Annotated in this window: 47 protein-coding genes and 1 other annotated feature (1 of these 48 running past the window's edge); of the genes, 25 read left to right on the top strand and 22 right to left on the bottom strand. The window is 52.9% G+C overall.

Annotated features, from left to right (window positions below):
• The 4 genes from L1D47_RS09630 to L1D47_RS09615 form a co-directional block, all read left to right on the top strand.
• Positions 1–712, top strand: partial view of a tetratricopeptide repeat protein gene (locus L1D47_RS09630; RefSeq protein WP_239884424.1) — the 3' portion only. The gene continues 128 nt to the left of window position 1, outside the view; the window shows 712 of its 840 coding nt (coding positions 129–840); its start codon lies off the left edge, out of view; the stop codon is at positions 710–712.
• Between the two features lie 196 nt (positions 713–908).
• On the top strand, positions 909–1,553 hold the full coding sequence (adk, locus tag L1D47_RS09625) for an adenylate kinase (RefSeq protein WP_041511022.1): 645 nt from the start codon (positions 909–911) through the stop codon (positions 1,551–1,553).
• Positions 1,554–1,675: 122 nt separating this feature from the next.
• The gene (gene hemH / locus L1D47_RS09620; protein WP_239884422.1) at positions 1,676–2,689 is read left to right on the top strand and encodes a ferrochelatase; all 1,014 of its coding nucleotides are present in this window, start codon (positions 1,676–1,678) and stop codon (positions 2,687–2,689) included.
• 196 nt (positions 2,690–2,885) lie between these two features.
• On the top strand, positions 2,886–4,190 hold the full coding sequence (locus L1D47_RS09615; protein ID WP_239884419.1) for an inosine/guanosine kinase: 1,305 nt from the start codon (positions 2,886–2,888) through the stop codon (positions 4,188–4,190).
• A gap of 123 nt (positions 4,191–4,313) precedes the next feature.
• On the opposite strand, the gene L1D47_RS09610 is transcribed toward L1D47_RS09615, so the two are convergent.
• Positions 4,314–5,633: a dicarboxylate/amino acid:cation symporter gene (locus tag L1D47_RS09610; RefSeq protein WP_239850840.1), complete on the bottom strand. Its 1,320-nt coding sequence runs from the start codon at positions 5,631–5,633 to the stop codon at positions 4,314–4,316.
• A 216-nt stretch (positions 5,634–5,849) separates the two neighbouring features.
• On the opposite strand from L1D47_RS09610, the gene L1D47_RS09605 reads away from it, so the two are divergent.
• Entirely contained in the window at positions 5,850–8,324 is a 2,475-nt protein-coding gene (locus tag L1D47_RS09605) for a hypothetical protein (RefSeq protein ID WP_239884417.1), read from the top strand.
• Between the two features lie 142 nt (positions 8,325–8,466).
• Here the strand turns inward: L1D47_RS09605 and astB are convergent, their stop codons facing one another.
• Positions 8,467–9,804 carry an N-succinylarginine dihydrolase gene (astB, locus tag L1D47_RS09600; protein WP_239884416.1) on the bottom strand — a complete coding sequence of 446 codons (1,338 nt, stop codon included), beginning with the start codon at positions 9,802–9,804 and terminating at the stop codon, positions 8,467–8,469.
• A 357-nt stretch (positions 9,805–10,161) separates the two neighbouring features.
• Here astB and topA point away from each other — a divergent pair, with 357 nt between their 5' ends.
• The 5 genes from topA (at position 10,162) to L1D47_RS09575 (ending at position 16,410) form a co-directional block, all read left to right on the top strand.
• Positions 10,162–12,816, top strand: coding sequence for a type I DNA topoisomerase (gene topA, locus L1D47_RS09595; RefSeq protein ID WP_239884415.1), 2,655 nt, complete (start codon positions 10,162–10,164; stop codon positions 12,814–12,816).
• 199 nt (positions 12,817–13,015) lie between these two features.
• Entirely contained in the window at positions 13,016–13,591 is a 576-nt protein-coding gene (locus tag L1D47_RS09590) for a YceI family protein (RefSeq protein ID WP_041511028.1), read from the top strand.
• A 119-nt stretch (positions 13,592–13,710) separates the two neighbouring features.
• Complete coding sequence (locus tag L1D47_RS09585) at positions 13,711–14,061, top strand: DUF3802 family protein (RefSeq protein WP_239884414.1); 351 nt, start codon at positions 13,711–13,713, stop codon at positions 14,059–14,061.
• Positions 14,062–15,107: 1,046 nt separating this feature from the next.
• On the top strand, positions 15,108–15,482 hold the full coding sequence (locus L1D47_RS09580) for an STAS/SEC14 domain-containing protein (RefSeq protein WP_041511031.1): 375 nt from the start codon (positions 15,108–15,110) through the stop codon (positions 15,480–15,482).
• A 58-nt stretch (positions 15,483–15,540) separates the two neighbouring features.
• A complete protein-coding gene (locus L1D47_RS09575; RefSeq protein WP_239884413.1) occupies positions 15,541–16,410 on the top strand; it encodes a RimK/LysX family protein in 870 nt (289 codons plus the stop codon).
• A gap of 79 nt (positions 16,411–16,489) precedes the next feature.
• Here the strand turns inward: L1D47_RS09575 and L1D47_RS09570 are convergent, their stop codons facing one another.
• Together L1D47_RS09570 and L1D47_RS09565 are read right to left on the bottom strand one after the other, a co-directional pair.
• Positions 16,490–19,117: a PAS domain-containing protein gene (locus tag L1D47_RS09570; RefSeq protein WP_239884398.1), complete on the bottom strand. Its 2,628-nt coding sequence runs from the start codon at positions 19,115–19,117 to the stop codon at positions 16,490–16,492.
• A gap of 100 nt (positions 19,118–19,217) precedes the next feature.
• Positions 19,218–20,720, bottom strand: a complete 1,503-nt coding sequence (locus L1D47_RS09565; protein WP_239884393.1) for a methyl-accepting chemotaxis protein — start codon at positions 20,718–20,720, stop codon at positions 19,218–19,220.
• 392 nt (positions 20,721–21,112) lie between these two features.
• Here L1D47_RS09565 and pheS point away from each other — a divergent pair, with 392 nt between their 5' ends.
• The 4 genes from pheS (at position 21,113) to lpxM (ending at position 25,884) form a co-directional block, all read left to right on the top strand.
• Positions 21,113–22,096, top strand: a complete 984-nt coding sequence (gene pheS / locus L1D47_RS09560; protein WP_041407220.1) for a phenylalanine--tRNA ligase subunit alpha — start codon at positions 21,113–21,115, stop codon at positions 22,094–22,096.
• A gap of 15 nt (positions 22,097–22,111) precedes the next feature.
• Positions 22,112–24,499 carry a phenylalanine--tRNA ligase subunit beta gene (gene pheT / locus L1D47_RS09555; RefSeq protein ID WP_239884391.1) on the top strand — a complete coding sequence of 796 codons (2,388 nt, stop codon included), beginning with the start codon at positions 22,112–22,114 and terminating at the stop codon, positions 24,497–24,499.
• Between the two features lie 4 nt (positions 24,500–24,503).
• The gene (ihfA, locus tag L1D47_RS09550; RefSeq protein ID WP_041511036.1) at positions 24,504–24,800 is read left to right on the top strand and encodes an integration host factor subunit alpha; all 297 of its coding nucleotides are present in this window, start codon (positions 24,504–24,506) and stop codon (positions 24,798–24,800) included.
• A gap of 148 nt (positions 24,801–24,948) precedes the next feature.
• Positions 24,949–25,884 carry a lauroyl-Kdo(2)-lipid IV(A) myristoyltransferase gene (gene lpxM, locus L1D47_RS09545; RefSeq protein WP_239884390.1) on the top strand — a complete coding sequence of 312 codons (936 nt, stop codon included), beginning with the start codon at positions 24,949–24,951 and terminating at the stop codon, positions 25,882–25,884.
• Between the two features lie 149 nt (positions 25,885–26,033).
• On the opposite strand, the gene L1D47_RS09540 is transcribed toward lpxM, so the two are convergent.
• From L1D47_RS09540 to hisG, 12 genes are all read right to left on the bottom strand, one after another.
• Positions 26,034–28,211, bottom strand: coding sequence for a M3 family metallopeptidase (locus L1D47_RS09540; RefSeq protein WP_239884389.1), 2,178 nt, complete (start codon positions 28,209–28,211; stop codon positions 26,034–26,036).
• Positions 28,212–28,809: 598 nt separating this feature from the next.
• Entirely contained in the window at positions 28,810–29,916 is a 1,107-nt protein-coding gene (locus L1D47_RS09535) for a phosphoribosylaminoimidazolesuccinocarboxamide synthase (protein WP_239884388.1), read from the bottom strand.
• A gap of 229 nt (positions 29,917–30,145) precedes the next feature.
• The gene (locus tag L1D47_RS09530) at positions 30,146–30,991 is read right to left on the bottom strand and encodes a proprotein convertase P-domain-containing protein (protein WP_239884387.1); all 846 of its coding nucleotides are present in this window, start codon (positions 30,989–30,991) and stop codon (positions 30,146–30,148) included.
• A gap of 259 nt (positions 30,992–31,250) precedes the next feature.
• Positions 31,251–32,870 (bottom strand): PKD domain-containing protein, encoded by a 1,620-nt coding sequence (locus L1D47_RS09525; protein WP_239884383.1) that lies wholly within the window; start codon positions 32,868–32,870, stop codon positions 31,251–31,253.
• 700 nt (positions 32,871–33,570) lie between these two features.
• Positions 33,571–34,191 carry a bifunctional phosphoribosyl-AMP cyclohydrolase/phosphoribosyl-ATP diphosphatase HisIE gene (hisIE, locus tag L1D47_RS09520; RefSeq protein WP_239884382.1) on the bottom strand — a complete coding sequence of 207 codons (621 nt, stop codon included), beginning with the start codon at positions 34,189–34,191 and terminating at the stop codon, positions 33,571–33,573.
• Positions 34,192–34,220: 29 nt separating this feature from the next.
• Complete coding sequence (gene hisF, locus L1D47_RS09515) at positions 34,221–34,994, bottom strand: imidazole glycerol phosphate synthase subunit HisF (protein ID WP_239884381.1); 774 nt, start codon at positions 34,992–34,994, stop codon at positions 34,221–34,223.
• Entirely contained in the window at positions 34,976–35,713 is a 738-nt protein-coding gene (hisA, locus tag L1D47_RS09510) for a 1-(5-phosphoribosyl)-5-[(5-phosphoribosylamino)methylideneamino]imidazole-4-carboxamide isomerase (protein ID WP_239884376.1), read from the bottom strand. The genes hisF and hisA overlap by 19 nt, the downstream gene beginning before the upstream one ends.
• The gene (hisH, locus tag L1D47_RS09505; protein ID WP_239884374.1) at positions 35,710–36,387 is read right to left on the bottom strand and encodes an imidazole glycerol phosphate synthase subunit HisH; all 678 of its coding nucleotides are present in this window, start codon (positions 36,385–36,387) and stop codon (positions 35,710–35,712) included. Before hisH ends, hisA begins: the two co-directional genes overlap by 4 nt.
• Complete coding sequence (hisB, locus tag L1D47_RS09500) at positions 36,384–37,451, bottom strand: bifunctional histidinol-phosphatase/imidazoleglycerol-phosphate dehydratase HisB (RefSeq protein WP_041511113.1); 1,068 nt, start codon at positions 37,449–37,451, stop codon at positions 36,384–36,386. Before hisB ends, hisH begins: the two co-directional genes overlap by 4 nt.
• Positions 37,452–37,513: 62 nt before the next feature.
• A complete protein-coding gene (gene hisC, locus L1D47_RS09495) occupies positions 37,514–38,599 on the bottom strand; it encodes a histidinol-phosphate transaminase (RefSeq protein ID WP_239884372.1) in 1,086 nt (361 codons plus the stop codon).
• 1 nt (position 38,600) lies between these two features.
• Complete coding sequence (gene hisD, locus L1D47_RS09490) at positions 38,601–39,902, bottom strand: histidinol dehydrogenase (protein ID WP_239884449.1); 1,302 nt, start codon at positions 39,900–39,902, stop codon at positions 38,601–38,603.
• Positions 39,903–39,951: 49 nt separating this feature from the next.
• Positions 39,952–40,851, bottom strand: a complete 900-nt coding sequence (gene hisG / locus L1D47_RS09485) for an ATP phosphoribosyltransferase (protein WP_041511048.1) — start codon at positions 40,849–40,851, stop codon at positions 39,952–39,954.
• Between the two features lie 68 nt (positions 40,852–40,919).
• Positions 40,920–41,040: a sequence feature (His leader region), on the bottom strand.
• Positions 41,041–41,332: 292 nt separating this feature from the next.
• On the opposite strand from hisG, the gene L1D47_RS09480 reads away from it, so the two are divergent.
• Complete coding sequence (locus L1D47_RS09480; RefSeq protein ID WP_239884370.1) at positions 41,333–43,375, top strand: ATP-dependent DNA helicase; 2,043 nt, start codon at positions 41,333–41,335, stop codon at positions 43,373–43,375.
• Positions 43,376–43,681: 306 nt separating this feature from the next.
• Here the strand turns inward: L1D47_RS09480 and L1D47_RS09475 are convergent, their stop codons facing one another.
• Both L1D47_RS09475 and L1D47_RS09470 read right to left on the bottom strand, forming a co-directional pair.
• Positions 43,682–44,983 carry an NAD(P)/FAD-dependent oxidoreductase gene (locus L1D47_RS09475; RefSeq protein ID WP_239884368.1) on the bottom strand — a complete coding sequence of 434 codons (1,302 nt, stop codon included), beginning with the start codon at positions 44,981–44,983 and terminating at the stop codon, positions 43,682–43,684.
• Between the two features lie 12 nt (positions 44,984–44,995).
• Positions 44,996–45,898, bottom strand: a complete 903-nt coding sequence (locus L1D47_RS09470) for a DMT family transporter (RefSeq protein ID WP_239884367.1) — start codon at positions 45,896–45,898, stop codon at positions 44,996–44,998.
• Between the two features lie 526 nt (positions 45,899–46,424).
• Between L1D47_RS09470 and tsaB the strand changes: the two genes are divergently transcribed.
• The 7 genes from tsaB to rnd all read left to right on the top strand — a co-directional run bounded on the left by tsaB (position 46,425) and on the right by rnd (position 53,323).
• Entirely contained in the window at positions 46,425–47,138 is a 714-nt protein-coding gene (tsaB, locus tag L1D47_RS09465; RefSeq protein ID WP_239884365.1) for a tRNA (adenosine(37)-N6)-threonylcarbamoyltransferase complex dimerization subunit type 1 TsaB, read from the top strand.
• A 65-nt stretch (positions 47,139–47,203) separates the two neighbouring features.
• Positions 47,204–47,545: a hypothetical protein gene (locus L1D47_RS09460; RefSeq protein WP_239884362.1), complete on the top strand. Its 342-nt coding sequence runs from the start codon at positions 47,204–47,206 to the stop codon at positions 47,543–47,545.
• 133 nt (positions 47,546–47,678) lie between these two features.
• The gene (locus tag L1D47_RS09455) at positions 47,679–48,380 is read left to right on the top strand and encodes a M50 family metallopeptidase (protein ID WP_239884360.1); all 702 of its coding nucleotides are present in this window, start codon (positions 47,679–47,681) and stop codon (positions 48,378–48,380) included.
• An 82-nt stretch (positions 48,381–48,462) separates the two neighbouring features.
• The gene (locus L1D47_RS09450) at positions 48,463–49,311 is read left to right on the top strand and encodes a methyltransferase (RefSeq protein WP_239884358.1); all 849 of its coding nucleotides are present in this window, start codon (positions 48,463–48,465) and stop codon (positions 49,309–49,311) included.
• On the top strand, positions 49,308–50,252 hold the full coding sequence (locus L1D47_RS09445; RefSeq protein WP_239884356.1) for an alpha/beta fold hydrolase: 945 nt from the start codon (positions 49,308–49,310) through the stop codon (positions 50,250–50,252). Before L1D47_RS09450 ends, L1D47_RS09445 begins: the two co-directional genes overlap by 4 nt.
• A 200-nt stretch (positions 50,253–50,452) precedes the next feature.
• On the top strand, positions 50,453–52,126 hold the full coding sequence (fadD, locus tag L1D47_RS09440) for a long-chain-fatty-acid--CoA ligase FadD (RefSeq protein ID WP_041511055.1): 1,674 nt from the start codon (positions 50,453–50,455) through the stop codon (positions 52,124–52,126).
• 90 nt (positions 52,127–52,216) lie between these two features.
• Positions 52,217–53,323 (top strand): ribonuclease D, encoded by a 1,107-nt coding sequence (gene rnd / locus L1D47_RS09435; RefSeq protein ID WP_239884352.1) that lies wholly within the window; start codon positions 52,217–52,219, stop codon positions 53,321–53,323.
• A gap of 122 nt (positions 53,324–53,445) precedes the next feature.
• On the opposite strand, the gene minE is transcribed toward rnd, so the two are convergent.
• The 3 genes from minE to minC are packed head-to-tail and all read right to left on the bottom strand — an operon-like array spanning position 53,446 to position 55,208.
• Positions 53,446–53,706, bottom strand: a complete 261-nt coding sequence (minE, locus tag L1D47_RS09430; protein ID WP_041511057.1) for a cell division topological specificity factor MinE — start codon at positions 53,704–53,706, stop codon at positions 53,446–53,448.
• A 2-nt stretch (positions 53,707–53,708) separates the two neighbouring features.
• Positions 53,709–54,518 (bottom strand): septum site-determining protein MinD, encoded by an 810-nt coding sequence (minD, locus tag L1D47_RS09425; RefSeq protein ID WP_041511058.1) that lies wholly within the window; start codon positions 54,516–54,518, stop codon positions 53,709–53,711.
• Between the two features lie 24 nt (positions 54,519–54,542).
• Positions 54,543–55,208 (bottom strand): septum site-determining protein MinC, encoded by a 666-nt coding sequence (gene minC, locus L1D47_RS09420; protein WP_239884350.1) that lies wholly within the window; start codon positions 55,206–55,208, stop codon positions 54,543–54,545.
• 126 nt (positions 55,209–55,334) lie between these two features.
• Here minC and L1D47_RS09415 point away from each other — a divergent pair, with 126 nt between their 5' ends.
• The 3 genes from L1D47_RS09415 to L1D47_RS09405 all read left to right on the top strand — a co-directional run bounded on the left by L1D47_RS09415 (position 55,335) and on the right by L1D47_RS09405 (position 57,168).
• A complete protein-coding gene (locus L1D47_RS09415) occupies positions 55,335–55,616 on the top strand; it encodes a YcgL domain-containing protein (protein WP_011865981.1) in 282 nt (93 codons plus the stop codon).
• Positions 55,617–55,624: 8 nt separating this feature from the next.
• Positions 55,625–56,623: a lytic murein transglycosylase gene (locus L1D47_RS09410; protein ID WP_239884347.1), complete on the top strand. Its 999-nt coding sequence runs from the start codon at positions 55,625–55,627 to the stop codon at positions 56,621–56,623.
• Between the two features lie 104 nt (positions 56,624–56,727).
• Entirely contained in the window at positions 56,728–57,168 is a 441-nt protein-coding gene (locus L1D47_RS09405; RefSeq protein WP_239884346.1) for a YcgN family cysteine cluster protein, read from the top strand.
• Between the two features lie 321 nt (positions 57,169–57,489).
• On the opposite strand, the gene L1D47_RS09400 is transcribed toward L1D47_RS09405, so the two are convergent.
• Positions 57,490–57,671 (bottom strand): hypothetical protein (locus tag L1D47_RS09400; protein WP_239884345.1); only part of this gene is annotated, 182 nt, incomplete at its 5' end.

The following is a 57,671-nucleotide window of genomic DNA, read 5'->3' as shown; positions in this document are numbered from 1 at the left end:
GACCCAGATCGCGGCGCAGGGGCGTTTCGTATTGGCCAAGGTCAACTGCGATCAGGAGATGGAGATAGCCAACTATTTTCAGATCCAGAGCCTGCCGACCACTCTGGTATTAAAAGAGGGCAAACCGGTCGATGGCTTTGCCGGCCTGCAGGAGGCGGCGCAGATCGAGGCGTTACTCGACCAGCATCTGCCCAAGGCTTGGCAAGTCGCCCTCAATCAAGCCAAGGTACAACTTGCTCAGGGCGATGCCGAAGGGGCACTGCCACTGTTAAAACAAGCCTATCAGGAGTGTCAGACGGCAGAAGTCTCTTTGGTGTATGCCGATGCGCTGCTCGCCGTTGCCGACATCAATCAGGCCAAGGTGCTGCTTGACGCTATAGGTCTCGCCGACCAAGACGCCTACTATCAGAGCCTCAAGGCGAAGCTTTCGCTGGCGTTGGACGCCGCCGATACGCCCGAGATCAGAGGCCTGCTGGAAGAGGTTGAACAAAATCCCAGCGATTATCCCAAGCTCTTGTCACTTGCCAAGGCGCTACATAGTGCCAAACGTGACGAGGAGGCGCTCGAGCGACTCTATCTGGTATTAAAGACAGATCTGCAGGCTCACCAGGGGGAGATTAAGCAGCTTTTCATGGAGATCCTTACCGCACTGGGTCAGGGGCATGCCGTGGCCAATCAATATCGCCGCAAATTATACACCTTGCTCTACTAAGGCATCTCTGCATCGGGCCAGTATGTTAGTGATATATGCTGGGCTATATGCTTTATAAGGTGGTATGTGTGGTATCAGCCTAAAGTCGAATTAAAACTGGCCATACAGCCCTTCAAATGGACGGCCATTTGTGCGAAGATCGCCGCCCAATGATAAAACTAATAATCAAATCTATGCGAAATAAGAGGACTCTCAGATGCGCATTATGCTATTAGGTGCCCCAGGTGCCGGTAAAGGTACTCAAGCCCAATTCATCATGGAAAAATACGGCGTGCCACAAATTTCTACGGGCGATATGCTCCGTGCAGCCGTTAAAGCGGGAACGCCTCTGGGTCTCGAAGCGAAGAAAGTGATGGATGCAGGACAGTTGGTTTCTGATGAGCTGATTATTGGACTGGTTAAAGAGCGTATCGCCCAGGACGATTGCGCCAAGGGTTTCCTGCTTGACGGGTTCCCTCGCACCATTCCTCAGGCCGATGCGATGGCGGCTAGCGGCATCGATATCGATCACGTGATTGAAATTGACGTGCCAGACGAAGAGATCGTTAAGCGTATGAGTGGTCGTCGTGTTCACCCAGGTTCTGGTCGTGTTTATCACATCGTTTATAACCCACCTAAAGTGGAAGGCAAAGATGATGTGACTGGCGAAGAGCTGGCGATTCGTCCCGATGACGAAGAGAGCACTGTGCGTAAGCGCCTTGGCATCTACCATGAGCAGACTAAGCCACTGGTTGAGTATTATGGTAAGGTTGCCGAGCAAGGCAAACTGACCTACAACAAGTTCGACGGCACTCAGAGTGTTGGCGACGTGAGCGAGGCTATCGTTAAGGCGATTGGCTAAGCCAGCTCCTTTAATGAGCTGCTTCTCATATTTGAAAAAGCCCACCTAGGTGGGCTTTTTTTATGTCAGGGTGGGTGCTAGCCTATCGCTATCCTTGTCAGAGAATATGAGTAGAGTAATTCTTGAACAAAGTCCACAACTTATCTCCCGCCAAGCTTGGTGTCTTGCTGGTTAATCTCGGCACGCCAGATACGCCAACCCCTAAAGATGTTAGGCAGTTCCTGAAACAGTTTCTAAGCGACCCGCGCGTGGTCGACTTAAGCCCCTGGATCTGGAAACCCATACTCAATGGCATCATCTTGAATACTCGCCCCAAGGCGGTGGCCAAGCTCTATGAGTCTATCTGGTGGCCAGAAGGCTCGCCGCTGATGGTGATCAGCGAGCGTCAACGTGAGGCGCTAAGCGAGATACTTAAAGCGCGTCATGGTCGTGATATTCCGGTTGAGTTGGGGATGAGTTATGGCAATCCTTCGTTGCGCGCGGGTATCGATAAGCTGCTGGCCAAAGGCGTCGAGCGCCTGGTGGTGCTCCCTCTGTATCCACAATATTCCTGCTCGACAGTGGCACCGGTATTTGATGCCATCGCCAGCGATTACAAGCAACGTCGTAACTATCCCGAGACGCGCTTTAGTAAAGAATATTTTAACCATCCAGCCTATATTGCGGCATTGGCTGACTCTGTGCGGCGTCACTGGCAAGAAAAGGGACAGGGCGATTGCCTATTAATGTCTTTTCACGGTGTGCCACTGCGTTATGTGACCGAGGGTGACCCTTATCAGGCACAGTGCCAACAAACGGCCCAGCTATTGGCCGATGCATTAGGATTATCTGAATCCCAGTGGCGTCTCTGTTTCCAATCAAAATTTGGTAAAGAGGAGTGGCTGACGCCGGCAACCGACGCGCTGCTTGAGAGCCTGCCAAGCCAAGGGGTTAAACGAGTGGATATTCTCTGCCCGGCCTTCGCGGTAGATTGTTTAGAGACGCTTGAAGAGATCTCGATTGGCGGCAAAGAGAGCTTTATCGAGGCGGGCGGCGAGGCCTATCATTTTATTCCTTGCCTGAACGATGATGAGGCTCATATGCAATTACTGGTAGACCTAGTTACCGAGCAGGCGGCCGGTTGGCTTAAATCTTAAGCAAAGAATCGTGTGTTAACGGCATAAATCACTGCCCGATGCTATTTTATATGGTACGATCCGCCGCCGAATTTTTTGGCGAAGGTGCCCGTGTTGCATTAATCACCACGCGGCCTGATAGACAGCAGACTAAGGGGGTCTAGTGTGCTGCCTATTCTTATTTGATTCTGCATGGATGCATTAGAGTGAGTTCCTTATGAAGTTTCCCGGTCAACGTAAGTCGAAACATTACTTTCCAGTTAAGAATCGCGATCCATTATTGGCGCAGTTAACACTGCAACCGCAGCATATTTCTACCCACATCAGTGGAATCGATCAGACGCTTGTCGATATCGAGGCCAAAGTGGGTGACGAGTTGCTTAGTCGTTACGCCTTACCGAAAGGAAACTCGACACTTATCGATGACGAGAAGGCGCATCAGCTCTATACCGAACTGAAAACTTCTGAGCTGATCAGCGATGAGTTTGCCGGCGGTACCATAGGTAACACGGTACACAACTATTCTATCCTGGCCGACGATCGCTCGGTATTGTTTGGCGTGATGAGTAACCATATCGAAGTGGGCAGCTACGCCTATCGCTATCTGTGTAACACTTCATCTAAAGTGGATCTTAATTTTCTGCAGCCGGTCGATGGGGCGATTGGCCGTTGCTTTACCTTGATATCTGAATGTGGCGAGCGCACCTTCGCCATCAGCAAGGGTTCGATGGATAAGCTGACGCCAGAATATATCGACCAGGAGATAGTGCAAACCTCTTCGGCGTTAGTGCTGACGGCCTACCTGATGCGCGCCAGTGGAGGCGACAAGATCACCGATGCGGCGTTAAAAGCCATTGAATATGCCAAGGCCGCTGAGGTTCCAGTGGTGCTGACGTTAGGTACACGTTTCCTCATCGAAGAAGATCCGCAGTGGTGGATAGAATTCATTAAGGAAAATGTCACTATTCTTGCGATGAACGAAGATGAAGGCGAAGCCCTGACCGGCTTTAAAGATCCCTTGAGCGCCAGCAATGCCGCGCTTGAGTGGTGTGATATGGTGCTCACCACCGCGGGGCCATTGGGGCTCTATACCTCAGGTTATACCGAGGATTCGGAGAAGCGTGAAACCAGCCATACTCTGCTGCCAGGTGCGATCCCAGAATTTAACCGTTATGAGTTCTCAAGGCCCAAGCTAAAGCGTGATTGCCAGACACCGATCAAGGTGTTTGCCCATATCTCGCCTTACATGGGTGGCCCCGAAATTATCCGTAACACTAATGGCGCGGGTGACGGGGCATTGGCGGCGCTGCTGCACGACCTTGCCTCTAATACCTATCACAAGGCTAATGTGCCGGGTTCGAGTAAGCATAAGCGCGATGGCCTGTGTTATTCCTCTTTCTCACAGATCTGTAAGTATGCCAACCGCGTGGCCTATGAGGTGCTGGCTCAGCACAGTCCACGCTTGTCTCGTGGTCTGCCAGAGCGGGAAGACAGCTTAGAAGAAGCCTATTGGGAACGATAGGGCTAGGGTTGCATTTGATGAGGCTGTTTTAGCGAGGCTCTTGAAGTGCACAGATAACAAAAAGGCGTCCGTTGGACGCCTTTTTTCGTTTTTAATGTGCCGGTTTAAAGCCTGTATTAGGCTTTACTCTTTCAGCTCGGCATTTACCTGATCGACGAAGCTGCCTGCCGTCTTACCCGCCTGAGGATCATCGAATGTTGCTTGGTTAAAGGCATTTTCCGATTTAGCGATGATAACCGTCGCTACCGAATCGCCGGTAACGTTAACGGCTGTGCGTACCATATCCAGCAATCTGTCGACCCCCATGATAAGGGCGATACCTTCGACCGGCAGACCCACCTGATTGAGCACCATAGCTAGCATGATAAGGCCGACACCAGGAACACCTGCGGTGCCGATAGAGGCTAGGGTTGCGGTTACCACTACCATGGCGTAATCGGTGATGGTGAGATCGATACCAAATACCTGGGCGATAAACACTGTGGCGACACCTTGCATAATCGCCGTGCCGTCCATGTTTATGGTTGCGCCGAGGGGCAGAGTAAATGAGGCGACCTTGTTATCGACCCCAAGGCGGTGCTCTGCGGTCTCAAGGGTGACCGGCAGTGTGGCATTTGAGCTTGCCGTGCTAAAGGCGAACAGCTGCACATCTCGCAGTTTACGAATAAAGGTGATGGGGCTTAATCCGGAGAAGAGTTTTAATAGTACGGGATAGCTTACAAAGGCGTGCACTAATAATACTGCCAACACCACTGCGAAATATTTAACCACACTCTCAAAGGTTTCCAGACCCAAGGTTAAGGCAAGTTTACCCATGAGGGCAAATATACCATAGGGGGCCAGTTGCATGATGAGGGTGACCACGCGCATGATCACTTCATTTAAGTCGTTAAATAATGCCGATACGCGTCTGCCGCGTTCGCCAATATGAGAGATAGCAAAGCCAAATATCACCGCAAAGATGATGATCTGCAGCATATTCCCCTCTGTCATCGCTTGTATCGGGTTACGGGGAACGAGGTTGATCAATACATTGGAAAGGCTAGGGGCCTCCTTAACACTGTACTGCATGTTTTCTGCTGCTAGTGAGGCGTTTCCAGGATGGACGAGCAGGGCAACCAGAATGGCCATTGAGAGGGCGATAGCCGTGGTAAATAGATAAAAAGCGATGGTTTTTCCGCCGAGTCTGCCAAGGGATGATGGGTCGCTTAATGAACAGGTGCCGCATACCAAGGAGATGAAAACTAAAGGGACGACCAACATCTGTAAACTTGAGATAAAAATACTGCCGACGACGTTGAGTAGGCCGTCAGTAATATATTCTTGGATAAACTCACTTCCGGGAAAGAAACTGCGTAGCAGTAGCCCGATTAAAATGCCGCCAGCCATACCTATGAGTATTTTTCCGGTGAGGCCAATTTTTTTGTTTTGCGTGCCAGCCATAGTGCTTCCTGTATTATTTTTATGCTTTTCAATTTGCACCTAAAGCCTAGCAAGAAACCCTAGGTGATGAAATGGCTAAATAGTTAAAGTTTTTGTCACTTTTAGGCTCTTAATTGCGATTAGTGATGGAAAAGTTATGGGAAAATTGTGTAATGTTAGCCTATAAGTAATAAGCAGATGCTTTCAATGATAATCTGAGTAACAGGGAGTCTGACAATGAAGTCAGCGTTTAAAGTTTTTACCTCATATTTATTTATGCTTTTTATTGTCGCCTGTAGCGGTGGGGGGAATGTCACAGACGATGGCTCGGGTGGTACGCCGACGCCGCCAACTATCTCTATTGAATTATCTATCGATAATACGCAGATCTCAGTGGCTGAACCTGCGATGATCACCGCTAAGGTGAAAGATTCGACCGGAGCAGCTGTTAGTACCTTAGTATCATTTAGTCTAAACAATGATACTTATGGTACTTTTTCTCCCGGCACGGGCGAGGTAGCGACCGATGCAGACGGTATTGCCAAGGTGCGTCTGGACACGGCGGCCATCAATACCGGCGCAACCATTACTGCAACCACTAGCTCTGGCGAGAGTGCATCGCTGAACGTCACCATGGTGGGTGATGGCGGTGAAGCCGGAGGTGGAGCGCAAGTTTCAGTGTCCCTTACCGACGGTGCCGGTAACCCTATTCAATCTATCAGCATCCTTGAGCCAGGGAAAATCACAGCAACAGTAACGGGCATTACTAAGCCTACAATTGTGACGTTTGCGACGACTATTGGTGATCTCCCAATCAAGACGGCCGTGACCGATTCTGAAGGAAAGGCGACAGTTGATATCTACGCGGGCAGCTCCTTAGGGGCAGGTGAAGTCACCGCCAGTTTGTCAACTAATGAAGTCGGTAAGACTATCGTTGTTGTCGGCGCGACAAATGTGGTGATGGGTAGCGGCGATCCTTTTGTACAGGGTAAGGCCGAGATTAGTACCGCAACTCTTTCTGCAGGTGGTACCGCAACGATCTCAGTTCTGATTCAAGATGATAAGGGAAATCCCTTTACTCAGCCTGTCGATGTTAATTTCTCCTCAACCTGTGCGACCAAGATTCCTGCTCAGGCCGAGATTAGCTCGCCGGTATCATCGAGCAATGGCGTAGCAACATCGACCTATAGAGCTCAGGGGTGTGTGGGTGAAGACCAGATCAATGTTACGGCAAGTGCTGGCGGCATCAGTCTTTCGGCAACTGGTACGCTTAGTGTGCTGCAAGCCGATGTCGGTAGTATCGTATTTGACTCGGCAACGCCACAGAATATCGCCATCTTAGGAACGGGCGGCGTAGAGTCTTCTGTGGTGAAATTCAAGGTGCTGGATAAGAACAGTAACCCTGTTCCTAACCAGAATGTATTGTTTTCGCTCAACACTAAGGTGGGTGGCGTAGACATCTCACCTCTGCAGGCTACCACCAATAATAATGGTATTGTTCAGACGGTTGTCACTACAGGTACTGTGGCTACATCACTGCGTGTTACCGCGACTGTTGATAATGGTGCGGTACCTGCAATCTCTAGTCAGTCGAGTCAGTTAATCGTCTCAACCGGCATTCCTGATCAAGACAGCTTCTCACTTTCGGCCTCTGTACTTAATGCCGAAGGTTGGGACGAGGATGGCACAGAGGTGGTTGTGACGGCGCGTATGGCCGATGCCTTTAACAACCCAGTACCCAATGGTACAGTCGTTTATTTTACTACCGAAGGTGGCTCAATTGGAGGTTCTTGTCAGACGGTTGATGGTGTCTGCTCAGTGACCTGGACCAGTCAATTGCCACGCCCAGAAGGTGAGACCATCATCTCTGGTGCCGGCGCTATGGTTCGCAATCCGAGTGCGGCGTTGATCTATTACCCGACACTTGGGGTATACGGCAACGTTTATGGCCAGATGTATGGCGGCCGCGCCACAGTGACAGCGACGGCCATCGGTGAAGAGTCCTTTCCAGATCTTAACGGTAATGGCCGCTTCGACGCCTCGGAAATGGCTGAGTTTACCAATGGTAAAGATGTAACGGGTCAGTCGTTCGATCTAACCGATGCCTATAAAGATTACAATGAAGATGGTCTGTTTAACCCGCAGCAGGAGGGCGGGCAAATTGGTGGTGAAAATGAAGAGCCGATTGACTTTAATTCTAATGGCATTTTTGACATCAAAGATGGTAAATATAACGGTGTTCTTTGCGCAACAGGCAGTACTCCACCTGAGTTTGTTGATAATTCATCAAACTGTGGTGCGGACGGCGCCAAGTCACTCTATGTGCGTCGTAGCCTGGTTATTGTGATGTCGGGCAGCACTGCCTATGCGACCGCTGCCGATGATATTCTGATCAGCGATAAAGATGGCGATCATTATGGTGGCAGCATCAATATAGTAGGTAAGGGCGCCGCCAGTGTTTCCTTTACCATCTCAGATTTACATAACCAACAGATGCCTGCAGGTTCTAAGGTTCGCTTTAAGACGAGTGCCGGTTCTGTGGTAAGCAATGCCGAATATGTCTGGCCAAGTTCTAACTATAATGGTGGCCGTGAATTTACGGTTACCTTGAAGGGGGAAGATGAACCTAACACGGGTGTGTTTATCGTCGAAGTGGAAACACCTGGTGGACTGATTACCCAGGTAGTCTCGATTGGAGTTAATATTCTCTAATATCCTCTATTTAAAAAAGGCGCTTAAAGCGCCTTTTTTATTGAGTCGATGATTCATCGACTTCCTAAAGTAATTCGCTAGTTTTGGCATTAAAAAAGCCATCTTTTCAGATGGCTTTTTCAATTTTATGTAACGTTAAAATTTACTTCTGGAACTGATACACGCTACCTAGCTTCATGATCTGTGTCAGTTCATCTAGCGCGGTGCGCGACTCGACGATGAGCTGTGGATCGGCAAGGTCTTCTATGGCGAGCTGATCGCGGTAGTGCTTGTCGACCCAGAGGTTGAGCCTGTTAAACAGCTCATCTGTCATCAGGGTATTGGGGTTGACGGCGGCAAGCTCTGTCTCGTTCATGGCGACACGCAGGCGTAGACAGGCAGGGCCGCCGCCGTTTTGCATGCTTTGCTTCACGTCGAAATAGTGCACCTGCTTGATCGGTGTGCCCAAGGTGACCAGCTCATTAAGGTAGGCATGGACGGCCTCATTTTCCTGACAGTTGGTGGGCGCTATGATAGCCATCTCGCCGTTTGGCAGGGTAACGATTTGGGTATTGAACAGGTAGCTCTTCACCGCATCCTGAATGCCCACCTTGGCGGTAGGCACCTCAACGAAGTGCAGTTCGTGACCGTTGAACTTGTCTTGAATCTCCGCCAGTTTCTTTTGCGTATCGACAAAGGCCTGCTCGTGATAGAAGAGCACATTTTGGTTACCCACGGCGATCACATCGTTGTGGAATACGCCTTGGTCGATGACATCAGGGTTCTGTTGGATGAAGACGCTGCTTTCATCATCGAGTTGATGCAGGCGGGCGATGGCTTGTGAGGCCTCTAGTGTCTGTCTCGCCGGATATTTTTTGGGCTTAGGCGCACTCGGGTTAGTCGCTTCCTGGCCGTAGACGAAGAGTTCGATGCCGGCATGCCCATATTCGTTGCACAGGCGTGTGTGGTTAGCCGCGCCTTCGTCACCGAAACTCACATGCTCAGGCAGATGCTGGTGGTGATGGAAGTAGCGGGAATTATTGAAGGTGGCGGCGAGTATGTTGCCCGTTGTCACCGGCTCTATGCTGCGATGCAGTTTGTCTACCAGGTTTGCCGGGGTGAAATGGATCTTACCATCATGGGTATCGGCACTCGGTGACACGGTCGCGGCATTGGCTGTCCACATGCTTGAGGCACTGCAGCAGGCTCTGAGAAGCGCAGGAGCCTGTTTTGCGGCTTTATTTAATACTTCGGCATCTGTACCAGAAAAACCGATTCGGCGCAGAGTGTGGATATCAGGGCGCTCCTGAGGGGCAAGCATCCCTTGGGCCAGGCCTAAGTCGGCGAGGGCCTTGGCCTTCTTGAGTCCTTGCTTCGCAGCCGCCTTAGGGCTGGATATTGCGGCGGCGTTATTTAAAGAAGCCACATTACCGTATGACAGGCCCGCATAATTATGTGTCGGTCCGACGAGTCCATCAAAGTTCGCTTCGTAATGCTTCATTGCATATCCTTCAAGTTATTATTGCTTTAATAGGCGCCAAAACAGGTTAGCGATGGCGCCGTAATTCGTTGAATTTGTGCCCCAGTATACTTGAGCTTTAGGGCATAACAAGCTAGGGGATTGGGGCCTTATCTGTGATATTGGCTCAGAAATGCATAAGTATTGCTTGCTAGTTGGGGAATAATGAAATATTAGTTTTTAATTACGCAATATTATTTTTCACATTTTTTTCAAAAACGGTTAAAAATTGGCTCGCCGTAACAAATAAAACAGGGATTAGCTTGAAACTATTGATACAACCCTCTATATATGGAGCCAATTTACAGAATTTTGAGACTTTTTGGCGCAGATCATTCTATGGGTAAATCGCTAGTTATTGTCGAATCACCGGCCAAAGCCAAGACTATTAACAAATATCTCGGCAAAGATTACATCGTAAAATCGAGTGTAGGTCACATCCGTGATCTCCCGACTTCCTCCTCCAGTGACGCCAGTTCGTCGACGAAATCGCCCGCCGAAGTGCGCAAGATGTCCCCCGAAGAGAAGGCTAAATATAAGGCAGACAAAGCGAAAAAAGCCTTGGTTGCCCGTATGGGGGTCGACCCCGAGCGAGGCTGGAAGGCTAAGTATCAGACGCTGCCGGGCAAAGAGAAAGTCGTCAAAGAGTTACAGTCACTTGCTGAAAATGCAGATCATATCTTCCTCGCAACCGATTTGGATAGAGAGGGGGAGGCAATTGCATGGCATCTTCAAGAGGTGATTGGTGGAGACCCAGAGCGCTATCAGCGCGTCGTCTTCAATGAGATCACCAAGAGTGCGATTCAAGAGGCATTCAGTCATCCGTCGCAGCTCAACACCAACATGGTAAATGCCCAGCAGGCGAGACGTTTCCTCGACCGTGTCGTAGGCTTTATGGTTTCGCCCCTGCTTTGGAAGAAAGTGGCCCGCGGCCTCTCTGCCGGGCGTGTGCAATCTGTTGCGACTCGCTTGGTGGTTGAGCGCGAAAGCGAGATTAAGGCGTTTGTGCCAGAAGAGTTCTGGGACATTCATGCGCAGCTAACCACCCTAGGTAACGAAGGGCTTAAGATGCAGGTGGCCAAGTTTAATGGGGAAAACTTTAACCCTGTAAACGAAAGCCAAGCCATGGTTGCGGTTAACGCACTGACAGATAGCAAGTATCAGGTCAGTAGCCGCGAAGTCAAAGCGACCTCGAGCAAGCCTTCGGCGCCTTTTATTACTTCAACGCTGCAGCAGGCGGCCAGTACTCGCCTAGGGTTTGGCGTTAAGAAGACCATGATGATGGCCCAGCGTCTCTACGAGGCGGGTCACATCACCTATATGCGTACCGATTCGACCAACTTGAGTCAGGAAGCGCTGGATAGCGTGCGTGACATGATCGGCAAGGAATATGGTGACAAGTACCTGCCCGATGCGCCGATACGTTATGGCAGTAAAGAGGGGGCTCAGGAGGCGCACGAAGCGATCCGTCCGTCCAATGTCAACGTCAGTGCCAGCAGCCTCACCGATATGGAAAGAGATGCTCAGCGTCTCTATGAGTTGATCTGGCGCCAATTCGTTGCCTGTCAGATGACACCAGCTAAATATGATGCGACTCGCCTGGCGGTGACCGCAGGGGATTACGAACTCAAGGCCAGTGGCCGTACCCTTAAGTTTGACGGTTGGACCCGAGTTCAGACCGCCCTTAAGAAGAAAAACGAGGAAGACAATACTCTGCCGCTGGTTGCCGAAGGCGATGTGTTGACCCTCGAGGAGTTGGCGCCCAAGCAGCACTTCACTAAGCCGCCGGCGCGTTATAGTGAAGCATCACTGGTGAAAGAGCTAGAGAAGCGCGGCATCGGTCGTCCATCTACCTATGCGACTATCATCTCTACCATTCAAGATCGTGGTTATGTGAAGGTCGAGAATCGTCGTTTCTACGCCGAGAAGATGGGCGAGATCGTGAGCGAGAGCCTTATCGGCAGCTTCGAAGAGCTGATGAGTTACGATTTCACCGCCGGCATGGAACAGACATTGGATAATGTGGCCCAGGGCCAGCTTGAATGGAAGAAGGTGCTAGACAACTTCTACAAGGGCCTGACCGCACAGCTTGAAAAGGCCGAGCTACCACCGGAAGAGGGCGGCATGCGCCCTAACGAGATGGTGCTGACCGATATCGCCTGTCCTACCTGTGGACGCCCAATGGGCATACGTACGGGCACAACAGGCGTGTTCCTAGGTTGCTCAGGCTATGCACTGCCACCGAAAGAGCGCTGTAAGACCACCATGAACCTGACACCGGGTGAAGAGGCCGTCAGCGAAAACAGCGAAGATGCCGAGACAGATGCGCTGCGGGCCAAACACAGATGTGGCGTTTGTGGCACGGCCATGGACAGTTATCTCATCGATGAGAAGCGCAAGCTGCATGTGTGTGGTAACAATCCTATCTGTAATGGCTACGAGGTCGAGCAGGGTCAGTTCAAGCTCAAGGGCTACGAAGGGCCAATTATCGAATGCGACCGCTGTGGCAATGATATGGAGCTGAAAAATGGCCGTTTCGGTAAGTATTTTGGCTGCACCAATAGCGAGTGTAAGAATACTCGTAAACTGTTGAAAAACGGTGAAGTAGCGCCGCCAAAAGAGGACCCTATTCATCTACCAGAGCTTAAATGCACTAAGTCAGACGGCTATTTCGTGCTGAGAGACGGCGCCGCGGGGATCTTTATGGCCGCGAGCACCTTCCCTAAATCCCGCGAGACTCGGGCGCCACTGGTTGAGGAACTGGTGAAGTACCGTGAGCTTCTATGGCCTAAGTATCAGTATCTGGCCGATGCGCCTGTGACCGATGATGACGGCAACAAGGCGGTTGTGCGCTTTAGCCGTAAGACCAAGGAGCAGTACGTAGCAACTGAGGTCGATGGCAAGGCGACCGGTTGGACGGCGAAATATATCGATGGTAAGTGGGTCAGCGAAGCCAAGGCTAAGCCTAAAGCAAAGGCAAAGAAGAAGGCCTAGACGCTGCCTAACTGACAGGCTGTCATTCACTTGTTAAGAGCCCTAACCGAGTTAGGGCTTTTTTATTGGTAGCAATATTAGTGGTTCATAATCTTTTGTATTAGGCTAATATAGATAAGATTACCTTGCTAATCATTAAACTAGCTGGGTTTTCTTCGCAGAGGTTTCGACGGACTTAAGGTTAAAAATGGAGCGTAAAATGAAAACACTGATCATGGCAGCAGGACTTGGGATGTTAAGCTTAAACGCCTATTCGGCCGATTGGCAGGTGAGTAACCAGGGCTCGCGGGTTAACTTTATCTCAATCAAGAAAGGCGACATCGCCGAGGTGCACCATTTTAGTCAAGTTTCCGGCACGCTTAGTGATGCCGGCGCCTTTAGTCTGTCAATTCCGCTCAATAGCGTGGTCACCAATGTGGAGATCCGCGATCAGCGCATGAAAGAGGTATTGTTCGACACCGCACAGTACCCGAGTGTTGAGTTAAGTGCTAGTCTCGACGGGCAGGCGATCGATAAGGCGAGTGTGGGGAGCATCATGTCCATGAGTGTCGATGCCAAAGTGAGCCTGCATGGCAAGACGCAGACCATGCCGGTTATGGTCAGCGTGGCCAAGGTGGCCAGTGATAAGTTGATGGTGGCGAGCGAGGCGCCTTTGGTGGTGAATGCCGGTGACTTTGGCCTGACCCCTGGGGTGGAGAAGCTCAGAGAGCTGGCCGGTCTACCCGCTATCAGCAAGGCGGTACCAGTTTCTTTCGTTCTGACCTTAAAGCGATAGAAAAACGTGCACTAACAACGAGATCGAATACTCGATTTATATCATAATGGCGGTAGAAACTGGATATTGAGCATGGGCTATACCATGCTCATATATAAGTCGTGTGTTTAGGGTAAAAAATGGTTACTGATAAAGACGGATACATACATCTAATACAATATCTTACCGAGCATCTAGGCCTGTTTGAGTCTTCCGAAGCCGGTGGGGTTGCGGGTGACACCGTCATGGAACTGTTTGAGGAGCAGCTGGCAGCACAGATCATTATGGTGTGTAGCCAAAATCCGTCCCTAACCTTCGCCGAGCGCAACATGGTGATTCGCGAAGTCGACGCCATCGTCTATGACTTAGAAGAGATCTTAGCCAAGGTGGCCAATCACAATGCCACTCAAGAACAGACCCTGTTTATTACCGAGTTTTCTGGACTGATCAAAAATCTGTTCGATCAGGAAATTGCCAAGATGCAAGCTTAGCTTTTGCAATCCGAAACAGGTGTTTACAACTCACTGCTTGAGAATGTCAGTCTTTATTCCTACTGTTAGCATTAGAGCGAAATTGGGAATTTGTGTGCATGTCTGCAGCCTCTATCAGTAAACAACACTTTGTTATCTATGGGATACTGGTGTTGTTTTGGGTCGTTTTTCAGATCTTTAGTGCCAATGCCTTGGGGTTTGGCTGGGGGTTTATTCCGTTCGTCATCTCATTGCCCTTTGTGCCCTTTATCCTGGTCTGGTTAGGCGTACAGTTTATGCGCCATTACAGGTACATTCGATTAGGGCCCAATTTCAGTGAGCATTTGGTGCACTGTATCTGTACCTGTACTCTGTTCTGTCTTTTCGTCTATCATTTTGTTTATTAAGTTATACCAATCACAGTAAACATGTGATCAGCAATAGCGCAGGAAAAACGCTTGAGAACAAAGCAGGATTTTTAGATAAGTAGTTATTCTACAATTAAAAATGCTAAGGAAGGTGCGAACAAGTCGTCGCACAGCTCTGGCTTTGATAGCAGCGACAGTTCAAGGCATTCAACTGAGGGCATGCCGAGGCCTGCTGAAGTTGAATAACGCCGAAATGGTGTTGCTATCAAAGCCCCGCAGGGCGAGGCTTACAGCGGTATTTGCTGCGTTACAGTTCTTGCGAAGGACTAGGGCCATTCGCTGCAAACTGTGCCTAGCATCTATCCACTTTAAGCACACGCAGAGCAAGCACNTTGATAGCAGCGACAGTTCAAGGCATTCAACTGAGGGCATGCCGAGGCCTGCTGAAGTTGAATAACGCCGAAATGGTGTTGCTATCAAAGCCCCGCAGGGCGAGGCTTACAGCGGTATTTGCTGCGTTACAGTTCTTGCGAAGGACTAGGGCCATTCGCTGCAAACTGTGCCTAGCATCTATCCACTTTAAGCACACGCAGAGCAAGCACGGGACTTATTCGCACCTTCCCTAATACAGTTATCGAGCGTTTTAACAAGCTAGAATGATCAATTGTTTATTACGATTGGTATTATAAGGAGCGAGTGATGATCGAACTGCTTTCGGGGTTTCACCATGATATCGTGGCCGTTAAGGCGAGGGGCGTACTCTCTCGCGCCGACTACGACGAGACTCTGGTGCCGGCAATCGAGTCAAAGTTACAAGATCACTCAACCATTAAACTCTGGTATGAATTTAGTGAAGCATTTGAAGGGGTTTCTGTTGAGACCTTGTGGGATGATGCCAAATTAGGCTTCTTTCATTTGACTGACTTTTCCAGAGTCGCCATCATCACAGATAGCGAATGGGTGGCCAATACTGCTAAAGTGATGGCCTATATGGCACCGTGTCCGGTCAAGGTGTTTGCCCGTCAGGCGGCCGATGAGGCGCTGCGCTGGCTGGGAGAGAGTTCACCGGACTAACATACCAGAGAAGCCGACACTTAGTCGGCTTTGTTTCATAGGGATTAGGATATTTTTTATGTTTAGAATTTTGATCTTAGTGGCATTTTTTCTTCTGGCACCAGCCTATGGCGCAGATAAAGCCGTGATCGGCCAGACGGCTATGATGTCGGTCGATGAGGCCGGACTCGTCTTTCAGGCGCGTATCGATACCGGCGCCGGTAACACCTCTCTGCACGCCTTCGACCTTGAGATCCAGGGGGGCAGTGCAGCTAAGATGCAAGATAACGTGGGTAAGACGGTCTGGTTTACCACTGAAACTGCCGCCGGTGAGCGTAAGCGTCTAAGCGCTAAGATAGTCAAAACCTCTACCGTGAGTAACTCTCAGGGGACAGAGACCCGCTATATGGTAGAGATGCACGTCGGCTTTGCAGGTGATAGTCGTAAGGTCAAGGTGAACCTAAGAGATAGAAGCCACATGGATTACAAGCTGCTGGTTGGCCGTAATTGGCTTAAAGGCAAGTATGTGGTGGATGTGGCCGAAAAGCGCCTGATCGGCGCCAGAGCGCCCATCAGCATCTTAGAGACCGGGCTCTTGTTTGATACCCGTATCGATACCGGCGCGGTGGAAAATTCGCTGCACGCGGTCGATCTCAAGGTGGAGAATGGCGTAGCGGACATGGAGCAAAACGTGGGTAAGATGCTCTCTTTCACCACAGAAAATGAGAAAGGTGAAACAAAACGTGTCCATGCCCGTATCGTCGAGACCTCCCTCATTCGCAACGCGCAGGGGAGTGAGGTGCGCTATATGGTCGAACTCAATGTGGGCGAGCCGGGGAGAGAATATAAGGTCAAGGTGAATCTCAGAGACCGTACCAAGATGACCAACAAGCTGTTAATCGGTCGTAACTGGTTGCAGGGCCACTATCTGGTCAATGTGGCTCAGTGAGCTATTAGGGCCTGTTGACCACTAAAGCGTACTAATCGAAAAGTCTAATCCCCGGATGTGAATACATGCGGGGATTTTTTTATGCCTTATCGAGTTCCAGCTCGCAGACCTGCTCGGTAAACTGCGCGCTCTGACTGCTGAGCGTGAGTCTGCCATTGAATTGAGCCTTGAGCCAGTGATTGATGCTAATGAGTGAGCCTTGTCCTTCACTATTGTTTGCGAGCGCATGTGACATCTTCTCTAGTCGGTTTTGACTTATCCCTACGCCGTTATCCCTTAGGGTCAGGGTGAGTCGGCCCTCATGGTAGCCAATACCAATAACGAGCCGTTTGGGCCGATTTAGTGCCTGATTTTCGGGAAAGGCATGTTGCAGGCTGTTGCCGATTAATCTGTGACAAAGCACCAAGAAGTGCCAGGGCGAGATGGGAAGTGTCAAATGATGGGGGCAGTCGATCTGCACCTCGACCTCCTTGGCGATGAGCTGCGGGCTGAGCATAGCGACCAAGTCCTGAAGAAAGAGGTCGGCCACAGTGGCGCGAATATCAGTGATGTCTGCGCTGATCAAAGATTGTCCATGACGTATGATATCTATCTGGCTGGTCAGTGCCTCGGTAAATTTGGCGAGCTTGGCCTCATCGATATCGCCGGCATCCATTTGACGTAGCAAAATAAAGATATGCTCTAGTGCCTGTAGCTCCTGCCTCAGCAACTGATGTAACACCTGCGGCAAGATGGCTTGCTGGGCAAGCTCTATCTGTTTTAGCTGCGCCAGCCCCTTGGGAGCAACGCCTTCTTTCACTGCGGCCTGGGGCTTGGCGTCTAATGCCTGCCTTAACTCGGCATTTCTTGCCGACTGCAACTTGATGGTCTGTTCAAGTTCGGCCTGCTTGGTCTTTAGGCTGCTGATGTCCACCGCCATGGCGCCCAGGGCGATGATGTTGCCATCCTTGTCTTTGATCGGGTATTTGGTGATCAGGTAGATGCGCTCACCCTGCACGGTCGGCATGGGCTGTTCGAAGCTCTGGGCCTGATCGCTATCTAAGAAGATATGGTCGTGATGATTGATGATCTCGGCAATATGCGCCGGATAGAGATCGCTGTCGCGCATGCCGATGACACGGGTTCTCTCTATGCCCATCACCTCACAGAACTTGTCGTTGACCAGGGAGTAGCGGCCATGGGTGTCCTTGATGCAGATAAGGTTCTGCGACGCATTGAGGAGGGAATTAATCAGCTCCTTCTTGGTTTCCAACTCCTGCTGCGCCAGCTGTTGCATCGCCAACTGCTGCTCCAGGGCGAGATTGCTGGCATCCAGGCTGGCGTAGGCTATTTCCAGCTGATTACTGCGGGCGATAAAGGCCTTAGCCAGTTGGCCTACCTCATCCTGACGTCTGTTGGCATCGAGTTCGAGCCTTCCAAGGTTACCGCTTTGCAGCGCCGAGACGATCTGAAAGATTGGCCGGATAAAGAGTTTATGTTGGAAGATAAACAAGATGAGCAGGGCAACTAGCTGTGCCAGTAACAGGAAGGCGCCTATTTTAAGCGCGATAGCATTGGCCTGGGATGCGAGGCTCGATAATGGCGTCACTAAGATGATCTTCCACTGGGTCTGGGCCATGGTCAGAATCGACACCAGCACGGGCTCGTCGAACAGGGGTTCGCTCTTCAGTTCCAGGGTCACTATGGGCGCCTTACCATGGCTACCCTTAATCGAGGCGTTGATCAGTGTCGTTAATCGCTCCCGCTCTGCTCTGGGCGTCTGTGCCAGTATTTTTTCCAGCTGTTCCGGGCGATAGGCAGGACTGGCCATGATCTGTTGACTAAATGCTTGATCCATAGATGCTATGCGCTTGGCGATGGGGGCAAGTTGCGGGTAGCGCTGGACCAGTTGAGACAGTGGCCGGCCGAGCATGGCGGATTGACCCGTATCTGCGTTATCGAAAGGATCGGCCAGCAGATTGTTATAGCTGTCCAGCGCCAGAATATAGCCCTTGGAGAGGGGATTTTGGTCCGAGAAGTTAAAGCGTTTATCCAGGCCGCTAAGGGCAATGTCCACGGTGGCCACACCGATAAAGCTGTGATCGGCGCGCATGGGCACAGAGGCGGTGATCATCACCTCCTTGGTGTAGGGGTCGACATAGGATTTCGACCAGTGGGTATGGCCATCTTGGAAATATTTTGCCGGCAGGTACCAGAAAGCCTGTTGGTAGCCTGGGTCATTGGCGCTGTTATAGTTGTCTAGATACTGAAACTCATCATGCTTGTCCCGTGCCCAGAAGAAGCTGTTGCGCGTCTTCTGTTTACCGAACATGCCGGGCTCGGGCCAGATCCCGCCGCCGGCGATCAACTGATGGCGCTCGCCGATATCGAGCAGGGAAGGGATAAGCTCTTTCACCACCTCATCTTCGCCGCGATAGGTTTCGCCCACTATGCCTATGGTGTTGGCCAGTGTCTCGATCTTGGAGGTGACTTGTTGTAGCTGCTCAATAACCGCCAGGCCATAGTTTTGGCTGAGGGAGAGCTGGGTGTCCATGTGATGATTCTTTTCGGTTGAGAAGATCAACCAGATGCTTGAGGCGATGATCAGGACCGCGACCACAAATTGGACTATGGTGAATTTAAAGGTAAGGCTATTCTTCCACTGAGTATTAAATGAGCTGGCCTCGTCTTTCTCATTGGCGACCATAGGGGCTTGTGATCCATTCATGCATTAGTGATAGATCAAGATTAAATCAAAATGAGAAAGGATTAAACTCTTATGAAGCTTGCTTAGGGTGACGAGTGGCCACCCTAAGCTGCTAAACTGACTAGATTTTCAGCCCGACCAGCAGCTGATCGAGCTGCTCGGCGGTGGCGTGCAGTTCATCACAGCCCGAGACCGACTGATTGGCTGACTGCTCCACATCATGAGATTGATTGCGGATCTCCATCAGATTGGTAGCGATCTCGTTGGCCACGGCCGATTGTTCCTCGGCGGAGGTGGCGATCAGCACGCTCATCTCGTACACCCGCTCACTGTGATGGGCGATGGCCTTGAGATCTTCGCCGGTTTCCAGCACATGCTGCTTACCGTCTTGGGCCTTCTCGACCGTGCGTTTCATCACCTGTGTCAGTGCCTGAGAGCCTGACTGCAGCGCCTCGATCATCGACTTGATCTCAACTGTGGCGGCCTGGGTTCGTCCGGCCAGGGTTCTCACCTCATCGGCAACCACGGCGAAGCCTCGGCCCTGCTCACCGGCGCGGGCGGCCTCGATGGCGGCGTTGAGGGCCAGCAGGTTGGTCTGCTCTGAGATGGCATTAATGGTGGTGACCACCTCGTCGATCTTGGCGGCATTGTCGTTAAGGGTATTCACCGCGGTTGAGGCATCACCGATTTCGTTGGCCAGAGCGCCAATTGCCTCGACGGTGACGGCGATATCTTTCGAGCCAGCCTCTACCTGTTGGTTAGCCTCCTGGGTCTCATTGGAGGATTGCTCGGCATTGCGGGCGACCTCTTTTACCGCGGCGGTCATCTCTTCCATGGCGGTGGCCAGTGAGTCCAGGTGTTGACGCTGCTCGGCGGCCAGGGTCTGTCCCTCCTGGGCCGTCTGTCTGAAGGCCTGCACCACGGTGCGGATCTGGCTGCTGGCCTGGGTCATGCGGCTCACCAGCTGATGCTGACGCTCGACTAGGGTATCTATGCTTACTGCCAGAATGCTGAACTCGTCCTTTACCTCGAAGAAGTTTAATCGCCCTGTGAGGTCGCCATCGGCCGCTCGCTTGAGCGCCATCACGTTAGTGTAGAGGGCGCCGCCGACAAAGGTGGAGATATAGTAGCTGCTGATCAGAATGACCAAAATGAGTGCCACTAGGCTGATGATGACGATGCTCTGGGCCGAGCTGAGCACCTTGTCGAGATCTGTCACCTCTGTCTTAGCCGCCAGATTAGCGCTTGCGGCGCCGCTGTATGCCGTCAGGGAGTCCCCCTGCATTAAGGTGCCGCCGCCGTTGTCTACCAGGCGACTCGCCTTGGTGCTCAGTGACGACTGGCGGTCGGCAAAGCCGGCACTGATGAGCGCCTGCTGATAGTTATCGGCCTTGTCGTCCGCAACATATTGCAGACTCAGGTCGATAAGTTCCGCCATCTTCTGGGCGTCAGCCAGGGCACTCTGTTGGTGACTCAGTTTAAGCTGGCTATTGAACTGTCCATAAAGAATATAGGAAAGCCCCATGAGGGTGATGATGGGGATGATTGCCAATATGGTGAACTTGGTTTTCAGGGTCATATGGATAAGATATTGATCTATCCATCGAAACTTTACTTCTCTCATAGCTTTTCTCTGTCGCCAGGGGATGATCTCGTTATCGGATCACAAATGGATTACTTAACGAGAATTTCGTCACAGGGCGTTTGTTTGTTGTTTATTTGTACTGGGTTTTTATCGTTATTGTTAAATAAGGTACGGCTCAAGTGTACATGCTTGCTGTGATCGCGGCGAATCAAAATTACATTTTGGGATGGCTTTTTAGCCTATCTGAGTTTGTTGCTCCGCTTGCATGGCCTTTTCTCACGGATTTCGTTAGAAAAATACCAAATAAGCCCTAGTCAAACGTCTTATGGTCACGTAAAATTTGTCTCTTTTTCTATTTTCGTAAAGATTAAATAGTCAGCATATAGAAAGTCTTGGCTCTCAGTGTGAGGGCGGGCGTACTGGAAGAGATGATGTCAGAGTTAACAGAAATCGTAGAGCAGGCCTTGCAGGCAATCGAAGGGACAGATGATCTGAAAGCCCTCGATGACCTTCGTGTCGATTACCTGGGTAAGAAGGGTAAGATCACCGACATGATGAAGATGATGGGTAAGCTGAGTCCTGAGGAGAAGCCGGCCTTTGGTCAGGCGGTCAACCAGGCTAAGCAAGCGGTACAGCAAAAGCTATCCGAGCGTATCGAAGGCCTAAAGGCTCAGGAGCTTGAAGCTAAGCTGAGCGCCGAGAGTATCGACGTGACCCTGCCTGGACGTCGCATCGACAACGGTGGTCTGCACCCGGTTACCCGTACCATCGAACGTATTGAAACCTTCTTTGGTGAGCTTGGATTTAGCGTCAAGCAGGGGCCAGAAATCGAGGATGATTTCCATAACTTCGATGCATTGAATATTTCCGAGCATCATCCGGCGCGTGCCGACCACGATACCTTCTATTTTAATCCTAAGCTGATGCTGCGTACCCAGACCTCGGGCGTGCAGATCCGCACCATGGAAACGGAAAAGCCGCCGCTGCGTATCATCTCTCCGGGCCGCGTTTACCGTAATGACTATGACCAGACTCACACGCCTATGTTCCATCAGGTAGAGGGTCTGTTTGTCGATGAAAATGTTAACTTCGCCGAGTTGAAGGGGATCTTGCATGACTTCCTGCGCAACTTCTTCGAAGAAGATCTACAAGTACGCTTCCGTCCCTCTTACTTCCCGTTTACTGAGCCTTCGGCCGAAGTTGACGTAATGGGTAAGAATGGCAAGTGGTTAGAAGTATTGGGTTGCGGCATGGTTCACCCGAATGTGCTACGCAGCGTCGGCATCGATCCCGAGAAGTACCAAGGTTTCGCCTTCGGTATGGGGGTTGAGCGCCTCTCTATGTTGCGTTATGGGGTTAATGACCTGCGTTCATTCTTCGAAAACGATCTACGTTTTCTTAAGCAATTCAAATAACGGAGCGAGTAAATAATGAAATTCAGTGAGTCTTGGCTTCGTGAGTGGGTCAATCCAAGTATTAGTCGTGACGATTTGTCACATCAGATCACCATGGCGGGCCTGGAAGTCGACGGTGTCGACCCTGTAGCCGGTGATTTCTCGGGCGTTGTAGTGGGTGAGGTGGTCGAGTGTGGCCAGCACCCAGACGCCGACAAGCTACGTGTGACGAAAATTAACGTCGGTCAGGATGAGTTGATCGATATCGTCTGCGGCGCGCCAAACTGCCGTCAGGGCCTAAAAGTGGCTGTGGCCATGGTGGGTGCCGTACTGCCGGGTGATTTTAAGATTAAGAAGGCCAAGCTACGTGGCCAGCCCTCTTTCGGTATGCTTTGCTCCTATGGCGAGCTTGGCATAGAGATTGAGAGTGATGGCATTATCGAGCTGCCGCTGGACGCGCCGATTGGCCAGGATGTTCGCGAGTACCTGGATCTCGATGATGCGATCATCGATGTGGATCTTACCGCTAACCGCGCCGATTGCCTCGGCATGGTGGGTCTGGCTCGCGAGGTGGGTGTACTTAACCGCCAAGCCGTTGTCGCGCCAACCTGGGAAGCCGTAGCACCTAGCATCGATGATGTTATCGAGATCGATAACCAGGCGCCGAGTGCGTGCCCGCGTTACCTGGGCCGCGTGGTGAAGAATGTAAACGTTAAGGCGCAGTCGCCACTCTGGATGCAGGAAAAGCTGCGTCGTAGTGGCATTCGCTCTATCGATCCTATCGTCGACATCACCAACTATGTGTTGATCGAGTTCGGTCAACCTATGCATGCCTTCGACTTAGCCAAAATCGATAGCAAGATCCAGATCCGTCTGGGCGATGGTGAGGAGAAGCTTACCCTGCTCGATGGCAACGAAATCACTGTGCCAAACGACACGCTAGTGATCGCAGACAACAGCCAAGCGCTGGCCTTGGCCGGTGTGTTCGGTGGCGAATATTCGGGTGTGACCGGCGAGACTCAGGATATCCTGCTTGAGTGTGCCTTCTTTGCGCCGCTGGCGATCATGGGTAAATCCCGTCGCCTGGGTCTGCACACTGACTCGTCACACCGTTTCGAGCGTGGCGTCGACCCTGAGCTGCAACACAAGGTGATGGACAGAGCCACTCGTTTGGTACTCGAGATCTGTGGCGGCGAAGCCGGCCCTGTGGTCGAAGCAAAGGCCGACGAGCATCTGCCTCAGCCTGCAGACATCCTGCTGCGTCGCAGCAAGCTAGACCGCGTATTGGGTCATCACATTAGCGATGCCGATGTGACCGAGATCCTCGAGCGTCTGGGCTTTAGCGTATCACGCAGTGATGATAACTGGCAGGTGACCACGGCGACTTACCGTTTCGATATGGCGATCGAAGAAGATCTTATCGAAGAGGTTGCCCGCATCTATGGTTACAACAACATTCCGAATGTTGCGCCGGTTGCCGCGTTGAGCATGCCGCTGCACAACGAGGCCGATATTGACCTTAAGCGTGTGCGCGCCATGATGGTTGCTCGTGGTTTCCAGGAAGCCGTGACCTACAGCTTCGTCGATCCTAAGCTGCAACAGCTGGTGCATCCTGGCAGCGATGCCATGGTATTGCCAAACCCAATCTCGGTAGAGATGTCGGCCATGCGCTTGTCAATGTTCACCGGTCTATTGACCGCTGTGGGTTACAACCAGAGCCGTCAGCAAAACCGTGTACGCCTGTTCGAAACCGGTCTGCGTTTCGTACCAGATGAGCATGCAGAATCAGGTGTGCGTCAACAAGCTATGCTGGGTGCCGTCATTGCCGGTAACCAAAATGACGAACATTGGTCGATGGAATCAAAAACTGTCGACTTTTTCGACCTTAAGGGCGATCTCGAAGCCATTATCGGCTTGACAGTTTCAGAGGATGAATTTACTTTTAAAAAAGCATCTCATCCGGCGCTTCATCCGGGGCAATGTGCTGAAATCTTAAGAAATGATCGTGTAATTGGTGTCATTGGTGCCGTCCATCCGAGCCTGGAAAAGCCCTTCGGCTTAAATGGTAAAACCATCGTATTCGAGCTCGAATTAGACGCTTTATTGCACGCGAGTTTGCCGCAAGCCCAGACTGTGTCTAAGTTTCCAGCAAACCGACGAGACATTGCCATCCTAGTTGACGAAGATGTTTCGGCAGGAAATGTTGTAAATTTGATAAGAAAAGTTGGCGAAAATCAGTTGGTTGGCTTAAACTTGTTCGATGTATACCAAGGTAAAGGTGTTGAACCAGGTAAAAAGAGTCTGGCGATTGCACTTACACTACAAGACAACGCTCGTACGCTTGAAGAGAAAGAAATTGCTGAAATGGTAGAAAAGGTAGTTTCTGAACTCAAGACCGAGTTCAACGCATTGTTGAGGGATTAAAAGTATGGCACTTACCAAAGCCGAAATGGCAGAACATCTTTTTGAAACGCTTGGCATTAACAAGCGCGTTGCGAAAGAGATGGTTGAGGCATTTTTCGAAGAAATTCGTCAAGCCCTCGAGAGTGGTGAGCAGGTCAAGTTATCTGGCTTTGGCAACTTTGACCTAAGGGACAAAAATCAAAGACCGGGTCGCAACCCTAAAACAGGCGAAGATATCCCGATTTCTGCTCGCCGTGTGGTGACTTTCCGTCCAGGACAGAAACTGAAGAGTCGTGTTGAAGAGGCTAACGCCGGTAAATAATCCGACTTAATACATAGAGAAGGCCACTCCTTGAGTGGCTTTTTCTGTTTCTTCTGAACTGGTTATTTGTTGTTACAGCCTGTGTTGTACAGGCGCTAGATGAGGAAGAGGTTGACTCTTGTCTAGAGAATCCATATCTAAAAAAGCCATGTCTAAAAAGCCAAAGTATTTCGATCGCCGTTTTCGCGCCGAGTTATTGCATCCCAAGTATTGGCCAACCTGGTTTGCCATAGGCCTTCTGGTGTTTTTCGGCCTAATGCCTGCCTGGCTGCGGGATCCGATAGCTCGCCTGTTGGCGCGTCTGGTGAAGAAGATTGCCAAGAAGCCGCTCAGGGTGGCCAGGGTAAACCTGGAGACCTGTTTTCCCGATAAGTCGGCTGCCGAGATCGATAAACTGCTCGATGACAACATAGAGAACTTCGTGTTGATCCTGTTGGCGCAGTCTGAACTGCTGCTGCGCTCAGATGCTCACTTGCGTCGCCGCGTTCAGCTTGAGGGTTTTGAACATGTGCAGAGCGCCCGTGATGCCAGTCAGCCGGTGATCTTCATCATGCCCCATGTGTGGGGCATAGAGTACGCCGGGCTGAGGTTGAATCTGGAACTGCCCATGGTCACCATGGCCAAGGCGCACCGTAACAAGTTGTTCGACTGGTTTAATAATCGTATGCGTAGCTCTAAGGGGGGTAACGTCTATATGCGGGAGGCGGGTATTCGTGCGCTGCTGTCCGAGCTGAAAAACGATAACAGCTTCTTCTACCTGCCAGATGAAGACCTTGGTCCGGAGAAGAGTGTGTTCGCGCCATTCTTAGGCACAGTCAAGGCGACCCTGCCCGTGGTTGGCCGTCTCGCCTCGGCCGGCAATGCCCAGGTGATGCCGGTGAAGATTGGCTATGATCAGCAAAAGCGCCAGTATCTGCTGACGGTACTCGCGCCCATCTCACCGGATGAGATGAAGGGTAAGGAGAATGAGGCGCTGGCATTAAACCGCGCGGTGGAGCAGGTGATTAACGCCTATCCTGAGCAATATATGTGGTTCTTGAAATTGCTGCGTACCCGTCCGCCGGGAGAAGCCTCTATCTACTAGTATGTAGGCCTCTATGTGGCGCTCACGCTTTGGCAGGGCATGCTTGCTGGCGTTAGAGGTTGTCTTAGCGTTATGCCAATCACAGTAAGTAAGTGATAAAAAAAGCGGCTCATTGAGCCGCTTTTTCATGCCTGCAATTCACCCAAGTATTATTCTGTCAGGCCTCGGTGCTTTAACAGGGCATCGACCGTAGGCTTTCTGCCGGTAAACTTGATGTAGTCCTGCATCAGATCTTCGCTGTTGCCCTTAGAGAGGACGTTGTCGCGGAACTTGTTGCCGTTCTCCAGCGACAGGCCACCGTTATGGCTCATGTAGTCGAAGGCATCTGCCGCGAAGACTTCGGTCCAGAGATAGGCGTAGTAGCCCGCCGAGTAACCGCCTGCAAAGGCATGGCTAAAGTAAGCCGACTTGTAGCGTGGCGGGATAGGGGCAAAATCGATGCCGTGTTTCGCCAGCGCCTGTTGCTCAAACTTAGCCACGTCGTCAATCTTGGCATCGACACCTATGGAGTGCCACTCCATATCCAGAATGGCCGCGGCCAGATACTCTGTGGTATCGAAGCCCTGTCCAAATTTATTCGCCGCCAACACCTTCTTGAGCAGCTCGGCAGGAATAGGCTCACCGGTTTGGTAGTGTTTGGCGTAATTCGCTAAGACTTGCGGATCGATTGACCAGTCTTCGTTCGCCTGTGATGGGAATTCGACGAAGTCTCTCGGGGTCGCTGTGCCGGCAACGCTTGGGTATTTGACCTGAGAGAAGAGGCCATGAACCGCGTGACCAAACTCGTGGAACATGGTGCTGACCTCATCATAGGTCATCAGGGTTGGCCCTGAGGCTGGCTTTGGAATGTTCAGCGCGTTGTAGACTACAGGCTTAGTGCCCAGCAGGCCGCTCTGGGTGACAAACTCGTCCATCCAGGCGCCGCCGTTCTTGCCTTCTCTGGCATAAGGGTCAAGATAGAAGATGCCGATAGAGCTCTTGTCCTTGTTAAAGATCTCATAGGCTAGCACATCCGGGTTCCATACGGGTAGATCTTTGCGTGGCGTGACCGTGATGCCGTAGAGTTTATCCATGGCGAAGAAGAGGCCGTCGTTGAGGACGCGATTAAACTCGAAGTAGGGAGTCACCTGGCTCTGATCCAGATCGTACTTGGTCTTACGTACCTTTTCGCTGTAATAGGCCCAGTCCCATGGTGCCAGTTCGAAGTCTTTGGCTGAGGCCTTAATTTGGGCCTGAATGTCGGCCGCTTCTTGTTTGGCCTTGGCGACCGCTTTGGGGGCTAAATCATCTAAGATCTCATACACGGCCGCAGGTGTCTTGGCCATCTGATCGGCAACCGTGTAGGCTGCCCAAGAATCATAGCCCAGCAGCGCCGCCTTTTCGGCGTGTAGGTGTGATTGCTTGATGATGTTAGGGCCATTGAGGGCCATTGCGCGGTCTGCCGAGGTCTTCCAGACCTTCTCTCTTAGCGCACGGTTATTCAGGCTGGAGAGGATAGGTTGGCGGGTGGTGTTCACCAAGGTGATCAGGTATCCCTCCTGGCCGGCATCTTTAGCCGCCTGGGCCAGGGTGGCGATCTCGGCATCAGATAAGCCGTCGAGTTCTGCCTTGTCTTTAACTATGATCACCTCTTTCTTGAAGGAATCGAGAACGTTCTTAGAAAACTCTGTGGTCAGGCTGGCGAGCTGACCGTTAAGATCGCGCATCTTCTCCTTGTCGGCGTCAGACAGTTTGGCACCGGCGCGCTCAAACGCCAGGTAGTAGAACTCGACCAGGCGCTTATCTTCGGCGTTGAGGCTGTCGCGGCTCTTGTAGACGCTTTCGACGCGGGCAAACAGCTCTGGATTAAGGAAGATGTTGTCCCAGTGAGCCGACAGCTTAGGTGCGAGTTCGGCTTCGAGGGTTTGTACCTGGCTGTTAGAGTTGACGCTGGCCAGGTTAAAGAAGGTCTTGGCCACGCGGGTAAGCAAGCTGCCGGATTTTTCCATGGCAACTATGGTGTTGTCAAAATCGGCGGCCGCCTGATTGTCTATGATGGCTTGGATCTCTTTGTCGTGCTCTATGATCCCTTGGGTAAACGCGGGGGCATAATCGTCGAAGCTGATCTTGTCGAACTCTGGCGCCTGATACTGTAGGGCGCTCTTCTTGAGTAGTACGTTGCTGGCGTGGACTTGACCTTCACTGGCCTGCGCTGCGGGTTTTGCCGCCTCGCTACTTGCTTCCTGGGCACTTGTTTCTTGGTTATTAGTTGCTTCCTGATTTGGTTGAGAACAGCCTGTGAGGTATAGACCGGCTAAGATAGCCGTGGTGAGAATAGACTTACGCATGGGATCTCCCTGTTGCTGGCGCCCAATCGTTGTTTTATTGCCTAACTGGCATGGGGGCGCTAAAGATGTGATTGCTGCCATACCATATCAAGTTGGGCAGGGGCGCGGCAAATCAAAAGTTTAAGATTGGATTAAGAAAGTTGTGAAAAAATATTAAGGGATTCTTTATATTTTGTTGTGATAGTAAGGGGCGTAGCCAGGTTGGGGCTTTTAATCCAACCCTTGCTTGTGCCTTTTCTGTTGTCTGTACTGGTGCTTGTGCTTGTGTCGTACTGGCGTTTGTTCTGGTGTAAATTCCTTGCCTCGATGAGGGTGAAGCGCCTCAGCTCCTAATCATTAATAAAACTATCACTGCGATAGAAGAGGCAAAGAGGCTGGGCACAAAAAAGCTAAGAACTAAAATTAAGAACTTAAATTAGGAACATAGAGCTAAGAACTGAAACTAGGAACATAGAGCTAAGAACTGAAACTAGGAACGTAGAGCCAAGAACAAAAGCCAGGAAAGCGTAATAAAAAGGCCAGCGTCTCGTAAGTGCTGGCCTTATCTTTTATCAAACTTCGAGTTATCCTTGGCAAGCTCAGCCAGGTTGAGTATCGGTTAGGCTTGGATTAACTGGTACTCATCACGCAGGATGTCGATGATCTCCTGGCGAGGGTTCTCGCTCAGGTGAAGCTTCTCGCCAATAATGGTTTCGGCGATGCCAACATAGGTGTTAGAGATATCCATCATCACCTCGGTCGGTAGCTTGTTGTCACGGGCAAGGGCGAAACGCTCAGGCATACGCTCCTTGTTTAGCAGGATATCGGGATCCGGGAAGTGGTTTAGCAGCCACTGTCTGAAGCCCTCTTTTGATTTCTCAATGATCTTGCCATTGCGACGTGCCTCACCATCCCAGATGCGTGAAGAATCTGGCGTGCCCACTTCATCCATATAGATGAGTTTTTCCTGACCGTTAGCATCGTTCACATAGCCAAACTCAAACTTGGTATCGACGAAGATCTGATCCTGTGCGGCCAAGGCCTCGCTGATCACCGCAAAGCCCTCTTTAAGCAGTTTCTCGTACAGGTCGATATCATCCTTGCTATGGAAGTTAAAGCCTTCTAGGTGGCGCTCCAGATCCGCACGTGAAACGTTGACGTCATCGGCTTCTGGGACACCCTCGAGGCCGGTTAAGACACCTTTGGTCGATGGGGTGATCAGCACTTCTTCCAGCTTCTGATCCTTCTCCAGTCCTTCAGGTAGGGTGATACCACAGAAGTCACGCTCGCCTTTGCTGTAGGCACGCCACATAGAACCGGTAATGTACTGTCTGGCAATTGCCTCGACCATCACGGGCTGGGCCTTTTGTACTATCCAGACGAAGGGGTGAGGCACATCCAGAATATGGCTGTCGGCCAGGCCTTTCTCCTTAAATAATTTGAACCAATGGTTTGAAATGGCATTAAGTGCCGCGCCTTTACCTGGCACGCCATTGAGGCCGTTTTCGCCTTGCCAGATACAGTCAAAGGCGGAGATACGGTCGCTGATCACCATGATGGCCAGTGGCGTATCGGCAGGAACGTCATAACCTTTTTGCGCAATAAGACGTGCGCTGTCTTCGGCTGTCAACCAATAGACGCTGCGAACTTTACCCGAGTGTACCGGCTTGTCGGTGCGAATAGGCAGGTCGTCATTAACGGCTAAAACTTTGTTTGATTGATTCATAGGGTCTTATATTTTTATATGTAATGTTGGAGGAGGAAATTACGGCGAAATTGTAGCAGAACTGCCAATGGACAACAGCCTTTTCCGAGCATTTGTGGCAGTAAAAACAGTGTGTTCTGATAAGAGGATGATGATCGCTCATAGGGGGCAAATGGCCCCCTATTCTATATGGATTTTATGGGGTGAATTCCCTCCTAACCTATGTAGATTTTTCAGGGCTAAACCGCGACTAGTTAAGGCTCTTGGTTAAATCAGATGGAGATTGGGGCTCATAGCTCAAGATCTCCATCGTCCAGCCGTGCAAATAGCCCTGATCGCCCGATGCGCGATCTGTGATGCTCAGTGTCCAGTCGCCTTGGCTGGTTTCCCCCTCGAATTGCTTAAGGCGATAGTGGCAGGAGCGCGCTGTCGGCTCGTCTCGTTTATCTAAGGTGTGCCGAATGCCAGAGGGGGAGGTGAGGGTGACCTGAAGATCGCTACGCCAGGGGTGATCTATCTCAACCATGAGGTTAATGCCATAGACTGTGCCTGTCTGGGGCACTTTGATGATGCTCTTTATGCCATGGGTATTGTGATCCGTTATGGTGATCTTCTGTGTGTTGTTATAGCTGTGAGTTATGGTGTGGTTTGGTAGCAGTTCCAGGCTTACCGCCTGTTGGCGAACCTGTTTACCGTTTTTGGCCGTCGCCGTGATGGTAAACATATAGTCGTCCGACTGGCAGTTAGGCGTCGTGGGTACGCTGAGGCTAAAAGGCTCACCGGCGATGATAGAACGGGTCGAAAGGCGTGCACTGGCCAGGGAAGAGGCAAGGCTTAGGCTAATATCGCCCTGCCACTCCAGATCTGCCTGGGTATTAAAGTAATAAACTGCCGTCTCGCCGGCAGATCTGCGCTGGGCGCCGGCCTGTACTGTTATATTTAAATCGCCTGCCTGGGGAGCCTGAATAACCTCACTTAGTGATTTTTTATTATTGGATAAGGCGGAGGAGGGGCGAGTCTTTTCAGTATCCTTTCTCGTCAAGGATTGTTTTATATCTTCCAGCGCCAGGCCTGAATCTTGTGCCAGAGCGCTCACGGAATCGTCTGTTTGAACCTGGTAAACCAGTCTAAGCCGCTGTGACTCATAGGGCCGATAGGGTGTTATAAATTCGGCAGATGCCTGTGTGATGGTGCAAAGCAGCGCAATAAGTAGCGCAGAGCGTCTAGTGTTCACCTCTAATGCCTCAGGTGTTTGATAAAGAAATGATGGTTTCGGCCTTTATGCCGATAAGGTTTAGCTAATGTCAGAGGGTAAAAAAGGGAAGGGCCAAAACGACACCTTCCCCCCGAGTTACTTAGTTCTTTTTGCTGTTACCTTTTGACTTATTGGTTGGAACAATAGTCAATTCATAAGAACAGTTGTCTGTGCCAGTTTCACATACTTGGTAGGTGAAGCTAGTGGCCGTTGAGCTAAAGCGGTCGGTGTAGCTAGACTTACGTTCACCGGCTTTCAACAGAGTACCGTCACGATAGATATCAAGGTTCATCTTGCTAGGCGTCGTCCAGTTCTGTGAAACGGTGACGCGATCACCACTTACTGTTGCACTGCCGTCCAGTATGATGGTTGGCTCTGGTACAGGCTCAGTCACAGTGACGTCTTTAGTGATTGAGTGCGTCGCACCGTCGTCATCGCTTACCGTTAGAGTGACTGTGTAAGTTCCCGCAGCTGTGTAGCTGTGGCCAGGGTTAGCTAGTGCAGAGCTTGCGCCGTCACCGAAGTCCCAAGACCAGGTTGTTACCGCACCGTCAGTGTCGCCTGACATGTCAGAGAACTGCACGTCTAGGTCGCTTACTGCGAAGCTGAAGTCGGCTACTGGCGCTAGGTTTGCAGGCGCATCTTCAATAGTGAAGCTTACTTGTGCTTGCTTGAACGCACCTTCAGAGTCAGTCGCTACGGCAGTCACAATTTGGTCGCCTGCACTCAGTGCACTCGTGCTGAACAAGGCGCCGGTACCTATCTTACCGTCAAAGTTTGAGTACCAGTCGATAGTTGCACTTAAGTCACCGTCTTCCGCGTCGATAGCAGTACCGTCGAAGGTGATGCTGTCGCCAACCATGAAGCTAGTACCACCCATAGGGGCATTAATAGTTAGCTCAGGCGCTGTGTTTTCAGCCGGAGGTGGTGCAATTGCGTCACCGTTAGAAGCCGAGATGCTCCAGTTGTTAAGTACACCGTTCATTGTGTAGCTAGAGGTATCTTCTGCGTATAGACGCCATTTACCCTTAGTAGACTCACCTGCGAACTCAACTGGGTTGAAGGTATGAACCAAGTCTTTGTTCCAGAATTGACGCCAAGTAACCAGTTTAACCAGGGTACCTTGTGGCGATTGTAGCCAAACGTTTAGGTATTGTACCGAGTCGAACGAGATATCAACGCTGACTTCCAGGGCATCGATAGCGACACCGCTAGCCATGTCGATTTCGGTGAATACACGGCCGCCCCACTCTGGAAGAGGGATTGCAGTTGTGTTTTCGCCAGTAACAGTTGTGTTAGGGTTCGCGACAAAGAACTCAACAGTGCGTACGCCCTGCTGAGCTGCAGAGTCAGTTACCGCAGCCGTTACTACGTGGTCGCCTACAGACAGGTCAGACTTAGTGAATGATGCGCCGTTACCGATCACACCGTCAATGTTTGAAGTCCAAACAATGTTTGTAGTCAAATCGCCGTCTTCTGTATCGCTTGCTGAAGCACTGAAGCTGACAGTTTCACCATTTACGAAGGCTGCGTTGTTCATCGGTGTAGCAAGTTGAACGTTTGGTAGGAAATCAACTGGGTTTGCCGGCGCGCCCGACAGATTCATGGTCCAGCTGTTTAAGATACCGCCGTTGTTATTTCTGTGGTCAGTGACTTGTAGTGTCCAATCACCAAGCGCACCTTCTAGCTCGTAAGCATAGGTCGTGTAAGACTCTTGCATACGAGTGTGCGTCTTGCTAATAGTCGATACCATGCTCGATCTGCATAGGCATAGGCATAGGCATAGGTATAGGCAGAGGAAATAGGTTTACAGCTCTGGCTTTGATAGCAGCGACAGTTCAAGGCATTCAACTGAGGGCATGCCGAGGCCTGCTGAAGTTGAATAACGCCGAAATGGTGTTGCTATCAAAGCCCCGCAGGGCGAGGCTTACAGCGGTATTTGCTGCGTTACAGTTCTTGCGAAGGACTAGGGCCATTCGCTGCAAACTGTGCCTTGCATCTATCCACTTTAAGCACACGCAGAGCAAGTACGGGACTTATTCGCACCTTCCTTAGCTATCAATGGGATTCAGGGGCATTTTGTTTAGTAAGGGCGCGGTAAGGGCGCGGCATGCACCGCGCCCATCTTTGGGTATAGAGGCTGTGGCTGTTTTCAGGGCTAGTGTTCAGGACTTGTGCTCAGGGCTTTGCTCTGGGCTTGAGCTCTGGGCTTGCGCCCAGATCCCCGACCTTAGAGCTTGTGCTCAGATCCCAGACCTCATAGCTTGTGTCCTGGGCCCAGCTGGCAGTTTGGTGTCAGGCTAACTAATGCTTTGGTTTGGACGGTATTGGCTTATCGGCTGATACCCTTAGCCAATACCGTCAGCTAATACCTTTAGTCAATACAGCCAGTCAATCCAGCAAGCCCGAACCGGCCTAGTCTATTTTTCTGCTGCGCTGTGGCGCTTTAGCAGGTTAGCCGTGATGTCAGATAGGCTGAGCTCCTGATCTTCAAGTAGCACCAGCAGGTGATAGATAAGATCTGAGGCTTCGTTCACCAGCTCCTCCTTGTCATGGGTGGCGGCCGCCAGGGCGGTCTCCAGTCCCTCCTCGCCAACCTTCTGGGCGATGCGTTTGGTGCCTCGCTCGAACAGGTGAGCCGTGTAGCTACTCTTGGCGTCTTGCCCCTTGCGTGAGGCGATCAGGTTTGCAAGATTGTCGATGAAGGGGTGCGCCTCGCCATCGGGCCAGCAACTCTCCCGCTCCAGGTGGCAGGTGGGGCCATTAGGGATCACCTGCACCAACAGGCTGTCGTTGTCACAGTCACTGTCGATGGCGATGAGATCCAGCGTATTGCCCGATGTCTCACCCTTGGTCCACAGCCGCTGCTTGCTGCGACTAAAGAAGGTGACCTTGCCGCTGGTGAGTGTCTGAGCCAGCGCGGCCTTGTCCATATACCCCAGCATCAGTACCTTACCCGTGAGGTGGTTTTGTACCACGGCAGGTAGCAGGCCTTGCTGTTTTTCCCAGTCCAAATTATTGAAATCTTCTACGTTTTTCATCTTTATTCCTTGGAGCAGATTAAGGGCGGTTACAGCCGCATCTGGATGCCGTTGTCGCGCAGGTAACGCTTCAATGCCTGAATGTCGATAATGCCTTTGTGAAACACGCTGGCGGCCAGGGCGGCATCGACGCTGGCCTGTGCAAACACCTCGAGGAAGTGCTCCATGGTGCCGGCACCGCCCGAGGCGATAAGCGGCACGTCGCAGATGGCGCGCACCATGGCAAGCTGCTTGATGTCATATCCCTGGCGGACGCCATCCTGGTTCATCACATTAAGCACTATCTCGCCGCAGCCGCGCTTTTGCACCTCTTCCACCCAGTCCTGGGTATACCACTGGGTATCTTTGGTCGCCGCCTCGTCGCCGGTAAACTGCTTCACCTTGTAGCTGTCGCTATAGGCGTCATAGTAGGAATCTATGCCGATCACTATGCACTGGCGGCCAAATTCATCCTGTAGGCGATCGATCAGGCTAGGATCGCTCAGCGCCGGCGAGTTGATGGAGATCTTATCGGCGCCGAAGGCCAACTTCTCGCGCGCCTGCTCGATACTCTTGATGCCGCCGGCGACGCAGAAGGGGATGTCTATCTGCTCTGCGACTCGGCTGACCCAGCTCTTATCGACTACTCTGTCGTGGGCACTGGCGGTGATGTCATAAAACACCAGCTCGTCGGCGCCCTCAAGGGCGTATCGTGCGGCAAGGGGTACTATGTCGCCGACGATCTCATGGTTACGAAACTGCACGCCCTTGACGACCTTGCCGTCTCTGACATCCAGGCAGGGCACTATGCGTTTGGCCAGCATGCGATCGCCTCCTCTACGTTAAAGTTATTGATGAGCAGTGCCTTGCCTATGATGATGCCGCTGGCGCCGCTGTCACGCACGGCGGCAACATCATCTAGGGTGGCGATACCGCCCGAGGCCTGCCACTGGAGCTCTGGGTAGCGCTCGGCAATTTCTTGATAAAGCGCCGTATTACTGCCTTGCAGTGTGCCGTCGCGGCTGATGTCTGTCACCAGCGCGTGTTTGAGGCCATAGGGGGCGAAGGTGGAGACCAGGGATTCCAGTGTCTTGCCGCCACCACTTTGCCAGCCGGAGACGGCTACTATCTTCTCGCCCGCCTCGTTGATATTGACATCCAGCGCCAGGCAGATGGCATCGCTGCCATAGGTCTTGAGCCAGCCCTGTACCAACTCGGGCTGCTTGACCGCGAGAGAGCCTATTACCACCCGCTTGACGCCGAGCGCTAACAGCTCTTTGACCTGAGCTTCGCTGCGAATGCCGCCGCCGACCTGAATGTTGGCATCGAGATTGTCGACCAGCTCGCCGATGAGCCGGGTCTGCCTTCTGTCAGGGTCTTTGGCGCCGGTCAGATCGACGATATGCAGCCAGGTCGCGCCTTGAGCCTGATAGCGCTGTAGCTGCGCCAGTGGGCTGAGATCGAAGGTGGTCTGCTGGGTGTAATCGCCCTGATAGAGACGCACCACCTGTCCCTCGATGAGATCGATTGCTGGGATGATCATAGGGCGTTCTCCTTGGCAAAGCTGTCGCTGGTCATTTTCATAAAGTTTTTCAAGATAGTGGCACCCACGCCAGCGCTCTTTTCGGGATGAAACTGCACACCCATAAAGTTGTCTTTGGCGATGGCGGCGCTAAAGCCCTCGCCATATTCACTCTTGGCGATGGTGAAATCCCCAAGTGGCGCGCGGTAGCTGTGAACGAAGTAGACGTAGCTCCGTTCGGCAACGCCGGCAAACAGCGGATGCCCGCTCGGGCTTATCTGATTCCAGCCCATGTGAGGCAGGGGCAGGCCCTTTGAATCGAGCTGCTCGATATTGGTGTCGATCAGCCCCAGACACTCACAGTTCTTGCTACTATTCCCGTAACTTAAGCCACCGCGTTCCTGTGAGGCCCTGGTTAGCATCTGCATGCCCAAGCACACGCCGAGCACTGGCTGGGTCAGGCCACATATGGTGTCGATAAGGGCTTTATCCTTAAGCGCCTGCATGGCGGCCTTGGCGGTACCCACGCCCGGCAGTACCACGCGGGTGGCGGCCTTGATCTTGGCGATATCGTCGCTCACCTCCACATCGGCGCCGATACGCTCGAAGGCGTAGCGCACCGAGCTTAAGTTGGCGCAGCCGGTATCTATAATGATGGTGGAGTCAGTGGTCGCCTTAGTTTCCTGGCTTGTCATAGCACCCCCTTGCTCGATGGCAAGGCGTCACCCTCAACCTTTACCGCCTGGCGCAGGGTGCGGCCCAATACCTTAAACAGGCTCTCGACCTTGTGGTGATCGTTGTCCCCTTGGGTGGAGAGGTGCAGTGTACAGCGCAGGCCATCGGCCAGAGAGCGGAAGAAGTGTGGCACCATCTCGGTGGCCATCTCGCCCACCATCTCACGCTCGAACTGCCCCTCAAACTTGATGAAGGGGCGACCGGACAGATCCAGCAGGCAGCTGGCACTGGCTTCATCCATGGGGATGCTAAAGCCGAAACGGGCGATGCCGCGTTTATCCCCAAGGGCTTGTCTGAGTGCATCGCCTATGGCCAGCGCCGTGTCTTCCACGCTGTGGTGATCGTCGATCTCTAGGTCGCCATCGACACTGACGTCCAGCCTGAAATTGCCGTGGGTGGCGATTTGGTCCAGCATGTGGTCGAAGAAACCTATGCCGGTATCGATACTGCTCTTTAGCTCACTGTCGAGATCGACCGTGACCTTGATATCGGTTTCCTTGGTGGTGCGCACCACGGTCGCCACGCGATTGCCGCCAAGGAGCTGCTCGGCGATGGCGTCCCAGTTCATGCTATCGCGATTGTACTGTATCCCCTTAATGCCCATGGCGTCGGCCAGGCCTAGATCGGTTTCCCTGTCGCCAATCACCGCCGATTGGGTAAAGTCCACCCGCCCTTCGGTGAGATAGGCCTTAACCAGGCCGAGTTTAGGCTTGCGGCAGCTACAGTTTTCATCGTCAAAGTGAGGGCAGATAAGCACCTCATCAAACTTGACGCCCTGGCTGTTGAAGATCTGCATCATCATATCTTGCGGCGCATCGAAGTCATCCTTGGGGAAGGAGGGGGTACCCAGGCCATCTTGGTTGCTGACCATCACCAGGCGATAGCCAGCGCCCTGCAGCTTAAGCAGCGCCGGGATCACCTGAGGCTCAAACACCAGCTTAGCCAGACTGTCGACCTGCTTGTCGGTGACGGGTTCTTCTATTAGTGTGCCATCACGGTCGATAAAGAGGATTTTCTGTTTCATTATGCTTCTACCTTAAATCTGCTTCTCTCTTGAATGTTGTTTTAATTGAGTCGTATGCCTGGTTAGGCGCTTTGGCTGAGCAGCGCGAGTAGGGCATCTGTCTGCTCATCACTGGTAAAGCTGAAACGTATGGCATCGGCAAGCGCCGGGTCTTTATAAGCCCTGGCAACCACACCCGCCTGTTTGAGACGCGCCTGCATCTCACCGACTCTTATCTCATTTGCCTGGTCGAAATAGGCCAGCACGAAGTTGCCAAAGGCGGGAAGCACCCTGGCGCCTGCAGCCGTTAATGCCGCTGCCAGCCTTTCACCGTTGGCTTTAAGGGTGTCGACCTGGGTCTGCATCCGATCAATACCCTCGGCACTTAAGGCTTCTATTGCCAGCTTAGCCACCGGCAGCGGCACTGGATAGGGGGCGATCACCCGCATCACCATCTCTATGATGGCTTCATTGGCTAGCATGAAGCCGCAGCGGGCGCCGGCCAGGGCGAAGGCTTTCGACAGGGTGCGCAGCACCACCAGGTTGTCGTAACGCTCCACAAGCTTGACGACGCTCAACTCGGGTGAAAACTCGATATAGGCCTCATCGACCACCACCAGGGTATCTGGCAGGCTGCGGATCACCGCCTCGATGGCATCGGGCTCAATCACAGTGCCGGTCGGATTGTTGGGGTTGCAGATAAACACTAGCTTGGCATCGCCGACCAGGCTCGGCAGATCCTGGGGCAGCTGATAGTCAGCATCCAGGCGCAGGGCGTTAACATCGATATTAAAGGTCTGCGCGCTGATGGCATACATGCCATAGGTGGGGCCGAAGCAGGCGATGCTGTCACGGCCCGGGATGCAGAAGGTTCGGATGAGCAGCTCGATGGCCTCGTCGGCGCCGCGACTGGTGAGTACCTGTCGGCTCGACAGCCCGGCATAGTCGGCATAGCGCTGGATAAGCTCGGGCGGTTGACACTCGGGGTAGCGGTTTAATCCTTCTAATTCGCTGTTATTAAAGGGTGACTCGTTGGCGTTGATCCAAATTTGTCCCTCACCGCCGATGCGGCGCGCCGACTGATAGGGCTCGAGGGATAAGAGTTCCGGCTGGGCGAGACGCTCGGCGAGCGATGTCGCGTTAACACTCATCTTGGCTTCTACACTCATCTTATTTCTCCTCGCCCGTTAGCGTGGCAAGTCGCACGGCGACGGCATTTCTGTGGGCGTCCAGCAGCTCGGCGCTGGCCAGGGTCATGACACAATCGCCCAGTCCCTTTAGCCCTTCTGCGCTGAGTTCCTGCACGGTAAAGCGGCGACTAAAGTCTGCCAGCGACAAACTGGAGACGGCGCGGCTATAGCCATAGGTGGGCAGCACGTGGTTGGTGCCGCTGGCGTAATCGCCTACCGACTCTGGGGTATAGGCGCCGAGAAATACCGAGCCGGCGGCGCGGATTTTGCTCAGCACTTCACGGGGGGCGCGGGTCTGAATGATCAGGTGCTCTGGGCCATAACGATTAGAGACCTCGGCGGCCTGATCCATATCGGCGACCATCAGGGTGCGACTGGCGCTAAGCGCCTGAGTGGCGATTTCGGCCCTGGGTAGCCTGGCCAGTTGCTCGCTAAGGCTTAAATTAACGGCGTCTGCCAGAGCCTGGCTATCTGTCACCAGCATCACCTGAGAATCTGGGCCGTGCTCCGCCTGCGACAGCAGATCGGCGGCGATGAAGTCGGGGTTGGCGTCGCCATCTGCGATCACCAACACCTCAGAAGGGCCGGCGGGCATGTCTATGCTGACTACGCAGCGGCTATCCTGAGCCACCAGGCGTTTGGCCTCGGTGACATAGCGATTGCCGGGGCCGAAGATCTTATCTACCGCTGGCACAGATTCTGTTCCCAGCGCTAAGGCCGCGATCGCCTGAGCGCCACCGACCTGGTAGATATCCGTGATGCCACAAGCCTTGGCGGCGTAGACGATGGCATCATTAATGGGCGGGGGACTGACCAATACTCGCTGCTGACAGCCGGCGATCTTCGCCGGCAGCGCCAGCATGAGCACGGTGGAGATCAGCGGCGCGCTGCCGCCTGGAATATAGAGGCCGACCTTTTCGATAGGCTCGCTGCGCAGTTCGCAGCGCACCCCGGCTTGGGTCTCAAGATCGATTCCCTTAAAGGCCTGTGCCTGGTGAAAGGTCTCTATGTTGGCCTTGGCCTGTTCGATGGCGGCCTTGATCTGGTCATCGACTCGCGCGCTGGCGGCTTCGATGGCCTCGTCACTCAGGCGCAGGGCGTCGAGCTCGACCTTGTCGAACTGACGAGAGAAGGCGCTTAGCGCGGCATCCCCCTGGCTGGCGACTGTGTCGATAATATCCTTGACCTGCTGCTCAAGATTGGCATCGCCAATCAGCGGCGAGCGAGACAGGGCCTGGCATCTGGCTTGGTCATCCAGCGCCTGCCAGTCGAGGCGTTGCATCTGTGTGGCTGTGATGGTGCTTGTTGTCATGGAGTTTGTTGTCATGGTGCTATCCCATCATCTTTTCGATTGGCATCACCAGGATGGAGCTGGCGCCGAGCTGAGTCAGGGCTTCCATGGTATCCCAGAAGAGATCTTCGCTGCTGACGGCGTGGATGGCCACACGATTGGTGTCATCGTTCAGCGGCAGTACGGTAGGGTTCTCGGCGCCTGGGAGCAGGGCGACGATCTGGTCCAGCGTCTCGGTGGGGGCGTGTAGCAGGATATACTTGCTCTCCTTGGCGCGCACCACCCCGTTGATGCGAGAGAGGATCTTGTTGATCAGTGCCTGCTTGGTCTCACTCTGCTCCTGGGTGGATTGGATGATGCAGGCCATGGAGCGGTAGATCACCTCTGTCTCATACAGGCCGTTGGCTTCCAGGGTCGCGCCGGTAGAGACCAGATCGCAGATGCCATCGGCCAGTCCTGCACGGGGGGCAACCTCCACCGAGCCCTTAAGCATACAGTCGCGGTAGTTGATGCCCTTCTCCTGCATGAAGCGGCGTAGCAGGTTAGGGTAGGAGGTGGCAATCCGCAGGCCTTCTAGTGAGGCGGCATCCTGGTAGGCAAACTCGGTCGGTACCGCCAGCGATAGGCGACAGGCACCAAAGTCGAGCTGGCGCAGCTTGATGCAATCGCTTGGCTTACCCATAGTTTGGCGCTCTATCTGCTCCTCTTCGAGGACGTTCTCGCCTATGATGCCAAGATCAACCACACCATCCATTACCAGGCCGGGAATATCGTCGTCGCGTACTCGCAAGAGGTCGATGGGCATGTTGTCAGAGTGGGCGATGAGGCGCTGTTCGTTGACGTTAAACTTAACGCCGCAGCTCTTGAGTAGCTTCTGTGATTCTTTAGACAGGCGGCCGGACTTTTGAATGGCGATACGTAATCGATTTGACTCTGACATAGGATGATTCCTCATTTGTTGATTCAGTAAACTTGTTTAAATCGTTTTAAAACAAAATCTTAAGCTAGAAACTAAAAACCCCCGGAATTCCTTCCAGGGGTTTTAGATCGCTTTTGAATCAACCGCCAGAAGGAAATAGTCCTCCGGCAGTAAGCATCCGAAGGCTACCGCATATGATGGTGATGATGGATAGTATTCAAACGCTGTGTCATGTTCTGTCTTCTCTCGCAGTGCGTAATTTGGGTCGTCAGTTCGCCCTGAGTTGTATTTAAACTAATCAAGTTTGTATGAGTATGCAAGCGCTAATTTAAGCGGGGTGAAAATTCTTCAACTTGATGCTTTGTTGATCACTCTTAATTCAATCTGAGTTTCAATCTGAGTCTTGATCTTAGTCTAGGCCTTAAGCTGTAGAGTTTGATTCGTTAGGGCAGCGGCTAGCCGATGGTTCAAGTCCCTTGTGCTGGCTAAGAAAATCCGCATAATGCCAGGATGTCATTTTAAACATCAACGATTAACCATCAGCCATTCATTGAACAAACGACTGACTCAGGATGTACAACAGGTATTTGCCCCCGATGGCAGCTTAAGCCGTCATATCAAGGGCTATAGCTGTCGCGTTCAGCAGCAGACGATGGCGACTCGAGTCAGCGAGACGCTGCAAAAGGGCGATAATCTAGTGGTCGAGGCGGGCACGGGGGTGGGCAAGACCTATGCTTATCTGGTGCCGGCGCTGCTAAGCGGCAAGCAGATTATCGTCAGTACCGGCAGTAAAAACCTGCAAGAGCAGCTGTTTTTCAAAGACCTACCTGCACTACTCAATATTCTCGGCATAAGGCCCAAGGTTGCCTTGCTCAAGGGGCGCAGTAACTATCTGTGTCAGCACCTGATGGCGAAACAACTCAGCGGCGTCGAGGTGACCGATGGCAAGATCTTAGACGATCTGCTGCGTATCGATCAGTGGGCCAGCCAGACGGTGGATGGTGATATCGGCAGCCTCTACTCAGTCCCCGAAACGTCGCCCGCCATTCCCCTGGTGGTGAGCAGTAAAGAGTCCTGTATCGGCAAGGGCTGTGAGCATTATGAGGCCTGTTTCACTCGTAAGGCCCGCGCTAAGGCGCTGGACGCCAAGATCATCGTGGTGAACCATCATCTGTTTTTCGCCGATCGCATCCTGAAAGAGACGGGCTTTGCCGAGCTGCTGCCCGATAGCGACGTGGTGATCTTCGATGAGGCGCACTTGCTGCCGGATATCGCCGTGACCTATTTCGGTCAGCAGCTTAGCTTCAAGAGTCTCGTTCGCCTGCTTGAGCGTTTTAACGAACTCTATCGCACCCAGATGGCCGACTCGCCGCAAATTGGCGCCATGACTGCTCGCTGCCATACCCAGCTGCTCCACTGGCAGGGGCTGTTGTTTGCCAGCGAGGAGCGTGACTGGCGCCGCCTGCTTGGCGATAAGGCCCTGATGGAGGCGGCCTGGTCGCTGGTCTCCGAGCTGACCGCCTATCGCACCATGTTGCTGGGTTACCTTGGTCGCAACGAGGCCTTTGACGATGGGGTTGAAAAGTTTGATGCGCTGCTCAGCAAATTGTCCGTTTTTATTCAATGTGATAACCCTGACAGTGCCTACAGCATAGAATATGGTTATCAGTACCTGACGCTGCGGATCGCCCCCATCAAGGTGGCCAAAGAGTGTCAGTCGTTGTTCAGTCCTGATGTCAGCTGGATCTTTACTTCGGCCACCCTGCAGATCAACCGAGATCTGTCGCTGTTTACCAAGGCGCTGGGGTTGGATAAGGCCAGTGCAAATACCAAAAGCAGCACCAACCGTAGCACTAACAGCACTCACACCACCACGAACACCACCACTCACACTACCATACTGGACAGTCCCTTCGACTATGCCCGCCAGTCGCTGTTTTGTGTGCCGCGTCATCTGGCGGCGGTGGCCAGCCAGGAGCGTGCCGCCAAGCAGCTGGTGGAGATCGCCATAAAGGCCATTAACGCCGCCAAGGGGCGTATCTTCATGCTGTTTACCAGCCATCGCATGCTCAACCTGGTGGCGGTAATGTTGCAGGGCCGGGTCGACTATCCACTCTTGGTGCAGGGCCAGGCGGGCAAGCAGACTTTGCTTAAGAAATATCGACAGTTGGGCAATGCTGTATTGCTGGGCACGGGTGCCTTCTGGGAGGGGGTGGATGTGCGCGGTAAGCTGCTGAGCTGCGTGATTATCGATAAGCTCCCCTTCGTCTCACCGGACGATAACCTCTACAAGGCCAGGGCCGACGGGGTGCAGCGTGAGGGAAAAGATCCCTTCATGGAGCTCTCCTTGCCTCAGGCGGTGATCTCTCTCAACCAGGGCGTGGGGCGGCTTATTCGTGACGAGAAAGACAGAGGGGTATTGATCCTGTGCGACAACCGTATCGTCAATCGCCCCTATGGCCAGGCGTTTATCAACTCCTTGCCGCCTATGCAGCGCACCCGGGATCTCGACAGGGCGGTGAGCTTCCTGCAACAGATTGACTAGGGCCTGTTGACCTTTTGAGAACAAATTTTGTTCTAATTGAGCACGTTCAAATCGTGGCATGAGGCTGGAGATATAGTTATTCTATATAAAAGCCGAGCAACAAAGCGTTGAACGTGCTCAAGACGAACCCTGCGGGCAGCGTCTGTATCATTTTTCTACTGCGTTATCGCTCATTGATGTAGCACACTACATTACATTCGCTCTGCCTTGTATAAAATCGATACAGAATGCTGCAAAAATGAACGCGAAAGATAAACAGGCCCTAGGGACAGCCAAAGCGAACCTAGCCGTCCCTGGCTTTAGATGCTAGTGCAGCTTCATCCTTGGGCGCACCACCCGCATCATCTTCTCTACCAACCAGAGGGCGAAGGTCTTGGCGACGCCATGAATCGCCTTCTGGTGCATGCGATAGAGGGAGATATACATGAAGCGGGCGATCTTACCCTCGACAAACATGCTGTCTTTGGTGAGGTTGCCCATCAGACTGCCAACGGTGCTGAAGCGAGACAGATTCACCAGTGAGCCGTGGTCCACATATTCATATTCGGTCAGGTTGAATCCCTTGAGATCATTGAGAATGTTGCGCTCGACACACTGAGCCATCTGGTGCGCCGATTGTGCCCTTGGTGGTACGAAACTACCGTCTGGCTGCTCGCAGGCGCAGCAATCGCCAATCACATAGAGATCGTCATGGCCCTGGGCCTGCAAGGTGGGACGTACCAAAATCTGGTTGGCACGATTTAAATTAAGCCCCTCAATTTGCTTGATAAAGTCTGGCGCCTTGACGCCGGCGGCCCACAACATCAGATTGGCGGCGATCAGCTCATTCTCCGCCGTGACAAAGCCCTTGGAACTGGCCTCTTCGATGCGGGTATTTTGCCGCACGGATACGCCGAGCTTGGTCAGCTCGCGGGTGGCCGAGGCGGCGATGCGCTCGGGCAGGGCGGGTAGAATTCTTGGGCCCGCCTCGATGAGGGTGATCGCCAGTCTGTCGGCGGTCATCTTGCTTAGACCATAGCTCTTGAGTAGATCGGTCACATGATACAGCTCGGCCGAGAGCTCCACGCCTGTCGCACCGCCGCCGACGATGGCGATGTTGAGCTTTTGCTGCTCGTCGGATTGATGCATGCGGGTGAAGCTGTCGAGCAGGGCGTTATGAAAACGGTTCGCCTGGTGGTGGGAGTCGAGGAAGAAGCAGTGTTCCTTCACCCCTGGCGTACCAAAGTCGTTACTGACGCTGCCAACGGCCAGCACTAAGGTGTCATATTCGAGCTCTCTGGCCGGTAGCAGGGCCTCGCCCTTATCGTTGCTGATGGCGCCTAGCTGCAGCCGCTTGCCCTTAAGATCCAGCCCGGTAAGTTCGCCCAGCTGAAACTGATAGCCGTGTTTCACCGCGTGGGCCGAGTAGACCACGCCGTCGAGATCGGCATCGAGGGAGCCAGTGGCCACCTCGTGCAGCAAGGGCTTCCAGATATGAGTGCGGTTCTTGTCTATCAGTAGGATCTCGGCTTGCTGTTTCTTGCCTAACTTGTGTCCCAGTTGGGTGGCCAAGCCGAGTCCGCCGGCACCGCCGCCCACAATGACGATTCTTGGGATCTTTGCACTCATTGACAACTCCTTCTATTGGGGGCTCGGTGCCTGGCGCCGCTTGCGCGTCTGTATCAGTCCGGCGCAGATGATCAGGCTACAGCCCAGTAACTGACTCGGGGTGAGGTGCTCAGCAAACAGGCTCCAGCCGATGATCACCACGGTCATAGGTTCGATATAGGCCAAGGTGCCGAAGGTTGCCGCGGGCAACACCCTAAGCGCCTTAACCGCTAATAAGATGGCCAGAAATCCCGGAAATACACCGATGAGCGCCAGCCAGAACCATTGGGTTAAGCTCGGTATCACGGCTTGATGCATGGCAAAGGGGAGCAGGCAGAGGGCGCCGAAACTCAGCTGGATCAGTGTGCTCTGATAGGGGCTGGCGCTGGCGGGCCGCCGATTGATCAACATGAAGCCGCTGTAACTTGCCAGGGCCAGCAGGGCAAAACCATAGCCCTTGAGGTCGGCCGTACTGCCCGAGAGGCTCTCTAGGCTGGGTAAGATGGCGACCACCCCGACAAGGGCGATGCCGATGGCGAGCAGATCCTGGCGCTTGAGCCGCTCTTGAAACAAAAAATGGGCACCTACCGCGCTCACCAGGGGTGCGAGGTAGATCACCATGACGGCGTTAGCCATGTTGATGTAGCCGATGGCTTGTACATAGAACACCATGAAACCGGCCAGCATGGCGCCGTTAACCAGATGCCGCTTACTGGGGCGATGTAATATCTGTTGCGTTTTGCCCGTGAGCAGCATGTAGGTGATGAGGCAGGCGGCGCCTATCAGCAGGCGATAGAAGGTGATGATGCTGGCATCGAGGTTGGCGGTGCGGGCCAGGGCGCCTATGGTGCCCATCAAGACGGCCGAGCCCAGGGCCATGATGATGGCCTGTGAGTGTGACTGACTCGCAGTCAGGGCTATGGTTTGACTCTGCACAGCTATCCCCTCGAGTAAGAGAAGGCTTATCGATATTCTGTCGGCGAACGCTACCTTTGGCTGAATGCCTAAAGCGGTCACGTTCAAAGCAGCAAGGCTAATTGTGGCCAGGCTAATGTGGCCAGACTCATTTGACTAGTCTTATGTGGCCAGTCTCAACCGGCTAGCCTAGTGCGGCTAGCTTAGTGCGGCCATACTTAACGCGCATCTCGCTATCGCTCTAATTTATCGACCTAATTTAGCGTCTTATGTTATCGGGTTTATCCTCGGCTGAAAATCGATATTTACATCAAAGAGGAAGAAAGCCAGGGCGTCTATCAATCGTCATTTTGTGAGGTGCAGTGAGCTTAACATGGCCTGTTTTGCTAAGGTTCCCGGGTTTTATCTGGCGGAATTAGGGCTATACCTGGGCGGGTTTTACGTTATAATCGGCGCCATTCATCTTATGGTTTTGGCGATGAGGGGCGAGCGCCGTTGAATATGCAGCGCAGCGCCATGTTATCGCAACAGATTTGGTTCGTTTTACATGCCGGAAAATAAAGATTTCTCTGCCCCTTTAAGTTTACTTGCGCTCGATACCTGCACCGAGTTCTGTTCGGTTGCCCTGCAATATCAGGGACAGGTGTTTGCCCGTGAGGCCGATGCGCCGCGGGAACACAGTCAGCGTCTGCTGCCCATGGTACAAGAGGTGTTGCAAGAGGCGGGGATCTCGCTCAGTCAGGTAGACGTGATCGCCTATGGCCGTGGCCCCGGCAGTTTCACCGGCATTCGTATCTGTACCTCTATGACACAAGGGCTGGCCTTAGGGCAAGATCTGCCCGTGGTGGGGATCTCAACCCTCGCCGCCATGGCGCAGGCCGCCATAACGCTCAAGGGAGCCGCGCGGGTCGCCACCGCCATCGACGCCCGCATGGGTGAGATCTACTGGGGTGAGTATCGCGCCGTCGATGGCCTGGCCAGCCTGGTGGGGGAAGAGCGAGTCTGCGCGCCAGAGGAGTTGTCGAGCCAGCTGACTTTTGACACGCCGCTTGCCGCCTGCGGCACAGGTTTCGATGCCTATCCGGCGCTATTGACCGAGCAGATGAGCCTGGTTGAAGAGGCTAAGTTCCCACTCGCGCGCTTTATACTGCCGCTGGCCGAGGCGGCGGTGAAGATCGGTCTGGCGACCGAGGTCGATCAGCTACAGCCCGTCTATCTGCGCGATACCGTGACCTGGAAAAAACTGCCCGGTCGCGAGTAATTTAGTGTAGGCTTGAAGCATGATCGTGTAACCAAGCTGTCAGGAGAGAAGGGGGAATAACTAGCATGCAAGTTTCGTCATCTAACCTGATGCCTGGATTCTCTTCGGGCGCATCGGCGATTAGCGATGCCATCGCGCCCCAGCAAGGGGTGCAAGCCAACGTCATCGATGTGACGCCCCTTGGGCCTGCCGTTGCCGGGCGGGCTGAGCTTGATGCCGCCGCTAAGAGCTCCACACAGCTCGCCGAGCAGAATACGATTTCGCTCGAAGACAGACTCAACGCCAAGCTCGAGTACGATCAACAGACCGGCAACAGCCGCGGCGCCATAGGTCAATATCTGCTGCATCAACATGCTGCTCAGCGCGATGCCATCTCCCAGATGGTGGGCATAGACACCTATGTCTAGGTTCATGTCTAGGTTCGTGTTTAGCTAGGTTCATGTTTAGTCTTTAATAAAGGAAGATGTTTCGGCGTAGCGCCAGCGTGTCTAAAGCGCCGGCTATCAAGGCATCAACAACCTATAGGACGGGTTCTCCAGTATGACTTTTTCTATCGATTCCCCCTCTTCTCGCGCCGGTATGCCGACTCGCAGCCTCTTCATGGTAGAGCTATTGCTGGCGCTGGTGCTGACACGCATTCCCTATCTGAGCGTGCCCTTCAAGTGGCTAGAGAGCTATTTTCACGAGGTATCTCACGCCCTGGCGACCCTGTTTAGCGGCGGCATAGTCAGTCATATCGAACTTTATCCCAACGGCGCTGGCCTGTGTGTCAGCCAGGGGGGCTGGCCCGTGCTGATCGGCTTTGCCGGTTATTTTGGCGCGGCGCTCTGGGGATTGCTGATCTTTCATCTGGCGACCTGGGCCAGGGGGATCCGCGTCAGTTTTAGTTGCCTAGGATTGGTGGTGTTGGCAAGTATCGTACTCTGGGGACGGGATCTCTTGACGGTCGCCATCTTGTTGATGCTGGCCCTGCTGTTTTTGCTGCCATTAAAGCTCAGTCACAGCCCGCTGCTCACCTTCGCCCTGCGGGTGATGGCGCTGATGGTGATGTTAAACGCGCTCGCCAGCCCGACCGTGTTGCTGGGCATGCCGGGACGGGGAGATGCCGCCATGTTGGCCGAACAGACCTGGATCCCGGCCTGGATCTGGGTAGGCGTCTGGTTACTGACCAGCCTGACCATGCTCTGGCTCTGCTGGCGCAGGGTCGATAGTGCCAATCAAGTCGGCCCGCAAAAAGTGTAACCGACTGTATATCAGGTTTTATTTTATCAATTAGCCTGCTAGCTTAGGCCTTTCCAATAGCCTTATTTCAGGGAGAGAATCGATGAAATCCTTAACTTTAGCGGCCTCACTGGCATTAGCCATAGGCGTGGCGGCGCCTAGCCTGGTCAGCCCAAACTATGCCCAGGCCAGCGAGCCGACTCTGGTCAATCAACAGGTCACAGATGCGTTAAGCAATCCATTGCGCAAAGCGGCAAATGTTGAGCGAGACCAGTATCGTCATCCAGGCGAGACCCTTAGTTTCTTCGAGATTAAGCCGAGCGATACCCTGGTGGAGTTGTGGCCCGGCGGCGGCTGGTACGCCGAGATCCTAGCGCCCTATCTGGCCAAGGAGGGGCACTATATCGCCGCTAACTTCGATGCCAACCCGCCTGAGGGCCTTGAGGTGCCAGGCTATCGTATTCGCCTGGGCAAGGCGCTGGATAGTTGGCTGCAGAGCCATTCCGATAAGCTGGGACAAGCCTCTAGCATTCCATTCGACCCGCCAAGACTCGTCAGTCTCGGCGCCCCTAACAGCGCCGATGCCGTGCTGACCTTTAGAAACCTGCATAACTGGGCCAAGGCCGGTGCCCTTGAGCAGGTATTCGCATCCGTCTATGAGGTGCTTAAGCCTGGCGGTACCTTTGGCGTGGTCGAACACAGGGCCAATTCTGGCATGGATCTGAGCACTGGCTACATGGTGCAGGATGAGATGATCGACCTTGCCGAGAAGGTGGGTTTTACCCTGGTGGCTAGCAGCGAAGTCAACGCCAATCCTAAGGACAGCAAAGATCATCCTAAGGGCGTCTGGACCCTGCCGCCGAGCCTGCGTCTTGGGGAGCAGGCCAAGTACCTTGCTATCGGTGAGAGCGATCGTATGACGCTGAAATTTATTAAAAAACCTAAAGCATGAATGATCCATTAGCGCCGCTGTGTGCTCCAAGCCAGGGGAGTGACGAGGTCACTATCACGCTGCCCCATATTCGCCTCGGTGGCCGTCTATGGGGCGAGGCGGATAAGCCGCTACTGCTGGCGCTCCATGGCTGGTTGGATAACGCCAATAGCTTCGCGCCGCTCGCCCAGCATCTTGATGACTATCGGCTGCTGGCGATCGATTGGCCGGGCCACGGCGCGTCACAGCACAGGCCCGGCGGTTATCCGCTGCACTGGATAGATTACCTCTATGATCTTGAGTTGCTGATCGATGCCATAGTGCGTCATCAGCCGCTACATGGGGTGATAGGCCACTCGCTTGGCGGCATAGTGGCCTCGGCCTACAGCGCCGCCTTTGCCGAGAAGGCCGAGCGCTGGATCTTAATCGAGGCGCTCGCGCCCCTGTTTGAGTCGCCGGATAAGAGTAAACTGAGGTTAAGGCGCAGCTTCGACGCCCATCAGCGTGCGGCGATGAGTCAGATGGCGGCTAAACCTGTGGTGCTAGATGCTGCCGTCAGGGCGAGGCACAAACTGACCGGGCTGGATATGCCTTGGTGCCGATTGATCCTCGAGCGCAACTTGCAGCAAATGGAGGGTCAGTATTATTGGTGCAGCGACCCCAGACTCAAGCTGGATTCGCCCATGCGGCTCAACTTTGACCATGTCAGCGGCCTGATGCAGGGCCACGCCGGCAAGGTGCTGGCGATCCGCGCCAAAGCGGGTTATCCCCTGATGGGGAATGTGTCGGCAACCCGTGCAGGGGCTGGCAATAGTACGGGTCATAGTACTGGCGATAATTTGGCCGATACGGTCGCCGCCTGGTATCAAGATCTCACTCAGGTAACGCTCGAGGGTGATCATCATCTCCATATGGGCAATCACCTTGAGGTTGCCGCGGCAATTAAGGCATTTTTAGCGTGACAGCCCCTCGGCAAGAGATGGTAAAATTACACTAGGATTTTTACTCTAATTGTGTGATGATGTTCAAAATTAAAACGCCCGTATGATTTTTTGGGGTGTTACCTACAATATTTATAAGTCAGTGTTTAGTTTCTATATTTGAAACCTTAGGTGAATGATTTCATTCACCCTAACTCTGCCTGGGGATTTAGGAGAGACTCGTGGAACAGCTTTGGACGAAAAATTTACCCCATGATGTGCCATCTATCATTGATGCGCAGCAATACAGCTCGCTCATCGACCTGTTTGAAAGCTCGGTGGCCAAGTATGCCGATCAGCCCGCCTTCGTCAACATGGGCGCGACGCTGACCTATCGTAAACTCGAAGAGCGCAGCCGTGCCTTTGCCGCCTATCTGCAAAATGAACTCAAGCTGGAGAAGGGCGATCGTGTCGCGATCATGATGCCTAACCTGCTGCAATATCCTATCGCCCTGTTTGGTATACTGCGTGCCGGCATGGTGGTGGTCAACGTGAATCCGCTCTATACCCCAAGAGAGCTCAAGCATCAGCTCAACGACTCGGGCGCCAAGGCGATCGTCGTGGTGTCTAACTTTGCCAATACCCTGGAGCAGGTGGTGGATCAGACGCCGGTGAAGAGCGTTATCCTGACCGGTCTCGGGGATCTGTTGAGCGCGCCTAAGCGCACCCTAGTGAACTTTGTGGTGAAGTATATCAAGAAGATGGTGCCTAAATATCATCTGCCCCACGCCATCTCCATGCGTCAGTCGCTCTCTAAGGGACGTCGCCTGCAGTATGTGAAGCCGACCATAAAGGGAGATGATATCGCCTTCTTGCAATACACAGGCGGTACCACTGGGGTCTCAAAGGGCGCCATGCTGACCCATGGCAATATCGTCAGCAACCTGTTGCAGGCCGATGCCGCCTATTCGCCGCTGCTGGCCGATGGTAAGGAATTTGTGGTCACGGCGCTGCCGCTCTACCATATCTTCGCGCTGACGGTGAACTGCCTACTGTTCCTCCATAAGGGGGCCAACAATTTGCTGATCACTAACCCGAGGGACATACCGGCCTTCGTGTCTGAGCTGAAGAAGCATCCCTTTACCGCCCTTACCGGGGTGAATACCCTATTTAACGCCCTGGTCAGCTCCGAAGAATTTAAGACCCTGGATTTCGCCAACCTTAAGCTCTCAATCGGTGGCGGCATGGCGGTGCAGCGTGCGGTGGCCGATAAGTGGCAGGGGATCACCAAGACCCGCCTGCTGGAAGGTTACGGCCTGACCGAGGCGTCGCCACTGCTGACCTGTTGTCCATATAACCTAGAGGGCTACAACGGCTCTATCGGCTTCCCGGTCGCCAATACCGATATGCAGGTGCGTGACGAAGAGGGCAATGTGCTGCCTCAGGGTGAGACGGGCGAACTCTACGCCAAGGGGCCTCAGGTGATGAAGGGCTACTGGCAACGCCCCGAGGAGACGGCCAAGGTGATCGATAAGGATGGTTACCTAGCTACGGGTGATATCGGCTACATGGACGACAAGGGCTTCTTCTATATCGTCGACCGTAAGAAAGATATGATCTTGGTCTCTGGCTTTAACGTCTTCCCCAACGAGGTGGAAGAGGTGGTGGCCCTGCATCCTAAGGTGCTGGAAGTAGCTGCCGTGGGCGTTCCCCACGAGGTGAGTGGCGAGCTGGTGAAGGTGTTTGTGGTACCGAAAGATAAATCTTTGACCGAAGAGCAGGTGATCAAGCACTGTCGTCATCATTTGACGGGATATAAAATTCCTAAGCTGGTAGAATTCAGGGATGAGCTACCTAAGAGCAACGTGGGTAAGATATTACGCCGCGAGCTGCGCGACGAAGCCAAATCGGCCTAGTTGCATAGGGAACCACCTGTTTTAGGTGACTCAAAGCCGGCATAATGCCGGCTTTTGCGTTCACCGAGCCACAGTATTTGGAGATGAGATTTGACCTTTCAATATGTAGAGGATGACGCCAGCCTGAGCGCGCTGGTGGACAAGTATCGTCAGGCGAAGGTCCTGATGTTAGATACCGAATTTGTTCGCACTCGCACCTATTACGCCAAGCTGGGGTTGATACAGGTCTACGACGGACAGACCCTCGCCTTGATCGATCCTGTGGCGGTGAGCGATCTCTCTGCATTCTGGGCGCTGCTGGAACGTGACGACATGATCACTGTACTGCACTCCTGCAGCGAAGATCTCGAGGTGCTGGCTCGTTATGGTCGTTGCCAGCCTAAGGTGTTGTTCGACAGTCAGATCGCCGCCGCATTCTGTGGTTGGGGCCACGGCATGGGCTATGCCAAGCTGGTGGAGCATTGCCTGGGCGTCCAGCTGGATAAGGGCGAGTCGCGCACCGACTGGATGAAGCGTCCGCTGACCTATGCCCAACTGCAATATGCCGCCAATGATGTGGATTACCTCTATCAGCTTTATCCCCAGCTGTTAGAAAAGCTCGAACAGAGTGGCAGAATGCCCTGGCTGTTGGAAGAGGGCGAGCGCATGACCCAGGGGCGTTTAGAGAGCCCGGATGGCGACAGCGCCTATCTTAGGGTGAAGAATGCCTTTCAGCTCAGCCCCAAGCAGCTGGCTTATCTGAAGGTGCTCGCCAAGTGGCGCCTGCAAAAGGCGCTGGACCGAGACTTAGCCCTGGGCTTCGTGATTAAAGACCACGCCCTGCTGGCGCTGGCCAAGAAGCAGCCCAAATCTACCGGCGAGATCTTCAGGATGACAGAGCTAACCGAGCAGGAGAAACGCATGCATGCCAAGGCGATCATCGCCGAGATGGCCAAGGCGGATCTGGATAACCTGCCCGAGGCCATCGATGTTATTGCACTAAAACCTGGCTACAAGTCGGCCTTCAAGGCGATAAAACAGGCCTTGACCCAGGTGGCAGAAGCCAATGAGGTGCCTATGGAGCTGCTGGGCTCTAAGCGCCATATCCATGAGTACCTGCAGTGGCGCTGGAATGACGGTCAGGGCGAGACGCCCCTGGTGTTACAGGGCTGGCGCGGTGAGCTGAGTAAGGCCGCCTTGGCCGAGATCAGCTGCTAAGGCAGGATTCTTCAGGTTGCTAAACGCCAAACGGCGCCTGTGAAAAAGCCCTCAAAAGAGGGCTTTTTTGTGCTGCGTTAATGCGCGTTAATACACGTTTGTGCTGTTTCCTGCCTAGGAGCCTAAGGCTTTTCCGGCAGGGTGACGTTCAGTTCTAGTACCGACAGGTTGTCGTCGTTCTGATCCAGCTGCACCGACACCTGGTCGCTGTCTATCTGCACATACTTGCGGATCACCTCGATGATCTCCTGTTTCATCGCCGGGAAGTAGTCTGGCGCATCACGCTCGCCGCGCTGATGGGCGACGATGATCTGCAATCTTTCCTTGGCGGTGACGGCGGTCGTTGGCTCTTTTTTCGCTCTGAAGTAATCGAGTAAAGACATAATTAGCTACCAAATATCCTTTTCAAGAATCCTTTTTTCTCTTCGGTGACGAAACGCATCTCTACTTCTTCACCCGTTAGTCGTGCCACGGCGTCGCTATAGGCCTTACCTGCATCGCTCTCTTGGTCGATGATCACAGGGATGCCCGAGTTAGAGGCCTTGAGTACGGCTTGCGACTCGGGGATCACCCCAAGTAGCGGAATGGCCAGGATCTCCTCCACATCCGCCACGCTGAGCATCTCGCCGGTCGCCACGCGGGTAGGGGAGTAACGGGTCAGTAGCAGCAGCTCCTTGACCGGCTCCAGTCCCTCTTCGGCGCGCTTAGACTTGCTCTGCAACATGCCCAGGATACGGTCTGAGTCGCGCACCGAGCTAACCTCTGGGTTGGTGGTCACAATGGCGGTGTCGGCAAAATAGAGGGCCATCATGGCACCCGTCTCGATACCTGCGGGTGAGTCGCAGATGATGTAGTCAAAGTCCTGCTTAAGCTCTTCCAGTACACGGCCAACCCCTTCTTTGGTCAGGGCGTCTTTATCCCGTGTCTGTGAGGCGGGCAGTACAAACAGGTTGCTGGTGCGCTTATCTTTGATCAGCGCCTGATTCAGGTTGGCTTCGCCATTGATTACGTTGACGAAATCGTACACCACGCGGCGCTCGCACCCCATGATGAGATCCAGGTTACGTAGCCCGATATCGAAATCGACCACGACTGTCTTATGGCCTTTCAATGCCAGGCCGGTGGCAATGGCCGCACTCGAAGTGGTCTTGCCCACTCCACCCTTACCTGAGGTGACAACAATAATTTGTGCCATGTTTGTTTCTGTCCTTTTCAATTTCTATAGCGATAGTGCTTCGACGGTAAGGCTATCGCCGTCTAGCCTGATACAACCGCTCTTGATCGAGGCATGTGCCTGTAGATTCTCGGTTAACCAATATTGCCCAGCGATGGAGACCAGCTCGGCATCGATATTCTGGGCGATGATCACGGCATTCTTATCGCCATTGGCACCCGCCATGGCCTTGCCTCTAAGACTACCGTATATGTGTATGCTGCCATCTGCAATCACTTCTGCACCGTTACCCACGGCGCCAATGATGATGAGATCGCCATTCTTTGCGTAAATCTGCTGACCAGAGCGAATATTTTGCTTCACTATCTTGGTGGTCTTGGGCAGTTGGGGCTGGTTCTGACTCTGTTTGCCAGATTTAATCAGCGCAAGCCCTAAGGCCTTTGCCTGGTTGGCGATGGCACTCGGCGCGCCTGTGATCCCCACGATCACCAGTTGCTTGGAGATTAAAAGATCTTTGAGGCCGGCGAGGTTATAGTCGGGATCTGAGATGGCGCTGAGGTTGACCACCAGGGGCGCACCAAGAAAAAACTGCGGCGCGATGGCCAGTTTATCGTCGAGTTCGCGGGCGACCCCGTCGAGATCTGCATCATTAATATGCAGCACTGAAAGCGTAAATGAAGAGCCTTTTAATTCGAGGCTAGGTTTCTGCATTCCTAAACTTGCTCTTGATAAAATTAACCGGCCTGGGCCGGTTAGATATTATTATAATCCTTGCGCTCCATGTTATAGTGTGCGGAATTTGCTGGCAAGTTGAATAAACTGGAAATTTCGCCCTATATGATCTGTGCTGTATATAAGAGTCGCTTAAAACCCGATAGTTATCTTTTTGTGGAGAAACGCAACGATTTCGAGCGTGTGCCCGAGCCGCTGATGAAGATGTTTGGTACGCCCGAACTGGTGATGTTGCTGCCGCTGAACAAACGTGAACAGTTAGCCCTTGCCGATATCGAAAAAGTAAAAGTTGAACTTGCCGAGAAGGGGTATTATCTTCAATTACCACCACCTCCGGTTAACCTACTCGAAGAGTACAAGAAAGAGATAGGTTATAGCAGAGATTAGGAAAGTGCATGTTTTTAAAGAATGTTTTGCTAAGTGCTCTACTCGCAAATGGCCTGCTTTTAGCCAGCCCTTTACAAGCTCAGGAGTCCGCGCTCAGTTACGATCAGTATCTTTCTGAGTTAAAGCAGCAAGCAGTCGAGCAGGGGATCGCCCAGGGCACCATAGATGCGGTTTTCGATCAGATAAAGCTGTTCAAGAAGGCCGTTGTCAATGAACCCGCCAAGAGCGGCCCTGAGAATTTAGACAAATATTTGCCAAATCGGGTGAGCGAAGCCTTAGTCGAGCAGGCCAGAAGCCTGTATCGCGATAACAAGGCACTTTTCGACCGACTCGGCAAGGAGTACGGCGTCCAGCCAAGGTTTGTGCTGGCCTACTGGGGCATAACCTCGGCCTTCGATGCCAGCGACTATCCCGCGCTGACGGTGATCGCCTCTAACGCCTACCATGGCGAACAGGCCTACGCCGGTGATGAGCGGAGTGATGCGGCCTTTATTTCGGCGCTCAAGTTGATGGAGCGCGACCAGCTCAAGTTTGACAACCTCAAGAGTGATTCAACCGGCCTGATGGGCTATCCCCACTTCACCCCCAAACAACTGGCTAAGTATGGTCGGGATGGTAACGGCGACGGTAGGGTAGACATCTGGCACAGCCTGGATGATGCCTATGCCACCACGGCAAATTATCTTAAGCAGCTGGGCTGGGATTATGATGGCACCTGGGGACGTCAGGTTAGTGCGCCCAAGGCCTTACCCCAAGATCTGGTGGGGCTAACGGTGCATAAGGGCTTTGATCAGTGGCAGGCGCTGGGCGTCAGGCGTTTTAATGGTTCAGATCTGCCCTCACGCAAGGATATGCAGGTCTCGCTCATCATGCCAGATGGCAAGAATGGTCGCAGCTACCTGGTGTATGACAACTATCGGGTGCTCAGAAAGACCCAAGGGTCAGAACACCTTACCCTGGCCGTGACCTACCTATCAGAAAGAATCAAGTATCCTGAGATAAAATAGACCATTTCAGATGCCGAGCAGGCAAGCGCCGCTCGGCCTCCCACATTAAGCCTGACTAAGCCCGTTGAAAGCGGCAGAGGTCGGCCCTTGAAAGAATTGTAAAGATGTCGTTTTGGAAAGAGAAAACCCTTGCAGAGTTGAGTGCCCAGGAATGGGAGTCGCTGTGCGATGGCTGCGGTAAGTGTTGCCTTAATAAGATCATCGACGATGAAACCGATGAGCTCTACTACACCAATGCCGCCTGTAAGCTGCTCGATGCAAAGGCGTGTCACTGCATGCACTACGAGCAGCGATTCACCTTTGTGCCTAGCTGCACTAAGGTGACGGTCGATAATATCGCCGAACTCACCTGGCTGCCCGACAGTTGTGCCTATCGCCGCCTCTATCAGGGCCGCGACCTGCCGAGCTGGCATCCACTGTTAACCGGCGACAAGCAGAAGATGCATGAGCTGGGGATGTCGACCCGCAACAAGGTGATTAACGAGAACAAGGTGAGGTACCTAGAGGATCACATCGTGCTCTGGCCGCTCAAAGATTGTGACTAGTTCTTCACTTAACTAGTGAAAAGTGGTTTTAGTCTTCTTTGACTTCTACTCCTTCGCCGTAGCGTTAGCCATTAATGTTATTTATTGCCTGCGGCAGGCTCTTCGTGCAGGTGCTGCTGCGGCACGCTGTTAACCCCTCCCTGGGCGCTCTACGACAGCATCCCTGCTGTCGAAGGCCCCAGCCGCACCTACACTAAATTATTTGTCTCTTCGATTTAACGTTACTGGTATCTGTCGATGCTCTGGAAGTTATGTCTGTAAGCGTCCGACAAACTGCACCTTCATATTTTAGCTATCAGCCACCATCATTGTTCTTCTGATTTATAGGAGGACAATATGTTTAATAACAGTACCCGGCTTGATGTCACTTTGATATGCGGCATCACTGATATGCGCAAGTCGATAGATGGTTTGAGTAACATTGTTGCTTATAGCTTGCGACAAGAGCCCTGTAATGGGCACTTGTTTGTTTTCTGTAATCGACAGCGCAATAAATTGAAGAT

Origin of the sequence: Shewanella sp. Isolate7 (assembly GCF_022398425.1) — a bacterium.
Lineage (GTDB): Bacteria > Pseudomonadota > Gammaproteobacteria > Enterobacterales > Shewanellaceae > Shewanella.
The sequence above is the reverse complement of the archived record's forward strand: the minus strand, read 5'-3'. Positions and strand labels throughout refer to the sequence as shown.

Excerpts from the sequence above, each read along its gene's own strand:
- hisD (WP_239884449.1), bottom strand. The coding sequence starts at position 39,902 with ATGCAACGCCTCGACTGGCAGGCGCTGGATGACCAAGCCAGATGCCAG.
- L1D47_RS09475 (WP_239884368.1), bottom strand. The coding sequence starts at position 44,983 with ATGAGTGCAAAGATCCCAAGAATCGTCATTGTGGGCGGCGGTGCCGGC.
- lpxM (WP_239884390.1), top strand. The coding sequence starts at position 24,949 with ATGTCTAAAAAGCCAAAGTATTTCGATCGCCGTTTTCGCGCCGAGTTA.
- tsaB (WP_239884365.1), top strand. The coding sequence starts at position 46,425 with ATGCCGGAAAATAAAGATTTCTCTGCCCCTTTAAGTTTACTTGCGCTC.
- L1D47_RS09450 (WP_239884358.1), top strand. The coding sequence starts at position 48,463 with ATGAAATCCTTAACTTTAGCGGCCTCACTGGCATTAGCCATAGGCGTG.
- hisF (WP_239884381.1), bottom strand. The coding sequence starts at position 34,994 with ATGCTGGCCAAACGCATAGTGCCCTGCCTGGATGTCAGAGACGGCAAG.
- topA (WP_239884415.1), top strand. The coding sequence starts at position 10,162 with ATGGGTAAATCGCTAGTTATTGTCGAATCACCGGCCAAAGCCAAGACT.
- L1D47_RS09610 (WP_239850840.1), bottom strand. The coding sequence starts at position 5,633 with ATGGCTGGCACGCAAAACAAAAAAATTGGCCTCACCGGAAAAATACTC.
- L1D47_RS09410 (WP_239884347.1), top strand. The coding sequence starts at position 55,625 with ATGTTTTTAAAGAATGTTTTGCTAAGTGCTCTACTCGCAAATGGCCTG.
- L1D47_RS09460 (WP_239884362.1), top strand. The coding sequence starts at position 47,204 with ATGCAAGTTTCGTCATCTAACCTGATGCCTGGATTCTCTTCGGGCGCA.
- L1D47_RS09415 (WP_011865981.1), top strand. The coding sequence starts at position 55,335 with ATGATCTGTGCTGTATATAAGAGTCGCTTAAAACCCGATAGTTATCTT.
- L1D47_RS09605 (WP_239884417.1), top strand. The coding sequence starts at position 5,850 with ATGAAGTCAGCGTTTAAAGTTTTTACCTCATATTTATTTATGCTTTTT.
- minE (WP_041511057.1), bottom strand. The coding sequence starts at position 53,706 with ATGTCTTTACTCGATTACTTCAGAGCGAAAAAAGAGCCAACGACCGCC.
- L1D47_RS09570 (WP_239884398.1), bottom strand. The coding sequence starts at position 19,117 with ATGAATGGATCACAAGCCCCTATGGTCGCCAATGAGAAAGACGAGGCC.
- L1D47_RS09590 (WP_041511028.1), top strand. The coding sequence starts at position 13,016 with ATGAAAACACTGATCATGGCAGCAGGACTTGGGATGTTAAGCTTAAAC.
- pheT (WP_239884391.1), top strand. The coding sequence starts at position 22,112 with ATGAAATTCAGTGAGTCTTGGCTTCGTGAGTGGGTCAATCCAAGTATT.
- L1D47_RS09455 (WP_239884360.1), top strand. The coding sequence starts at position 47,679 with ATGACTTTTTCTATCGATTCCCCCTCTTCTCGCGCCGGTATGCCGACT.
- L1D47_RS09565 (WP_239884393.1), bottom strand. The coding sequence starts at position 20,720 with ATGAGAGAAGTAAAGTTTCGATGGATAGATCAATATCTTATCCATATG.
- L1D47_RS09585 (WP_239884414.1), top strand. The coding sequence starts at position 13,711 with ATGGTTACTGATAAAGACGGATACATACATCTAATACAATATCTTACC.
- ihfA (WP_041511036.1), top strand. The coding sequence starts at position 24,504 with ATGGCACTTACCAAAGCCGAAATGGCAGAACATCTTTTTGAAACGCTT.
- hisA (WP_239884376.1), bottom strand. The coding sequence starts at position 35,713 with ATGATCATCCCAGCAATCGATCTCATCGAGGGACAGGTGGTGCGTCTC.
- hisIE (WP_239884382.1), bottom strand. The coding sequence starts at position 34,191 with ATGAAAAACGTAGAAGATTTCAATAATTTGGACTGGGAAAAACAGCAA.
- astB (WP_239884416.1), bottom strand. The coding sequence starts at position 9,804 with ATGAAGCATTACGAAGCGAACTTTGATGGACTCGTCGGACCGACACAT.
- hisC (WP_239884372.1), bottom strand. The coding sequence starts at position 38,599 with ATGAGTGTAGAAGCCAAGATGAGTGTTAACGCGACATCGCTCGCCGAG.
- L1D47_RS09615 (WP_239884419.1), top strand. The coding sequence starts at position 2,886 with ATGAAGTTTCCCGGTCAACGTAAGTCGAAACATTACTTTCCAGTTAAG.
- hisG (WP_041511048.1), bottom strand. The coding sequence starts at position 40,851 with ATGTCAGAGTCAAATCGATTACGTATCGCCATTCAAAAGTCCGGCCGC.
- pheS (WP_041407220.1), top strand. The coding sequence starts at position 21,113 with ATGTCAGAGTTAACAGAAATCGTAGAGCAGGCCTTGCAGGCAATCGAA.
- L1D47_RS09525 (WP_239884383.1), bottom strand. The coding sequence starts at position 32,870 with ATGCAAGAGTCTTACACGACCTATGCTTACGAGCTAGAAGGTGCGCTT.
- adk (WP_041511022.1), top strand. The coding sequence starts at position 909 with ATGCGCATTATGCTATTAGGTGCCCCAGGTGCCGGTAAAGGTACTCAA.
- minD (WP_041511058.1), bottom strand. The coding sequence starts at position 54,518 with ATGGCACAAATTATTGTTGTCACCTCAGGTAAGGGTGGAGTGGGCAAG.
- L1D47_RS09575 (WP_239884413.1), top strand. The coding sequence starts at position 15,541 with ATGTTTAGAATTTTGATCTTAGTGGCATTTTTTCTTCTGGCACCAGCC.
- L1D47_RS09535 (WP_239884388.1), bottom strand. The coding sequence starts at position 29,916 with ATGAATCAATCAAACAAAGTTTTAGCCGTTAATGACGACCTGCCTATT.
- hisH (WP_239884374.1), bottom strand. The coding sequence starts at position 36,387 with ATGACAAGCCAGGAAACTAAGGCGACCACTGACTCCACCATCATTATA.
- L1D47_RS09445 (WP_239884356.1), top strand. The coding sequence starts at position 49,308 with ATGAATGATCCATTAGCGCCGCTGTGTGCTCCAAGCCAGGGGAGTGAC.
- L1D47_RS09405 (WP_239884346.1), top strand. The coding sequence starts at position 56,728 with ATGTCGTTTTGGAAAGAGAAAACCCTTGCAGAGTTGAGTGCCCAGGAA.
- minC (WP_239884350.1), bottom strand. The coding sequence starts at position 55,208 with ATGCAGAAACCTAGCCTCGAATTAAAAGGCTCTTCATTTACGCTTTCA.
- hisB (WP_041511113.1), bottom strand. The coding sequence starts at position 37,451 with ATGAAACAGAAAATCCTCTTTATCGACCGTGATGGCACACTAATAGAA.
- L1D47_RS09580 (WP_041511031.1), top strand. The coding sequence starts at position 15,108 with ATGATCGAACTGCTTTCGGGGTTTCACCATGATATCGTGGCCGTTAAG.
- L1D47_RS09480 (WP_239884370.1), top strand. The coding sequence starts at position 41,333 with ATGCCAGGATGTCATTTTAAACATCAACGATTAACCATCAGCCATTCA.
- L1D47_RS09540 (WP_239884389.1), bottom strand. The coding sequence starts at position 28,211 with ATGCGTAAGTCTATTCTCACCACGGCTATCTTAGCCGGTCTATACCTC.